53 protein-coding genes and 1 tRNA gene (1 of these 54 running past the window's edge) are annotated in these 55,679 nt (G+C 64.9%); 32 read left to right on the top strand and 22 right to left on the bottom strand.

Annotated elements, in window-relative coordinates; all coding sequences use genetic code 11:
* Positions 1-112 precede the first annotated feature (112 nt).
* From AC30QB_RS19100 to AC30QB_RS19115, 4 genes are read right to left on the bottom strand one after another with little or no spacing between them, the layout of a single operon-like run.
* Complete coding sequence (locus AC30QB_RS19100; protein WP_489547850.1) at positions 113-616, bottom strand: peptidylprolyl isomerase; 504 nt, start codon at positions 614-616, stop codon at positions 113-115.
* A gap of 1 nt (position 617) precedes the next feature.
* Positions 618-1,178 (bottom strand): peptidylprolyl isomerase, encoded by a 561-nt coding sequence (locus AC30QB_RS19105; protein WP_489547851.1) that lies wholly within the window; start codon positions 1,176-1,178, stop codon positions 618-620.
* Positions 1,175-2,431 carry a L,D-transpeptidase family protein gene (locus AC30QB_RS19110; protein WP_489547852.1) on the bottom strand — a complete coding sequence of 419 codons (1,257 nt, stop codon included), beginning with the start codon at positions 2,429-2,431 and terminating at the stop codon, positions 1,175-1,177. The genes AC30QB_RS19105 and AC30QB_RS19110 overlap by 4 nt, the downstream gene beginning before the upstream one ends.
* On the bottom strand, positions 2,428-3,411 hold the full coding sequence (locus AC30QB_RS19115) for a tetratricopeptide repeat protein (RefSeq protein ID WP_489547853.1): 984 nt from the start codon (positions 3,409-3,411) through the stop codon (positions 2,428-2,430). Before AC30QB_RS19115 ends, AC30QB_RS19110 begins: the two co-directional genes overlap by 4 nt.
* Positions 3,412-3,678: 267 nt before the next feature.
* On the opposite strand from AC30QB_RS19115, the gene cysS reads away from it, so the two are divergent.
* The 6 genes from cysS (at position 3,679) to AC30QB_RS19145 (ending at position 9,613) form a co-directional block, all read left to right on the top strand.
* Positions 3,679-5,055 (top strand): cysteine--tRNA ligase, encoded by a 1,377-nt coding sequence (cysS, locus tag AC30QB_RS19120; RefSeq protein ID WP_489547854.1) that lies wholly within the window; start codon positions 3,679-3,681, stop codon positions 5,053-5,055.
* A gap of 3 nt (positions 5,056-5,058) precedes the next feature.
* Entirely contained in the window at positions 5,059-5,694 is a 636-nt protein-coding gene (locus AC30QB_RS19125; protein ID WP_489547855.1) for a DNA-3-methyladenine glycosylase family protein, read from the top strand.
* Positions 5,695-5,800: 106 nt separating this feature from the next.
* Positions 5,801-6,772, top strand: a complete 972-nt coding sequence (locus tag AC30QB_RS19130) for an acetyl-CoA carboxylase carboxyltransferase subunit alpha (RefSeq protein WP_489547856.1) — start codon at positions 5,801-5,803, stop codon at positions 6,770-6,772.
* On the top strand, positions 6,741-8,063 hold the full coding sequence (tilS, locus tag AC30QB_RS19135; protein ID WP_489547857.1) for a tRNA lysidine(34) synthetase TilS: 1,323 nt from the start codon (positions 6,741-6,743) through the stop codon (positions 8,061-8,063). The genes AC30QB_RS19130 and tilS overlap by 32 nt, the downstream gene beginning before the upstream one ends.
* A 69-nt stretch (positions 8,064-8,132) precedes the next feature.
* Complete coding sequence (locus AC30QB_RS19140; protein WP_489547858.1) at positions 8,133-9,401, top strand: aspartate kinase; 1,269 nt, start codon at positions 8,133-8,135, stop codon at positions 9,399-9,401.
* Between the two features lie 118 nt (positions 9,402-9,519).
* Positions 9,520-9,613: transfer RNA gene (locus AC30QB_RS19145), tRNA-Ser, on the top strand.
* Positions 9,614-9,766: 153 nt separating this feature from the next.
* Here the strand turns inward: AC30QB_RS19145 and AC30QB_RS19150 are convergent.
* Together AC30QB_RS19150 and AC30QB_RS19155 are read right to left on the bottom strand one after the other, a co-directional pair.
* Positions 9,767-10,783: a tripartite tricarboxylate transporter substrate-binding protein gene (locus AC30QB_RS19150; protein WP_489547859.1), complete on the bottom strand. Its 1,017-nt coding sequence runs from the start codon at positions 10,781-10,783 to the stop codon at positions 9,767-9,769.
* A gap of 7 nt (positions 10,784-10,790) precedes the next feature.
* On the bottom strand, positions 10,791-11,525 hold the full coding sequence (locus AC30QB_RS19155) for a class I SAM-dependent methyltransferase (protein WP_489547860.1): 735 nt from the start codon (positions 11,523-11,525) through the stop codon (positions 10,791-10,793).
* A 192-nt stretch (positions 11,526-11,717) separates the two neighbouring features.
* Here AC30QB_RS19155 and AC30QB_RS19160 point away from each other — a divergent pair, with 192 nt between their 5' ends.
* The 11 genes from AC30QB_RS19160 to AC30QB_RS19210 all read left to right on the top strand — a co-directional run bounded on the left by AC30QB_RS19160 (position 11,718) and on the right by AC30QB_RS19210 (position 22,116).
* Positions 11,718-12,629 (top strand): LysR family transcriptional regulator, encoded by a 912-nt coding sequence (locus AC30QB_RS19160; RefSeq protein ID WP_489547861.1) that lies wholly within the window; start codon positions 11,718-11,720, stop codon positions 12,627-12,629.
* A 96-nt stretch (positions 12,630-12,725) separates the two neighbouring features.
* Positions 12,726-13,856: a metallophosphoesterase gene (locus AC30QB_RS19165; protein WP_489547862.1), complete on the top strand. Its 1,131-nt coding sequence runs from the start codon at positions 12,726-12,728 to the stop codon at positions 13,854-13,856.
* A gap of 26 nt (positions 13,857-13,882) precedes the next feature.
* Complete coding sequence (locus tag AC30QB_RS19170) at positions 13,883-14,554, top strand: c-type cytochrome (RefSeq protein ID WP_489547962.1); 672 nt, start codon at positions 13,883-13,885, stop codon at positions 14,552-14,554.
* Positions 14,551-15,807: a c-type cytochrome gene (locus AC30QB_RS19175; RefSeq protein WP_489547863.1), complete on the top strand. Its 1,257-nt coding sequence runs from the start codon at positions 14,551-14,553 to the stop codon at positions 15,805-15,807. The genes AC30QB_RS19170 and AC30QB_RS19175 overlap by 4 nt, the downstream gene beginning before the upstream one ends.
* A 68-nt stretch (positions 15,808-15,875) precedes the next feature.
* Entirely contained in the window at positions 15,876-16,979 is a 1,104-nt protein-coding gene (locus tag AC30QB_RS19180) for a class I SAM-dependent DNA methyltransferase (protein WP_489547864.1), read from the top strand.
* A gap of 33 nt (positions 16,980-17,012) precedes the next feature.
* Positions 17,013-17,372 (top strand): GFA family protein, encoded by a 360-nt coding sequence (locus AC30QB_RS19185; RefSeq protein ID WP_489547865.1) that lies wholly within the window; start codon positions 17,013-17,015, stop codon positions 17,370-17,372.
* Between the two features lie 204 nt (positions 17,373-17,576).
* Positions 17,577-18,122, top strand: a complete 546-nt coding sequence (locus tag AC30QB_RS19190; RefSeq protein WP_489547866.1) for a superoxide dismutase family protein — start codon at positions 17,577-17,579, stop codon at positions 18,120-18,122.
* Positions 18,123-18,767: 645 nt separating this feature from the next.
* On the top strand, positions 18,768-19,487 hold the full coding sequence (locus AC30QB_RS19195; RefSeq protein WP_489547867.1) for a hypothetical protein: 720 nt from the start codon (positions 18,768-18,770) through the stop codon (positions 19,485-19,487).
* A complete protein-coding gene (locus AC30QB_RS19200) occupies positions 19,484-19,858 on the top strand; it encodes a GFA family protein (RefSeq protein WP_489547868.1) in 375 nt (124 codons plus the stop codon). The genes AC30QB_RS19195 and AC30QB_RS19200 overlap by 4 nt, the downstream gene beginning before the upstream one ends.
* 30 nt (positions 19,859-19,888) lie before the next feature.
* Positions 19,889-20,590 (top strand): DUF899 family protein, encoded by a 702-nt coding sequence (locus tag AC30QB_RS19205; RefSeq protein WP_489547869.1) that lies wholly within the window; start codon positions 19,889-19,891, stop codon positions 20,588-20,590.
* A gap of 770 nt (positions 20,591-21,360) precedes the next feature.
* Entirely contained in the window at positions 21,361-22,116 is a 756-nt protein-coding gene (locus AC30QB_RS19210; RefSeq protein ID WP_489547870.1) for a lipase family alpha/beta hydrolase, read from the top strand.
* Between the two features lie 43 nt (positions 22,117-22,159).
* On the opposite strand, the gene AC30QB_RS19215 is transcribed toward AC30QB_RS19210, so the two are convergent.
* The 4 genes from AC30QB_RS19215 to rpoN form a co-directional block, all read right to left on the bottom strand.
* Complete coding sequence (locus AC30QB_RS19215; RefSeq protein WP_489547871.1) at positions 22,160-22,690, bottom strand: hemerythrin domain-containing protein; 531 nt, start codon at positions 22,688-22,690, stop codon at positions 22,160-22,162.
* Positions 22,691-22,822: 132 nt separating this feature from the next.
* Entirely contained in the window at positions 22,823-23,980 is a 1,158-nt protein-coding gene (locus tag AC30QB_RS19220) for a hybrid sensor histidine kinase/response regulator (protein ID WP_489547872.1), read from the bottom strand.
* Entirely contained in the window at positions 23,977-24,261 is a 285-nt protein-coding gene (locus AC30QB_RS19225) for a chemotaxis protein CheB (RefSeq protein WP_489547873.1), read from the bottom strand. The genes AC30QB_RS19220 and AC30QB_RS19225 overlap by 4 nt, the downstream gene beginning before the upstream one ends.
* Before the next feature lie 36 nt (positions 24,262-24,297).
* On the bottom strand, positions 24,298-25,752 hold the full coding sequence (gene rpoN, locus AC30QB_RS19230) for an RNA polymerase factor sigma-54 (RefSeq protein WP_489547874.1): 1,455 nt from the start codon (positions 25,750-25,752) through the stop codon (positions 24,298-24,300).
* Between the two features lie 41 nt (positions 25,753-25,793).
* Between rpoN and AC30QB_RS19235 the strand changes: the two genes are divergently transcribed.
* The 3 genes from AC30QB_RS19235 (at position 25,794) to AC30QB_RS19245 (ending at position 28,343) form a co-directional block, all read left to right on the top strand.
* Positions 25,794-26,399: a hypothetical protein gene (locus AC30QB_RS19235; RefSeq protein ID WP_489547875.1), complete on the top strand. Its 606-nt coding sequence runs from the start codon at positions 25,794-25,796 to the stop codon at positions 26,397-26,399.
* The gene (locus tag AC30QB_RS19240) at positions 26,377-27,780 is read left to right on the top strand and encodes a sigma-54-dependent transcriptional regulator (RefSeq protein ID WP_489547876.1); all 1,404 of its coding nucleotides are present in this window, start codon (positions 26,377-26,379) and stop codon (positions 27,778-27,780) included. The genes AC30QB_RS19235 and AC30QB_RS19240 overlap by 23 nt, the downstream gene beginning before the upstream one ends.
* A 110-nt stretch (positions 27,781-27,890) precedes the next feature.
* Positions 27,891-28,343, top strand: a complete 453-nt coding sequence (locus tag AC30QB_RS19245) for a PA2169 family four-helix-bundle protein (RefSeq protein ID WP_489547877.1) — start codon at positions 27,891-27,893, stop codon at positions 28,341-28,343.
* A gap of 69 nt (positions 28,344-28,412) precedes the next feature.
* On the opposite strand, the gene AC30QB_RS19250 is transcribed toward AC30QB_RS19245, so the two are convergent.
* The 3 genes from AC30QB_RS19250 to AC30QB_RS19260 form a co-directional block, all read right to left on the bottom strand.
* A complete protein-coding gene (locus tag AC30QB_RS19250) occupies positions 28,413-30,836 on the bottom strand; it encodes a penicillin-binding protein 1A (RefSeq protein ID WP_489547878.1) in 2,424 nt (807 codons plus the stop codon).
* A gap of 150 nt (positions 30,837-30,986) precedes the next feature.
* A complete protein-coding gene (locus AC30QB_RS19255) occupies positions 30,987-31,193 on the bottom strand; it encodes a 2-hydroxymuconate tautomerase family protein (protein ID WP_489547879.1) in 207 nt (68 codons plus the stop codon).
* 13 nt (positions 31,194-31,206) lie between these two features.
* Positions 31,207-32,202: an NAD(P)H-dependent flavin oxidoreductase gene (locus AC30QB_RS19260; protein WP_489547880.1), complete on the bottom strand. Its 996-nt coding sequence runs from the start codon at positions 32,200-32,202 to the stop codon at positions 31,207-31,209.
* Positions 32,203-32,286: 84 nt separating this feature from the next.
* Between AC30QB_RS19260 and AC30QB_RS19265 the strand changes: the two genes are divergently transcribed.
* Positions 32,287-33,246 (top strand): LysR family transcriptional regulator, encoded by a 960-nt coding sequence (locus AC30QB_RS19265; RefSeq protein WP_489547881.1) that lies wholly within the window; start codon positions 32,287-32,289, stop codon positions 33,244-33,246.
* Here AC30QB_RS19265 and mltA read toward each other — a convergent pair.
* Complete coding sequence (mltA, locus tag AC30QB_RS19270) at positions 33,161-34,840, bottom strand: murein transglycosylase A (RefSeq protein WP_489547882.1); 1,680 nt, start codon at positions 34,838-34,840, stop codon at positions 33,161-33,163. The genes AC30QB_RS19265 and mltA overlap by 86 nt on opposite strands.
* Positions 34,841-34,997: 157 nt before the next feature.
* Here mltA and tssJ point away from each other — a divergent pair, with 157 nt between their 5' ends.
* From tssJ to AC30QB_RS19315, 9 genes are all read left to right on the top strand, one after another.
* Positions 34,998-35,504, top strand: coding sequence for a type VI secretion system lipoprotein TssJ (gene tssJ, locus AC30QB_RS19275; protein ID WP_489547883.1), 507 nt, complete (start codon positions 34,998-35,000; stop codon positions 35,502-35,504).
* 37 nt (positions 35,505-35,541) lie between these two features.
* The gene (tssK, locus tag AC30QB_RS19280) at positions 35,542-36,888 is read left to right on the top strand and encodes a type VI secretion system baseplate subunit TssK (RefSeq protein WP_489547884.1); all 1,347 of its coding nucleotides are present in this window, start codon (positions 35,542-35,544) and stop codon (positions 36,886-36,888) included.
* A 190-nt stretch (positions 36,889-37,078) separates the two neighbouring features.
* Positions 37,079-38,404: a DotU family type VI secretion system protein gene (locus AC30QB_RS19285; protein WP_489547885.1), complete on the top strand. Its 1,326-nt coding sequence runs from the start codon at positions 37,079-37,081 to the stop codon at positions 38,402-38,404.
* Positions 38,405-38,406: 2 nt separating this feature from the next.
* A complete protein-coding gene (tssM, locus tag AC30QB_RS19290; RefSeq protein WP_489547886.1) occupies positions 38,407-42,000 on the top strand; it encodes a type VI secretion system membrane subunit TssM in 3,594 nt (1,197 codons plus the stop codon).
* The gene (locus tag AC30QB_RS19295) at positions 41,982-42,200 is read left to right on the top strand and encodes a hypothetical protein (RefSeq protein WP_489547887.1); all 219 of its coding nucleotides are present in this window, start codon (positions 41,982-41,984) and stop codon (positions 42,198-42,200) included. Before tssM ends, AC30QB_RS19295 begins: the two co-directional genes overlap by 19 nt.
* On the top strand, positions 42,197-42,913 hold the full coding sequence (gene tagF / locus AC30QB_RS19300) for a type VI secretion system-associated protein TagF (protein ID WP_489547888.1): 717 nt from the start codon (positions 42,197-42,199) through the stop codon (positions 42,911-42,913). Before AC30QB_RS19295 ends, tagF begins: the two co-directional genes overlap by 4 nt.
* Positions 42,910-44,856 (top strand): protein kinase domain-containing protein, encoded by a 1,947-nt coding sequence (locus AC30QB_RS19305; protein WP_489547889.1) that lies wholly within the window; start codon positions 42,910-42,912, stop codon positions 44,854-44,856. Before tagF ends, AC30QB_RS19305 begins: the two co-directional genes overlap by 4 nt.
* Before the next feature lie 95 nt (positions 44,857-44,951).
* Complete coding sequence (locus tag AC30QB_RS19310; protein ID WP_489547890.1) at positions 44,952-45,716, top strand: L,D-transpeptidase; 765 nt, start codon at positions 44,952-44,954, stop codon at positions 45,714-45,716.
* A 91-nt stretch (positions 45,717-45,807) separates the two neighbouring features.
* Complete coding sequence (locus tag AC30QB_RS19315; protein ID WP_489547891.1) at positions 45,808-46,200, top strand: hypothetical protein; 393 nt, start codon at positions 45,808-45,810, stop codon at positions 46,198-46,200.
* Between the two features lie 104 nt (positions 46,201-46,304).
* On the opposite strand, the gene AC30QB_RS19320 is transcribed toward AC30QB_RS19315, so the two are convergent.
* The 6 genes from AC30QB_RS19320 to AC30QB_RS19345 form a co-directional block, all read right to left on the bottom strand.
* Positions 46,305-46,997, bottom strand: a complete 693-nt coding sequence (locus AC30QB_RS19320; protein WP_489547892.1) for a hypothetical protein — start codon at positions 46,995-46,997, stop codon at positions 46,305-46,307.
* 121 nt (positions 46,998-47,118) lie between these two features.
* On the bottom strand, positions 47,119-47,604 hold the full coding sequence (locus AC30QB_RS19325; RefSeq protein WP_489547893.1) for a hypothetical protein: 486 nt from the start codon (positions 47,602-47,604) through the stop codon (positions 47,119-47,121).
* The gene (locus AC30QB_RS19330; protein ID WP_489547894.1) at positions 47,601-48,383 is read right to left on the bottom strand and encodes a 3-hydroxybutyrate dehydrogenase; all 783 of its coding nucleotides are present in this window, start codon (positions 48,381-48,383) and stop codon (positions 47,601-47,603) included. Before AC30QB_RS19330 ends, AC30QB_RS19325 begins: the two co-directional genes overlap by 4 nt.
* A gap of 37 nt (positions 48,384-48,420) precedes the next feature.
* The gene (locus AC30QB_RS19335) at positions 48,421-49,158 is read right to left on the bottom strand and encodes an acetoacetate decarboxylase (protein ID WP_489547895.1); all 738 of its coding nucleotides are present in this window, start codon (positions 49,156-49,158) and stop codon (positions 48,421-48,423) included.
* Complete coding sequence (locus AC30QB_RS19340; protein WP_489547896.1) at positions 49,155-50,348, bottom strand: patatin-like phospholipase family protein; 1,194 nt, start codon at positions 50,346-50,348, stop codon at positions 49,155-49,157. Before AC30QB_RS19340 ends, AC30QB_RS19335 begins: the two co-directional genes overlap by 4 nt.
* Positions 50,349-50,867: 519 nt before the next feature.
* Positions 50,868-51,002, bottom strand: coding sequence for a hypothetical protein (locus tag AC30QB_RS19345; protein WP_489547897.1), 135 nt, complete (start codon positions 51,000-51,002; stop codon positions 50,868-50,870).
* Here AC30QB_RS19345 and AC30QB_RS19350 point away from each other — a divergent pair.
* Positions 51,001-51,897 carry a tyrosine-type recombinase/integrase gene (locus tag AC30QB_RS19350; protein ID WP_489547898.1) on the top strand — a complete coding sequence of 299 codons (897 nt, stop codon included), beginning with the start codon at positions 51,001-51,003 and terminating at the stop codon, positions 51,895-51,897. The two genes, AC30QB_RS19345 and AC30QB_RS19350, sit on opposite strands and share 2 nt — an antisense overlap.
* Before the next feature lie 10 nt (positions 51,898-51,907).
* Complete coding sequence (locus AC30QB_RS19355) at positions 51,908-53,071, top strand: IS91 family transposase (RefSeq protein ID WP_489547899.1); 1,164 nt, start codon at positions 51,908-51,910, stop codon at positions 53,069-53,071.
* A 449-nt stretch (positions 53,072-53,520) separates the two neighbouring features.
* On the opposite strand, the gene AC30QB_RS19360 is transcribed toward AC30QB_RS19355, so the two are convergent.
* A complete protein-coding gene (locus AC30QB_RS19360) occupies positions 53,521-55,023 on the bottom strand; it encodes an MORN repeat-containing protein (protein WP_489547900.1) in 1,503 nt (500 codons plus the stop codon).
* Between the two features lie 354 nt (positions 55,024-55,377).
* Positions 55,378-55,679: the end of an ATP-dependent RNA helicase DbpA gene (dbpA, locus tag AC30QB_RS19365; protein ID WP_489547901.1), read on the bottom strand. Its footprint extends 1,084 nt past the window's final position; 302 of the gene's 1,386 nt are visible here — the last part of the coding sequence; the start codon falls outside the window, past its right edge — the gene reads right to left on this strand; the stop codon is at positions 55,378-55,380.

Consider the following 55,679-nt stretch of genomic DNA (forward strand, 5'->3'; position numbering starts at 1 on the left):
CCCAATCGAGGCGCAAAGCACAGCCATAGCTCGGGCTATGGCGAGCATTTGCAACGACGAGTGGGGGTGTTTTGGCGCGATGAGCGGGCATGAGCGAAAAACTCTCAGGCTCTCAGACGACGACGCTTGCCTGGGTGATGACCACGTCTTCAAGCGGCACGTCACCGTGGCCGCCCTTGTTGCCGGTCTTCACACCTTCAATCGCGTCCACCACTTCCTTGCCGGCAACGACCTTGCCGAACACCGCATAACCCCAGCCGCTGGCCGACTCTGACTTGAAGTTCAGGAAGTCGTTGTTGGTGGTGTTGATGAAAAACTGGGCCGAGGCCGAGTGCGGTGCACTGGTGCGCGCCATGGCCAGCGTGTAGTGGTCGTTTTTCAGGCCGTTGTTGGCTTCATTCTGGATCTGCTCGACGGTCGGCTTTTGTGTCATGCCGGGCTCGAAGCCGCCGCCCTGGACCATGAAGCCCTTGATCACGCGGTGAAACACCGTGCCGCTGTAGTGGCCCTTCTCGACGTAGGCGAGAAAGTTGGCAACGGTCTTGGGCGCCTTGACGTCGTCGAGTTCGACGCGGATGGTGCCGTGGTTGGTTTGCAGTTCGACGGTTTTGCTCATTTCACTTCTCCAGGGTGGCCTTCATGATGGTCACGGGTTTGACGGGAACGTCGCCGGGGGCGGTGGGCACGGCGCGGATTTTGTCGACCACCTCCATCCCCGAGATGACCTTGCCGAACACCGCGTAGCCGTTGCCGTCTTGCGACTGTGCGGAGTTCAGAAAGTTGTTGTCCTTCACGTTGATGAAGAACTGTGCCGTGGCCGAGTTGGGGTCAGCTGTGCGGGCCATGGCGACGGTGCCACGGTCATTGTTCAGGCCGTTGCGGCTCTCCAGTGGGATGGGTGGCCGCGAGGGTTTTTCTTTCAGGTCGGCTGTCATGCCGCCACCCTGGATCATGAAGTTGCTGATGACACGGTGGAACACGGTGCCGTTGTAGTGGCCGGCTTTCACGTAGGCCACGAAGTTCTCGACCGACTTGGGCGCCTTGGCGGCGTCGAGCTGGATCACGATGTCGCCCTCGGAGGTGGCGAGCTTCACCTTCTGTGCCTGTGCGGCCAAGCTGGCGCTCAAGCCGATCATGGTGGCGGCCAGCAGCGCCAGCCCACGCAGTTGTCTTGTCATCCGATTACTCCTTCAAAGAATATCTTCCATTGTCCACCCTCCTTGCCCCAGTACTGGCGCTTCATCGGGCCGGTGAGTTCGCCCTTGAGCACCTCACCAAAGGTCACGATCAACACCTCGCTGGTGTCGCGCCACGACAGGATGGAGATTTCTTTCAACTCCGACTCGCGGCCGCGCGCGGTGTTCACTTCCTTGTCGAGGATCTTGGCCCACTGGGCCAGGTCAACGGTGCCGCTTGAAAACTGCGGGGAGTAGAAGCCCATCAGTTTGTTCACGTCGCCCCGTGATCGCGCCTGGCGCCACTGCTCAACGAGTGCGCGAGCTGTGCCACGCTCCTTTTCGACCTGGCCGTGCGCCACCCAGTCCAGTCGAGTGGCGATCACCACCGGCGTGCGGCGAGGCGACACATCGCGCAGCAGGTGGCTGATGTCTTCATTGGCGAGCACGACACAACCGTCGGTGCTTTGTGGTGTGCGAGCAAAGTTCTCCGGTGGCACGCCGTGCAGCCAGATGCCGCTGCCGGTCTTGCCACGGCGGCGGTCGTATTCGTTGGGGTAGTTGAGCGCCAGCGCGCCGGGGCCGTAGAAGTCTTTCAGCTGCGCGCCACCCAGCCGGCTGGTGATGAAGTACACGCCCAGCGGCGTGCGCTGGTCGCCTTGTTCTTTTTTGTCCACGCCCAGCTTGCCGAGCGACACGTAGTGGTCGGACACCAGCTTCAGGCCGTGTTCGTTGTTGACGAACAGGTACATGCGCGAGCGGCTCGCATCCACCGCAATGGCGTGGCGTGTGCTCGCCGGGATGTCGATGAACTGCCGCGGCACGGCGTTTTCAGGCGGGCGCTCGGTAAGTGCGGCCAGTCGCAAGGTGGCCTCTTGCCGAAGCTGGCTCCACTGCGCCGCGGCCGAGGCCGGCAGCTCGGAAGGTGGCACAGCCACCGCGTCGAGCTTGCCCCGCCGCGTCAGCAACAGATCGCCATAGACCAGCTGGGCCAGTTGAAAGTTGGGCACGTCACGCGCGAGGCTTTCTGCCTTGGCGAGGGCTTGACGGCTGTCGCCTGCGCGAAGCAGCCGATAAACCTCAAGCAGCCGCGCTTCAGGCGACGCTTGTGGCGCCGCAGCGGGCTTGGGTTTGGCTACGTTGGCGGCAGCGCTCAGCGCTGGCGTGAGCGCGACGCCACACAGCACGGCCACAGCCACGCCGCTGAGTCTCTGAGGCAGGCGGCGCAAGGCATTGACAAGCCAAGCGTAGATCACGAGCCCGTGCTTTCCTTCTGGATCAGCCATCGCCCAGACACGTTGATCATCTCCAGCTTTTTGCGGCTGGACACCTTCAAGGCGTCGGCGCTGTAGCTCTGGCGAAACTGAACCACGGCTTTGTCGCCTTGCACCTTGGTGTCGAAATTGGACAAAGCGATCGAGATGCTGCGCTTGCCCAAGATGCGTGCGCGGCGCTCGTTTTCCCAAACCTTGCGCGGCTGACCACCGCCGTACTCGGGGGTGTAGGCGGCGAAATAGGCGTTGACATCCTTGCGGCTCCAGGCCGCAGCCCAGGCCAATGCCGCGGCTTGGGCGTCTTCCGCGATGGCGGGAGCCGCAGGCTTGGGAGTCGGCTTGGGCGAGGTGTCGACCGGTGCGGGTTTGGGTGTGACCGCTGTCACCACAGGCGCCGCAGCAGGCTTCGCGACCGGAGCAGCGGCGATGGGCGTGCTCTTGGTGGGAGTGTTGGCCGCAACAGCGATCGATTTGGGCGCGAACAGATCTCGGATCATCGAGAGCTTGGGCGCCACCTTGGCCGTGTTGCCGCCGTCGATCTGCAGCGCCTTGGAATAAGCCTGGCTGGCCAGCTTGGCGTACACGTCGCCGAGATTTTCATACGCGGTGGCGTAGCTCGGGTTGGTGCGGATGGCCGCTTCAAGCGAACGACGCGCCTGGTCGTACTGGCCTTGTTTGCTATAGAGCACCGCCAGATTGTTGTAAGGCTCTGGCAGCTCGGGAAAGTCTTCGGTCAGTTTGACGAACACCGCGGTGGCTTCGACCGGGCGGCCTTGCTCTGACAGCACCAGCCCCTTGAGAAAGCGCATGCGCGCGTCCCGTGGGTTGGAGGCCAGAAACTGATCTGCCTTTTGCACCGCCTCGGCGAGTTGGCCCGCGCCAAACAGGCGGTCGACGTCGGCATACTCGTCCGCCCAGGCTGTGTTGGCGGTGACGATCAAGCCCGCGACAAGCAGGCTCATAAACGAAGTGCGTGTGCGAACCATCGACATCCTGAGGTGGGTTGCGAGCGCCCTGGTATGCAGGCGCTGGAGTAGGTGGCCGGCCGCGTCAACAGAGGGCGAGGGGCGGGCCGCTATACTCGCAAAATTGTATCGCAGCCCCACTGCCAACAACCCTTCTGACCGACGCGTCGCTCACTGCGTGCAACACCCCAGCAGGCCGACGGCTCTGTCCGGTCGCATGCCAGGCCAAACAGCCACCGAGCGACCCCACCCCAACACCTTCCGATGACCTTGCGCATCTTCAACACCTTGACGCGGCAGACCGAGGTGTTTGTTCCGATCGAGCCGAACCACGTGCGCATGTACGTGTGCGGCATCACCATCTACGACTATTGCCATGTGGGGCATGCGCGCATGATGGTGGCGTTCGACCTGATCTATGGCTGGCTGCTCGCGATGGGTTACCGCGTCACTTACGTGCGCAACGTGACCGACATCGACGACAAGATCATCAAGCGCGCGCTCGAGCGCCGCATCTCGCTGCGTGAACTCACCGACGAGATGATCGAGGCCATGCACCAGGATCTGGCGGCGCTCGGCATTGCCCGGCCGACCCACGAGCCGCGTGCCACCGAGTACGTGCCTCAGATGCTGGTCATGATCGGCAAGCTCGAAGCCAAGGGCCTGGCCTACCGCTCCGACAACGGCGATGTGAACTTCGCGGTGCGCAAGTTCCCCAACTATGGCCAGCTGTCGGGCAAGTCCATCGACGAATTACGCTCGGGCGAACGTGTGGCGGTGCTCGACGGCAAACAAGACCCGCTCGATTTCGTGTTGTGGAAGGCTGCCAAGCCCGAAGAGCCCGACGATGCCAAGTACGCGTCCGAGTACGGCAGTGGCCGCCCCGGCTGGCACATCGAGTGCTCTGCCATGGCCTGCACGATTCTCGGCCAGCAGTTTGACCTGCACGGCGGTGGCGCCGACCTTCAATTCCCGCACCACGAGAACGAGATTGCGCAAAGCGAAGGCGCCAACGACAAACCGCCGGCCCGGGTGTGGGCACACAACGGCTTGCTGAATGTGGATCACGTGAAGATGTCCAAGTCATTGGGCAACTTCTTCACCATCCGCGAGGTGCTTGAGCGCTACGACGGCGAGACCATTCGCTTCTTCATGCTGCGCACGCACTACCGCAGCCCTTTCAATTTCAGCGACGTCAACCTCGACGACGCGCGCAACTCGCTGCGCCGCCTCTACACCGCCTTGGTCGACCTCGACGTGCCAGCTACACCCACGGTGGATTGGGCGCAGCCTCAGGCTGCACGTTTCCGCGACGCGATGAACGACGACTTCGGCACCCCGGAGGCGGTGGCTGTCTTGTTCGAGCTTGCCGGCGAAGTCAACCGCACGCGATCACCCGAACTGGCCGCTTTGCTCAAAGGCCTGGGTGCCACGCTCAACGTGTTGCAACAGAGCCCGCGGGCTTATTTGCAGGCTGGCAGCGGCCTCGACGAAGCCGCGATTCAGACCCAGATCGAAGCCCGCGCGGCGGCCAAGAGCAAGCGCAACTTTGCGCTTGCCGACCAGATCCGCAAAGACCTCCTCGCGCAAGGCATCGTGCTGCAGGACTCGCCGCAAGGCACGACCTGGACGAAGGGCTGACCCGTGCGCATTGCGAGCCCCGACTATTGGGAAGAGGCGTGCAAGCACCTCGTCAAACGCGACCGTGTGATGCGAAAGCTGATCCCGCAAGGCGAAGGCCGTCTGCAAAGCCGTGGCGATGCATTCACCACGCTCGCGCGCTCCATCGTGGGCCAGCAGATTTCGGTGAAAGCGGCGCAGGCCGTGTGGGATCGTTTTGCGGCCCTGGTCGACGGCGACCCGATGCGGGTGATGCCTGGCGCTGTGGGCGCCATCGAGCCCGCGCGCATGCGTGAAGCCGGCCTGTCGGCACGCAAGGTCGAGTACCTGCTCGATCTGGCTCGCCACTTCGAGGCCGGCACGGTGCACGTCAAACAATGGCAGCAGATGGACGATGAAGCCATCATTGAAGAGCTGATCGCCATTCGCGGCATCGGCCGCTGGACGGCCGAGATGTTCCTGATCTTCCACCTGATGCGGCCCAATGTGCTGCCGCTCGACGACGTGGGTTTGATCAAGGGCATCAGCGTCAACTACTTCAGTGGTGAGCCTGTTTCACGGGCTGAAGCACGCGAAGTGGGGGACGCTTGGGCACCATTTCGCTCAGTGGCCACATGGTACATTTGGCGCAGCCTCGACCCCCTTCCTGTAGCGTATTGAAGCCCCAAGGTCACCTGCGGTGCCCGCCCCCCAAGGGGAGCGTCACCGCTTGGGGCGGCCCGGCGCGATGACTTCTCAGCGCGCATCAACCCAGGACTTCAGCCGGATGAGCAAACGACACTTCCTAGAGTTCGAGCACCCCATTGCCGAACTCGAAACCAAGATCGAAGAGCTGCGTTACGTGCAGAGCGAATCGGCCGTCGACATCTCCGAAGAGATCGACCGCCTGAGCAAAAAAAGCCAGCAGCTCGTCAAAGACATCTACTCCAGCCTGACCCCCTGGCAAGTCACGCAGATCTCGCGCCACACGCAGCGGCCGTATGCGATGGACTACATCAACGAGGTCTTCACCGACTTTCAAGAGCTGCGCGGCGACCGTCACTTCGCCGACGACCAGTCAATGGTGGGTGGTCTGGCGCGCTTCAACGGCCAAGCCTGCATGGTGATTGGCCACCAAAAGGGGCGTGACACCAAGGAGCGCGCCGCGCGCAACTTCGGCATGTCGCGACCCGAGGGCTACCGCAAGGCCTTGCGCCTGATGAAACTGGCCGAGAAGTTCGGCCTGCCGGTGTTCACGCTGGTCGATACGCCCGGGGCTTACCCAGGCATCGGCGCTGAAGAGCGTGGGCAGTCCGAAGCCATCGGCCGCAATATCTTCGAAATGGCGCAGCTCGAAGTGCCCATCATCGTCACCATCATCGGCGAGGGTGGCTCGGGTGGCGCTTTGGCCATCAGCGTAGGCGACCAGGTGTTGATGCTGCAGTACTCGGTTTATTCGGTGATCACGCCGGAAGGTTGTGCATCGATCCTGTGGCGCACGGCCGAGCGTGCCTCCGACGCTGCCGACGCGCTGGGCATCACCGCACACCGCCTGAAGGCGCTGGGCCTGATCGACAAGATCGTCAACGAGCCGGTGGGCGGCGCCCACCGCGACCACAAGCAGATGGCGGCCTACCTCAAGCGCGCGCTCAACGACGCGCTGCGCCAGGTGAGCGATCTCAAGCCCAAGGAACTGCTGCAACGGCGTTATGAACGGCTGCAGTCCTATGGCCGCTACACCGACACCAGCGACCGCTGAGTCTTCTCACTGCATCGCGGTGGCCTACAGCGCCGGCCGCGATTCCACCGCCTTGCTCCATGCGACCGCGCTCGCTGCGGCTGAGCAAGGTGTGCAGGTGGTGGCTTTGCATGTGCACCATGGGCTCAGCCCGCACGCTGATGAATGGCTTGCGCACGCGCAAGCCCAGTGCGCGCGTTGGGCCAACCGAGGGTTGCCGCTTCGTTTGTTGACGTTTCGGCTGCCTGACCGCCCAGCGGCGGGCGACAGCATTGAAGCCTGGGCCCGACAGGCGCGCTATCGTGCCTTGCACAGCATGGCGCATGACGCCGGAGCCCGCGTGGTGTTGCTGGCCCACCACCAACGCGACCAGGCCGAGACCCTGCTTTTACAGGCCTTGCGTGGCGCGGGCGTGGCAGGCCTCGCCGGCATGCCGCGCGAGGTGGAGCGTGATGGCATCACCTGGGTGCGGCCTTGGCTGGGTCGCCCGCGTGAGGCCATCGAGGCCTATGTGCGTCGACATCGTTTGCGTTATGTCGACGATGACAGCAACGACGACCCACGTTTTGCGCGCAACCGTCTGCGGCTGCAGGTCTGGCCCGCATTGAGCCAGGCCTTTCCTCAAGTCGAAGCGAGCCTGGCTGATGCCGCCACCTGGGCCGGGGAGGCCATGTCGTGTCTGGCCGAACTGGCATCGATGGACCTGGCCCTGGTGTCGACCGAGGCAGGGCTGAACATCAAAGCCTGGAGTGGTTTGAGCGAGGCCCGTCAAACCAATGCATTGCGTGCTTGGTTGAAGGCCGCTTCGGGGCGCATCGCACCCACCAGCCTGGTGCAACGTTTGGCGCACGAGTTGCCTGGCACCGGGCCGGCGCAGTGGGCTTTGCCGAGCGGGGTGCTGCGCCGCCATCGTGGCCGTTTGTTGTTCACCGCCGATGCGCCTGTTGCGGCGAGTGGTGCCGTGAGAGAAACCTCGTTGCGCATTCTTCGGGCGGGCCGCTTTGCCCTTGCAGGCTGGGGTGGCGAACTGGTCGCAAAACGGGTCAAAGAGGGTGGCGTGCCGCTGGCCTGGTTGGGCCACCTGGAGCTGCGGCTCCGCGAAGGTGGCGAACAATTCCAGGCTGGCATCGGGCGCCCGGCGCGCAGCCTGAAAAAGCAGTACCAGGCGGCCCACATTCCCGAATGGGAGCGCAGCGGCCCGCTGGTCTACAGCGGCGGCCAGCTGGTGTTCGTGCCCGGCTTGGGGTTCGACGCTCGGGTGCTGGCATTGCCCGGCCAGCCCCAACTGAGCCTGCATTGGCGCAGTGGCTAAAATGCGCGGCTCTGCGTTGCGGCGCAGCCCCTGTTTTCACTTCCGCCTCATCTCCGCGACACCTACTTCATGGCACTCATCGTTCACAAATACGGCGGCACTTCCATGGGCTCCACGGAGCGCATTCGCAATGTCGCCAAACGCGTAGCCAAGTGGGCCCGCGCCGGGCACCAGATGGTCGTCGTGCCTTCCGCCATGAGCGGCGAAACCAATCGCCTGCTGGGCCTGGCCAAAGAGCTTTCTCCAGAGCTGGCAACAGATGCCATGCAGCGCGAGCTCGATGCCATTGCCGCCACCGGCGAGCAGGTGGCGGTCGGCCTGTTGTCGATTGCTCTGCAGGCCGAAGGCATCGAGGCCGTGAGCTACGCCGGCTGGCAGGTGCCGATTGCCACCGACAGCTCGTTCACCAAGGCCCGCATCCAAAGCATTGACGACACCCGCGTGCGTGCCGACCTGGCCGCCGGCAAGGTGGTGGTCATCACCGGCTTCCAGGGCATCGACCCGCAAGGCAACATCACCACGCTCGGCCGTGGTGGTTCGGACACCTCGGCCGTGGCCGTGGCGGCGGCGATGAAGGCCGACGAATGCCTGATCTACACCGATGTCGATGGTGTCTACACCACCGACCCGCGCATCGTGCCCGAGGCGCGCCGCCTGCACACGGTGAGCTTCGAAGAAATGCTGGAGATGGCGAGCCTGGGCTCCAAGGTGCTGCAGATTCGTTCGGTCGAGTTTGCTGGCAAGTACCGCGTGCCGCTGCGCGTGCTGTCGAGCTTCACGCCCTGGGACATCAACATCGACGAGGAAGCCCGCTCGGGCACCCTGATCACTTTTGAGGAAGACGAAAAAATGGAACAAGCCGTTGTCGCAGGCATCGCCTTCAACCGCGATGAAGCCAAGATCACCGTGCTGGGTGTGCCCGACAAGCCCGGCATTGCGTATCAAATTCTGGGCCCGGTGGCCGATGCCAACATCGACGTCGACGTGATCATTCAAAACGTCTCGCACGACGGCAAGACCGACTTCTCGTTCACCGTGCACCGCAACGACTACGCGCGCGCGCTCGACGTGCTCAAGAACACCGTGTTGCCCCAGACGGGCGCGGCGCAGGTCATGGGCGACGCCAAGATCTGCAAGGTCAGCATCGTGGGCATCGGCATGCGCTCGCATGTGGGCGTGGCCAGCAAGATGTTTCGCTGCTTGTCCGAGGAAAGCATCAACATCCAGATGATCACCACCAGCGAAATCAAGACCAGCGTGGTGATCGACGAGAAGTACATGGAGCTGGCCGTGCGTGCGTTGCACAAAGCCTTTGATCTGGAGCAGGCGGCGGGCTGAGAGCCTCCCTGGGAACACCGCACTGCGGTGTTGCGCCCCCGCCAGTGCAGCCTGTCATTTCTGGGGGTGGCCCGGTGAATGACTTCGTGAATATCTGAACTAGAATGCGCCTCGTGCTGGAGTCGTGACCGAGTGGCCGAAGGTGCTCCCCTGCTAAGGGAGTATGTGCGCTAAAACGTGCATCGAGGGTTCGAATCCCTCCGACTCCTCCAGCCAGCCTCAGCGGTGCCTTCGTGGCGCCAAGATTGCAAAAGCCCCACTCGCTGGGGCTTTTTTGTGGGTGCGACCCGCTTCAGCGCGACGAGTCAAAGCAATAGATTTCGCTCTGCCCTGCCTCATCAAGCTCGAAGAATCGCTTGCTGCTCTCACTCAGCCTGAATACCGCGGGCGCGAATCACGGGCTCCCAGTACCGCTGCTCGACGGCGATGCGGGCAGAAAGCGAGGGTGGCGAACACGACACCGGCGTCATCCCGGCCTGGGCGAAGACAGCCGCCAAACCGGGCCTGGCAATCGCCTCTTGCAGCGCAGAAGACAAGCTCGCAACGGTGCCCTTCGGCGTTGCGCCTGGCGCGAAGAAAGCGAACCACTCTTTGACCACCAGATTCGGATGCCCTTGTTCGACGAAGGAAGGCACGTCGGGCAGGTAGCTGCTGCGAGTAGTCCCCGAGGTCGCGAGCATGCGGATACGGTGGGTGCTGTGGTGTTGCCGCAGCAGCCCTTCAGGCAAGACCAGCGCGGCGATCTGCCCCCCGAGCAGAGCGGTCACCGCCGGCGGCCCGCCCGAGTACGCAATGTGCTGCCAGGCGACCCCGGTTTCGTGGAACAGCATGGCCTCAAGCAAGTGAGGCAGGGTGCCGGTACCCGGTGAGCCGATGTTCGCGGCTGCAGGGTTGCGACGCGCCCAGGCGATGAAGTCGGCGAGCGTCGCAACCTCTGGCGGTACGGCGGGGCCGACTGCGATCCCCAATGACATCTCGCTCGCGAGCGAGACCGGCTGCAGGTCGACAGCCGGGTCGTAGCCGAGCTTGGCATACAGAAATGGGTACACGGTGGCGATTGCGCCTTGCGCGAGCAACAGCGTCGAGCCGTCAGCGGGCGCGGCCTTAAGAGCACCCACGCTGAGCTGGCCGGCGGCGCCCGGCCGGTTGTCAACCAGCGCACGCTGCCCGGGTGTGGCCGACAGCTGCTCGGCAACGGCGCGCGCCACCAGGTCCGGAATGCTGCCGGCCGGCCCGCTGCAGAGTATGTGCATGCCGCCATCGCGGGCTGCATGCGAACGTTGCCCGAAAGAAAGTGCGGCCATGGCGGCGACGGTCAGCGCGCCGGTTCGCAGCATCTGGCGACGCTGCGTGAAGTGTTCGTTGTTGGTCAAAGGGGTCATGGTGTCCTCAGGGTCGGCGTGCAGCCGTGATTAAGAGTTCGTTGGGGCCTTCCCAGCCCGTGGGCGTGTCGAAGGTACGCAGTTGTTGTCTGATGTCGTCCCACGCGGCTTGCGCGGCGAGCTCGCTGAGACCCGCGAGGATCTGCAGTACCGGGCTCGCCGAGCTGCGCACAAAAGCCAGGTAGTCGTCGACCGACGGCATGCGAAACGGTGCGTCCATCGACGTCGTCGCGACATCGCGAAACCCTGCCTCCTGAAATAGCGTGTCGATGTGTCGAGGGCGCCCCAGGCTGAACAGGCTGCCGGGCGCGAAAGGATCGCGCGCTGGCGAGCCGGCATGCCGGAGCGCCGTCGCCATCAGGATCGTCAGGCACGGGTTTTTCTCGGGGCCAGAAAAAACGACGGTGCATGCACCTCCACCGGGCCGCAGTGCGCGCTGCATTTCGCGCAGGCCCCGCAAGGGGTCAGGGAAAAACATCAAGCCGAGCCTGCAGACCGCCGCGTCGAAAGAAGCTGGCTCGACTTGAAGGTCTTCGCCGTCTGCTACGCGGCACTCGACGTGGCCGAAGCCGGCGTGCCGGGCTCGGTCTTGGGCGAGCGCCACGATTGCGGGCGACAGATCGGTGGCGACAACTGAGCCCGAGGGGCCGACCCGCTCAGCGAGGTCCAGGGTCTGGTCGCCTGCGCCGGCCGCGACGTCGAGCACCCGTGCGCCTTTGACCACTCCGGCCATGGCGATCATGGCGTTGGTCGAGCTGCGCAGCCAGGCCCGGATTGCGGGCGTATGCGCGTCCCAACCACGAGCCGACGCGTCCCAATGCTTGCGTACCGACGCCTTGAAGGCCTTTTTGTCTGTTGCGTGTGTGTCCATGTCTTCAGCGTACGTGTCGGCATGCCCCCGCGTAAGCCGCAAAGCTGCAAAATGGCAGCCGCAATGGCGCATACCCCTCAAGACTTCGACTGGGACGATCTGAAGCACCTGCTGGCGGTGGCACGCCATGGCAGCACGCTGGCAGCCGGCCGTGCGCTCGGTTTGGACCAGTCCACCGTGCAACGACGATTGACGGAGCTCGAGCGGCGCTTCGGCCAGGCGCTGGTGCAGCGGCAGCCAAGCGGCTATCGGCTGACCGAGTTCGGGCAGGCGCTGTTGCCGCACGCAGAGCGTGTCGAAGAGGCGGTGGCGGCATTCAAGCAGCACATGGCCATGGCCGCCGCCGAGGTCGCGGGGGTCATCCGTGTGACGTGCCCCGAGCCCATCGTTTTCCGCATCACGCAGTCGGGCCTGCTGGAGCGATTCCGTGAGCGCCATCCCGCCTTGCAGGTGCACTTTGTCATGAGTGACAAGTACATCGACCTGGCAAAAGGCGAGGCCGATGTGGCCCTTCGGTCGGGTGACACCGATGACGGCGAGCTTGTCGGGCGAAAGATCGGCGATTCCGTCTGGGCCGTCTACGCCAGCACGACGTACATCGAGCGGCATGGCCGCCCGCAGCGGCTCGAAGACTTGGCGAAACATGCCCTGGTCGGGTTTGACGACACGATGGCCAAGCACCGCACCGCGGCCTGGCTGCGCAAAATCGCACCCGACGCGGTGCTCGTGGCAAGAAGCAACAGCGTGCTGGGCCTCATCTATTCGGTCAAGGCGGGGGTCGGTGTCGCGCCCTTACCGGTTGCGCTCGGTGATGCGGAGCCAGATCTGGTGCGGGTGATCGAGCCCGTTGCTGAGCTCACGCGCATCTGGCGCATGCTGACGACCGCTGAGCTGCGCAACACCCCCCGCGTCGCCGCCTTCTTCGATTTCATCGTGAGCGAAATCGACACCCTTCGCCCGATCATCACGGGGTGAACACTGCCTGTAGCTCCTGGGCCATTTTCCAGATGACCCGTTGAACGCTGGGCTTTCGCACTCATCTGCGCTTCGTTTGCACCGGAGCCTCGCGCCATGCCCTTCATGCCTTTGACCTTTCTCTCGGCGCTGTTTCACCTCTACATAGGCTGGCGGCTCATTCCTGCACTGGAAACCCCGTGGGCCTGGGTGCTGGGCGCTGCCCTGGCCTTGTCTGCCGTGTTGATGCCCATGGGCCTGCTGGCCCGGCGCATTCGCAACAAGCGTTGGTCAGATGCGCTGGCCTGGGCGGGCCTGATCTTCATGGGTTTGTTTTCTTCGCTGTTCGTGCTGACCCTGGCGCGCGACGTGGCGCTGCTGCTGGGCAGCGTGCTGGTGGCCATGGGTGCAGGGCCGCTGCAAGATTTTTCGCGGTGGACCGCGGCTGCGGTGCCCGTGCTGGCAAGCGTTGTCACGCTGTGGGGCTTCATCAATGCACGCCGTCGGGCGGCGATCGTCTCGGTCGACGTGCCCATCAAAGACCTGCCGGCAGGCCTGCAAGGTTTCACCATCGCCCAGATCAGCGACATCCACGTCGGCCCGACCATCAAGGGCCCGTACCTGCAGGCCATCGTCGACGCGGTCAACGGCTTGCAGGCCGACATGGTGGCCGTCACCGGAGACCTGGTCGACGGCAGTGTGCGCGAGTTGTCGCCCCACGTGGCGCCGCTTGCCGGGTTGCTCTCGCGGCACGGCACCTTCTTCGTGACCGGCAACCACGAGTACTACTCGGGCGCCCACGCCTGGATCGCCGAGCTGCGGCGCTTGGGCGTCAACGTGTTGATGAACGAGCACACGGTGCTGCAACACGGCGCTGCGCCGCTCGTGGTGGCAGGCGTGGCCGACTTCAGCGCCCACCATTTCGACCCCACGCACCGCAGCGACCCGCAGGCGGCCATTGCCGGCGCGCCGCTGCATGCGACGGTGAGGGTGCTGCTGGCGCACCAGCCCCGCAGCGCCGAAGCAGCCGAGCGCGCGGGCTTCCAGCTGCAGCTCTCGGGCCACACCCACGGCGGCCAGTTCTTTCCCTGGAACCTCTTCGTGCCTTTGCAGCAACCCTTTACCGCCGGCCTGCACCGCCTGAAAAACCTGTGGGTCTACACCAGCCGCGGCACGGGTTACTGGGGGCCGCCCAAGCGCCTGGGCGCCCCTTCCGAGATCACACACCTGAGGCTGGTGGCGGCGTGACGGGAAGAGGCCTGCTGCTGTATTTGATGCTCGCGGCGTCGGCCGGCAGCTCGGCGGCCCCCAAGGTCGAAGACAGCATGGCCCAGCGGGTGCAAGCCTGCACCGGCTGCCACGGGCGAGAAGGGCGCGCCGCCAGCGATGGCTACTACCCGCGCATCGCCGGCAAGCCCGCCGGCTATCTGTACCACCAGCTGCTCAACTTCCGCGACGGCCGCCGGCAATACGAGCCCATGGCCCGCCTCATCGAGCCTCTGAGCGACGCTTATCTGCAAGAGATGGCCGACCACTTCGCAGCGCTCGACTTGCCGTACCCGCCCGCGCAGCCCAGCACCGAGCAGGCTGACGCGCTGCGCCACGGCGAGACCCTGGCGCTGCGTGGCGACAGTGCCCGTCGCATCCCCGCGTGCGTGCAATGCCACGGCGCTGCGCTCACCGGTTTGGCACCCGCGATCCCTGGCTTGCTGGGCTTGCCGCGCGACTACCTGAATGCGCAGCTCGGCGCCTGGAAAACCGGCCTGCGCCGTGCGCAGGCGCCCGATTGCATGGCGCACATCGCGGCCGCGCTGGCGCCTGACGATGTCAGCGCCTTGTCGCAATGGCTGGCCGCGCAGCCCCTGCCGGCGCAGAGCAAAGCTGTGAGTGCTTTGCCCGCACCGCTGCCCCTGCCGTGCGGCGGCGTGGTCGAGGGAGCACGATGAAGCGCCTGCTCTGGGCCGCCCTGGCCATCGCCTTGCTGCTTTCCGCCGCTGTGCTGGCACTCAACTTTCGCGATGAAACGCCGCTCTCGGAAGCCCAGACGCCACTCGTGCCCAGCGCCGACTTGATTGCCCATGGCGAATACCTCGCGCGCGCCGGCAACTGCATGGGGTGCCACACCCAGCGCGGCGGCGAGCCCTATGCCGGAGGCCGCGGCATCGACACGCCCTTCGGCACCGTCTACACCTCCAACCTCACGCCCGACGACGCCACGGGCATCGGCAGCTGGTCGCCCGCGCACTTCTGGCGGGCGCTGCACAACGGCCGTTCGCGCGATGGCCGCCTGCTGTACCCGGCATTTCCATACACCAACTACACCCTCGTCACGCGGCCCGATGCAGACGCGATCTACGCCTACCTGCGCGGCCTGAAGCCGGTGGCGCAAGCCAATCACGCGCACGGCCTGCGCTTCCCCTTCAACACCCAGGCCGCACTCGCCGTGTGGCGCGCGCTGTACTTCAGCCCCGGCACGCGTGCCGACGAGCCTGCGCAATCGGCCGAGTGGAACCGCGGGGCTTACCTCGTGCAAGGCCTGGGCCATTGCAATGCCTGCCACGGCAGCCGCAACGTGCTCGGTGCCACCCGCGGCCCGCTCGACCTGGGGGGTGGCTTGATCCCCATGCAAAACTGGTACGCCCCCTCGTTGAATGACCCGCATGAAGCGGGCGTGGCCGATTGGCCGCGGCAAGAAGTGGTGAGCCTGCTGAAAAACGGCGTGAGCCCGAAGGCGTCGGTGCTGGGCCCGATGGCCGAAGTGGTGGGCCGCAGCACGCAGCACCTTTCCAGCGCCGACCTGGGTGCCATTGCCGCCTACCTCAAGGCCTTGCCCGAGGTCGTGGCCAAGCCCGCCGAGCCCAGCCGGCCTGGTCGGGGCGGCAGCGAGCGTGGCGCCAAGATTTACGGCGAACAATGCGCGCAATGCCACGGCGAGCAGGGCGAAGGTGTGGCCGGCATGTACCCGGCACTTGCCGGCAACCGCGCCGTCACCATGACGTCGCCAGTCAATCTGGTGCGGGTGGTGCTCGAAGGCGGTTTTGCCCCCTCTACCGCAGGCAACCCGCGGCCTTACGGCATGCCGCCGTTTGCCACCATCTTGCGCAATGACGAGATTGCCGCCGTGTTGTCGCACCTGCGCGGCGCCTGGGGCAACCAGGGCGCACCGGTGACGGAGTTCGACGTCAACCGCTACCGCTGAGACGAGCAGCGCCAGGTACCCTCACGCCACTTGAAATGGGCCGGGTGCGCTGCGGATAATCTGGCGCCATGTCCCCCAGTTCCTTTGAGCAAGCCAAGACACTCTTCAGCGAGGGGCTGGCTTGCCAAGAGGCGGGCCGTTACGCCGAGGCAGAGCAGCGCTACCTGTCGTCGCTGGCCTTGCTGCCGGGGAGGGTGTCAACGCTGGTCAACCTGGCCGCCACGCGGCTCAAGCTTGCGCGGCCGCAAGACGCGCTGAACGCGGCCGAACAGGTGCTGGCTGTAGAGCCTGACAACCGCGACGCGCTGTACCACCGCGCGCATGCCTTGCTTGACCTGGGCCGCCCGCTCCTGGCGCTTGAGGCATTCGAGCGGCTGCTGCAGATCGAGCCGACGCTCGCGCCCGCATGGAGCACCCGCGGTGACATCCTTCGCGAAATGGGTCTGCATGAGAACGCCATGCACGCGTATGAGCAGGCGCTGGCGCATGGCGCCGACCCCGAGCTGACCGGCTATTACCTGGCCGCGCTGCGCGGCGCCGGCTTGCCCCCTATCGCGCCGCGGGCCTATGTGGAAGGCCTCTTCGACCAGTACGCCGCCAAGTTCGATACGCATCTGGTCGAGGTGCTGGGCTACCGCGCTCCGGCCGTGCTGGCGCGCCGACTCGCGGGCATGGGGCGGCGCTTCGAGTCAGCGCTCGACCTGGGCTGCGGCACCGGCCTGTGCGGCCCGCAAGTAAAGCCACTGGCCCAGCGGTTGGTGGGGGTCGACCTGTCGGCCCAGATGCTCGACAGGGCACGCGCGCTCGGCCTCTACGACGCGCTGGTGCATGCCGATGTCACCGAGCACCTGCAGGCCACGCGCGAGCAGCACGACCTGGTGATCGCGGCCGACGTGTTCATCTACATCGGTGAGCTGGCGCCTGTGTTTGCGGCTGTGAGCCGGCTGCTGAAACCGCAGGGCGTTTTCTGTTTTTCGGTGGAAGCAACTGCTGCCGATGCCCAAGGCTTCGAGCTCTTACCCAGCCTGCGCTATGCCCATTCCGAGGCCTACCTGCGTGGGCTGGCGGCGCGCCACGGCTTCGCGCTGCTGGCGCTGTCGCAAGAGCCCATACGCCAAGACCAGCGCCATGCTGTCGATGGCGTGTTCGTTTACCTCATACGGTGTGCTTGACATCACGCACCTCTCACGCGAAGGTTCTCAACCATGATTTCAGCCACCTGCCACTGCGGCGCCATACGCGTCGACGTACCGCACCGCCCCGAGACGCTGACCAACTGCAACTGCTCGCTGTGCCGCCGCATCGGGGGCTTGTGGGCCTACTACCCCCTGAGTGCGGTGCGCATCACCGGCCACCCTGAACACACCGACGCCTACATCTGGGGCGACAAGACGCTCAAGACGATCAGCTGCTGCCACTGCGGGTGCATCACGCACTGGGAGCCGCTGGAGCCCGGGCCCGACAGCAAGCTTGGCGTGAACGCCAGAAACTTCGAGCCCGAGGTGATAGTGGGTGTGCAGGTTCGCCGCTTCGATGGGGCCGACACCTGGACGTTTCTCGATTGAGCCCGCGCGTGATCGAGAGCGGCCAACGGCTGACCTGCACTTTGGGCCTTGTCCTACAGCACGCGCGCGGTTCGGTGGACACCATGGCGTGTACGGCTCCTGTCGGTGCCGATCGAGGACACCATGCAGCAGCTTCAATCTGGTTTTCGTTTTCGACGCTCTCTCACATGGTCTGCCGTGTTGCTTGTCGGCATGGCGGGCTGCATGACCACCAAGGCGGAGGGCCCGCGCGCCACGGCTGTGCTCAAGCCGGCCAGCGGCAGCCAGGTCAACGGCACCGCCTCGATGACGCAAGAAGGCGATCACGTGGTTGTACGCGCAACATTCAGCGGCCTCACACCCAACCGTGAGCACGGTTTTCACGTGCATGAAAAGGGTGATTGCTCCAGCCCCGACGCCAGCAGCGCGGGCGGGCATTTCAACCCCACACACGAGCCACACGGGCCGCTCAGCGGCAACCATCACGCCGGTGACCTGCCTTCGCTGAAGGCCGATTCGTCGGGCAATGCGTCGACCACCTTCGATGTGAAGGGCTTGTTGCTGGGCTCCGGTGCCACCGACCTGATGGGCAAGGCCCTGGTGGTGCACGCTGACCCCGACGACCACATCAGCCAACCCGCAGGCAACAGCGGTGCGCGCGTGGCCTGCGGCGTGATTGCGACGCCCGCCACCCCCGCTGGCGTGAGCACCCCGGCAACCAAGCCCGCTGACGTGGGCGAGCCGGTCAAGACCATTCCGAAGCAGATGTGAGTTGCTGCTGCCGCATCTGTTTTCACGGGAGTTGCGTATTCCGGACCAAAAGCGCCACCTGTTCCGATTCAAACCCGCCACTCGTTCCGATTCAAAAGCGCCACTCGTTCCGGTCTGATTCCGCCACCCGGCCGGGTCTGGCGCCGGGGCGAGTCCCCTTCAGCACCTTTGCGACGGCAGAGCGCGTGTCGTGGTGAATGTTTGTGCCCGCGTGACCAGCTGCCACGCGGTACGCGGGATGGGCGCCAGATCGCGGCGCTTCGTCCGGCTGTCATACGCGATGGCGATCGAAAATTGAATGCCAGCAGGCGGCCAGGAGCAGTCTTCTGCCGGTGGCAGCTTTCTGGCATCTCGCAGGCATGGCCCGAGGAGTAGCCGTGCGATCAGCGACTCAGTCCTACCCGCATACGGCGCCTTGTCCTTCGGCCTGGTCCGGACGCCGGCCCAGACTAGGACCTCTTAGCTCAACGACACATCTGCTGGCTGGCGCGGGGGCTACACGGTCGCGAGGGGCCGGTCGGCCGCAACCTCCTCCAGCTTCGCAAACATGCCCGTGAGCGCGCTCTGAGGCGAAGCACGGGGATGAATTTGGCAGTTTGAGGCCACGTTGACGCCGTTACGCGGAACCCACGAAGGAAGCCCGTCATGACCAAACCATTCCAACATTGGACAGTCTTGCCGCACGGCAAGCTGGTGCAGATCGATGAAAACATCCTGACGGTGGTGGGCGAGATCCACATGCCGTTGATGGATCTGCCGCGGCGCATGACCGTCGTGCGCCTGACCGACTCAAGCCTGGTGGTGTTCAGCGCAATCGCCCTCGACGACGATGAGATGTCTGCGCTCGAAGGCTACGGGCGACCCGCCTACCTGATCGTGCCAAGTGACAAGCATCGGCTCGACGCCAAGACCTGGAAAGATCGCTACCCGGAGATACAGGTCATCGCACCCGAGGGCGCGCGGGCGAAGGTCAAAGAGGAGGTCCCGGTGGATACAGTGGCACCCCGCTTCAACGATCCGAACGTTCATTTTGTGACCGTCCCTGGAACGCGCGGCCGGGAAGCGGCGCTCCTGATCCGCACGCCGAAGGGAACGACGCTGGTGCTGAACGACGTGGTCGGCAACATCCGTGGCGCAGCCGGCTTTGGCGGCTGGCTGCTGCACCTGGCGGGCTTTGCAGGCAAGGAAGCGCAAGTTCCCGCGGTCGTGAAGATGGCTGTGATCGAGGACACGAGGGCCTTGCGAACACAACTTCTGGAGTGGTCCGAGATCGACACGCTGGTCCGCATCCTGGTGTCGCACGGGTCGCCGATCGAAGAGAGCCCTCGCCAGGTGCTGCGGGAGCTGGCGGAGTCGCTGGCATGAGCATCACGGGAGGTTGCCACTGCGGCAAGGTGATATTTCGAATGGATGCCGAGATCCCGGCCCAACTCACGCGCTGCACCTGTTCGTTCTGCGCCAAGCAAGGGGCGCTCCGGGCCTACTGCACGCCAGATCAGTTTCATGTGACTGCGCTGCCGGCCGCCGATGCGAGTTACCGTTGGCAAACAATGCAGGTGGCGCACCACTTCTGCGCCCATTGCGGCTGCGCCACGTTCAGCGACAGCCCAGCCTTCGAGCCCGATGGAAAGTGGGACGGCAGCACACGCCGGATCGGCGTCAATGCCCGCCTGTTCGATGACTTCGATGCGGCGCTCGCCGCCATCACCGTCATCGACGGCAAGCACCTTTGGTAGTTCCGGCACTTGATCGATCAGGAGCACAACATGACAGTACAGCTGGCACCCGCGACCGAGCTCGCCAACAAGGCCAAGACCGCGTTTCCGGGCGCGTCACCCGCCTACGAGGCCGCCCGCAAGGCCCTGCTTGCCGACGAGATCGAGTTCCGTCGCCAGATGACCAGACTCGTCGGGCGGCGCCGTGCCTTGCCGCCGGGCCCTGTGATCAGCAAGGACTATCGTTTCAAGGATGAACAGGCGGTCGAGGTCGGGTTGAAGGCTCTCTTCGGCGACAAGGACACGCTCGTCACCTACTTCTGGATGTACGGGCCGCAACGTGAGCGACCGTGCCCGATGTGTACTAATTGGCTGGGGTCCGTCAACGGCAATGCAGCCGACATCAAGCAGCGCGTAGCGCTCAAGATTCTGGGGCGCTCCCCAGTGGAGCGGCAGTTCGCATTCGCCCAAGAGCGAGGCTGGCGTGACCTGAACTTCGTGCAGACGGTGGGCGATGACTATGCCAACGATCTCGGCATCCTGAAGCCGGACGGCAGCGAGTCGCCGGCGCTGGTTGTCTTCAAGCTCGACGGGGACCATGTCCGTCTGTTCTGGTCGAGCGAGATGACTCTCGAAATGGCCGACCCCGGTCAGGACCCCCGCGACGCGCCTGACATTGCATCGCTCTGGTCCGTGCTCGACCTGACGCCCGACGGACGCGGGGCCGACTGGTATCCGAAGCTGAATTACTGACCCGTACCGGGTCGCCTGATCGTCGAGCCGGTTCAGGTCGTAGAGGTTGCCCGCTGGGGCTGCCGGCCGATGGTTTGCACGATGGGCTCCCGAGGTTGTGAGCTCGCACGGTCTCAAGTCGCGCGCTGCGCCTCAATCGCCCAGAGTGCCGCCTACCTGTGTGCCAGCGCCGTCGCGGGGCCTCCTTCGGGTGCCTCGGCACGGATACGACCGGCCGCTTCGGGGCGCCGAGTTCAGGACAGCGGATGTCTGCTCAGGGTCGGGTCCTGCCGGTCGCTGGCTCAGTGGGCACGGCGGCAGGCCGCCATGACGAGCAGGACGGTTCAAATTCTTTCGGATCGAAACTGGGCGCTGAATTTGGATCATCACGGGTGCAAAAATCAAAACTGAACTGAACTGAAGTCAGTGAGAAAGGTGTGCCGGCGAATGCCGGCAAGAAACCCGTCGCCTCAGACACGAGTTGCCCACCGCGGCGGCGGTGCGTTTCGTCGGAAGCGACGCTCGCCCGCAGCGGTGGACAAACTCTGCATCGGCGCGGATCCGAGTCAGCAAGCTTGCGAGGGTGGCGGAATCAGACCGGAATGGGTGGCGCTTTTGAATCGGAATGCGTGGCGCATTTGATCGGAACACGCAGGAATGACGGCAGCTTTGTTTTGCACTACGCAAATGCAGGTAGGCGATGCCGCACAAGCGAATGCGGAGAACGCAAATTGTGCGAGTGCAGCATGAGCCCTGATCATTCTTCTCATCAATCACCAGGTGAGAACACGATGAGCAGTACACAGGCGATCGAGGCAGCACCCACCCTGGCGGCGGCGCCGTCGTGGGCACTCTTGGGCATGGAGCCCTTTCGCGCGGCATTCGAATACGCCAGCATGCGCATGATGGACCAGGCCGACCTGCCCGAAGGTGACGGCCACCCGGTCATCATCTTTCCCGGCCTCGCTTCCGACAAACGAGCGCTCGTACCCCTGCGCAACTGCTGCGAAGCCCTGGGCTACGCGGTGTACGACTGGGAGCAGGGCTTCAACACAGGCCCGCACGGCAACATCGACGACTGGCTCGAAAACCTCGCCGAGCACGTGCGCGGTGTGTCCACCTTGCATGCCCGGCGTGTGAGCCTCGTGGGTTGGAGCCTGGGCGGCATTTACGCGCGCGAGATCGCCAAGATGCGCTCGCCGCTCGTGCGACAGGTGGTCACGCTGGGCACGCCCTTCGGTGGCACCGGCAACGAGACCAACGTGGCTTGGCTCTACCGCCTGGTCAACGGCAGCGAGCCCTTGATTGACGACCAGCTGGCCGACCGCCTGCGCACCACGCCGCCGGTGCCCACCACCTCGATCTACAGCCGCACCGATGGCGTGGTGGCCTGGCAGACCTGCCAGCTCGATGGCAGCACAGAAGCCGAAAACGTGGAAGTCGACAGCAGCCACATCGGCCTGCCCTGGAACCCGCAGGTGTTGCGCATCGTGGCCAACCGGCTGTGCCAGCCCGAAGGGGCGTGGCAGCGACACGATGCGCGGTGACAAAGCACCTGGGCGGCTGCGGTAGAGGTAGTCGGCGTTCGTGTCAATGTTGCACGGGCTCGATCTGCTCGCTCAGCTGGGTGAGCAGCGCTTTCTTGCGTGCCGCCATCGATTCACCCAGTGACTTCAGGTCGACCTCGCCCTTGCGCACCTTGGGGAACATTTCCTTCTCTTCTTCTTTCACGTGATGGTCGATGTACTCACCCAGTACCTTCACCTTGGCGTCGTACAAGTCATCGGCAGGCGTGGCGCTCAAGATCTGCGAGATCAGGTCTTTGGCGCTCGCGTGCTCTACCTCGGCCTCGTCGACCAGGTCGCCCTCATCCAGCACTTCTCGTGCGGCGGGGTAGAAGAGCTCTTCTTCCACCGTGGCGTGGGCGGTGAGCATGGTGCAGATCTTCTCGGCCAGCGCCTGCTTCTGGGTTTCGCCAGCCTCTGCCTTCACAAGTTTTTCGTAGTCTTTGAACAGTGCCTTTACGTCCTTGTGATCCTGCATCAGCAGGCGGATCGCGTCAGGGCTGCGGGGAGCACTGCGCTTGGCAGCGGGCTTGCTCGCGGGTTTGGTTGCCGTCATAGGGGTCTCCAGTGGGGGGGGCGGCCGGGATGGCCATGACCGTGCTGGGCCAGCTTAGGTCGCTGCCACTGAGGCGCAAGGGCTTGTCTACATGTCGCGGACAACTCCTACAAGGCGATGGCAAATCCGCCGTCACGCCACAGACTGCGCCTCCGCCAGCGGAGCGGAGCCACGCGGCAAACTGATCGAAAAGCGGGTGGGCTGGCCGGCCTTTGACTGCACCTCGATGTGCCCGCCATGTGACAGCACGATCTGCTGCACGATGTACAGCCCCAGGCCCAGCCCCTTGGTGCGGCTGGTCGCCTGCCGCCCGCTGCGAAATGGGTCGAAGATGTGCGGCAGCAGTTCGGGTGCAATGCTGCCCTCGTTGGCCACCGAAAACACCACCGCGTCGCTCTGGCGCCCGTCCAGCCGCACCTCCACCGGCCCGGCGGCCAGGCCGTGGTGCAGCGCGTTGCCCACCAAGTTGGAGGTGACCTGGACCAGGCGGTCTTCATCCCACCAGCCCGACAGGTCGCCGCGTGGGCTGAAGTCGATGCGGTTCTCGGGGTGAATTGCCTGCTGCTCTTGCAGCACGCTTTGCACCAGCGTACCGAAGTCGACCTCGCGGCGGTGTATGGGCATGCCCTCGCCGAGCCGGGTGCGCGTCACATCGAGCATGTCTTCGATCATGCGGCCCATCCAGGCAGCGCTGCGCATCAGGCGGCCGCCCATTTTCTGCAGTGCTTCATCGGGGCGGTTTTCGAGAATCTTGGCTGAGAGCTGGATGGCAGATAGCGGCCCGCGAAGGTCGTGCCCCAACACCGCGGTAAACATCTCGCTGATGCGCAGAGCCTGGGCACGCTCTTGCAGCTGCGACGCAAGCTGAAGCTTTTGCCGGTGCAACTGGAAGAACACTTCGGCCTTGCTCTTGAGCACATGCGGCTCTATGGGCTTGTAGAGAAAGTCGACCGCACCGCTCTCATAGCCCTTGAACTGCCGGTGGCGGTCGTTGCCCCCTGCTGTCACGAAGATGATGGGCACGTCGCGCGTGCGCTGCACGCCGCGCATCGACTCGGCAAGCTGGAAGCTGTCCATTTCGGGCATCTGCACGTCGACGAAGGCCAGGGCCACGTCGTGCAACAGCAGCAGCTCCAGCGCTTGCGGCCCCGAGCGCGCCAGCAGCAGCTCTACGTCGTCGTCGCGCAGCAGGGCTTCTAGCGCCTGCAGGCTTTCGGCGAGGTCGACGACCAGCAGGCATTTGACCGTGGGGCGTGGGCCAGAGCCCACTTTGCCGAGATCAGTGGTCACTTGCCATCTCCTTGGTTTAGGTTTCGCAGCAAGCCTGCTATCTGTTCGAGCGAGAGAACGAAGTCGACCGGCCCTTGCTTGAGGGCCGATCGCGGCATGAGAGCCGCATAGGCTTCTTCTGGTTTTTGCACCACGGTGCTGCCACCGTGGTGGCGTATGGCGGCAATGCCCAGGGCACCGTCCTGGCTTGCACCTGTGAGCAAGATGCCCAGCATGCGAGCACCGTACACGCTGGCGGCTGTCTCGAACAGCACGTCGATCGCCGGCCGTGAGAAGTGCACCGGCGCATCGACCGACAGCGCCAGGCTGGGCCCGTCTCAGGCAGTGCCTGCGGCACGCCGCCGCTCGACGGCTTCCACGCGCAACAGGTGCCGGTACTTGGTGACGGTGCGGCGCGCCACCGCGAAGCCCTGCTGTGCCAGCAGGCGCGAGATGTCTACATCAGACAGCGGCTTGCCCGGTTGCTCGCGGTCGAGCATGTCTTTCACCAGCTCGCGGATCGCAGTGCCCGAGAAAGCGCCGCCGCTCGCGGTGGCCATGGCGCGCGAGAAGAAATACTTCAGCTCGAACACGCCCAGCGGCGTGGCCATGTACTTGCTGTTGGTGACGCGCGAGACGGTCGACTCATGCACGCCCACTTCTTCAGCGATCTCGCGCAAGCCCATGGGCTTCATGGCCAGGGCGCCGTGCTCGAAGAACTGGCTCTGGTGCCGCACGATGGCCTGCGCCACGCCGAGGATGGTGGCGAAGCGCTGCTCCACGTTGCGCAGCGTCCAGCGCGCTTCACGCAACTGCGAGGCCAACTCGGGGTGTGCGGCCTGCTGGTGGCGCTGGAACATCTCGGCATATACCTTGTGCAGCCGCACCTTGGGCACGATGGCCGGGTTGAGTGACACCGTCCAGGCGCCACGTACTTTCTTCACCATCACGTCGGGTGTCAGGTAACGAATACCGGCGCTGCCGAAGCGCCAACCCGGCCGCGGGTCGAGCCGGCGTATGCGCGCGCATGCGGCCGCCACTGCCTCTGCGGGCTTGCGCATGGTGCGCGCGAGCGTGGCGGGCTCTTTGGTGGCCAGGCCTTCGAGGTGCTCGGTGATGATGAGCTTGGCCAGCGCGCGCTCATCAGGGCATTCGATCGTCTTGAGTTGCAGCAAAAGACACTCGACCACGCTGCGCGCGCCCACGCCGGCGGGTTCGAGCGACTGCACACGCCGCAAGGCTATCTGCAGCTCGTCGTGCGACGCCGGCGGTGTGAGCCCCGTAACGGCCGCGAGCTCGTCGAGGTCTTCCAGGCGCAGGTAGCCGTCGTCGTCTAGCGACTCGACGATGGCTTCGGCCAGCAGCATGTCGCGTGGTTGCAGCGGCAGTACGTGCAGCTGGCTGCGCAGGTGCGCGGTGAGCGACGCCTCGGCCGCCACACGGTTCATGGGCGAATCGTCGAGATCACCGCTTTGCGATCCCTCGCTGTTGCCCACCGACTGCCACGCGTCGCGCTCGTCGTCTAGCGGTGCTGAAGGCAGCTCGGCCGGCTCGGCAGTGGCGACCGCATCTGGCGCATCCGCGTTGTCGGGTTTGGCGGCTTCAACGTCGGCCCCGGCCTCATCGGGAGGGTCATCGTCGAGGGTGTCGAGAAAGGGGTTGCGGTCGAGCACGGCCTGCACCTCTTGCGCAAATTCCATCGACGGCAGCTGAAGCAGGCGCACCGCGTGTTGCAAGCGGGGTGAGAGCCCGGGCTGTTGGCGTTGCGTGGTGTGCAGATTCAGCGAAACCATTGAGCGAGCTCTCCATTCGTATGAACGATGGGAGAGCCTCAATGCAATGGTCGTGCCCCGCTGCTTCGCCCGGTATGACCGAGAGTGCGGCGCGTTTCATCGGCCAATCTTGCCGATTGCGTGCAGCATTTGCAGCAATCAGCGTGCCGGTTACTCGGCGTGTTTTCTCAAGCGGCGTGGCCGTGCGAATCGCGGGGGGTTTCGCGCCCGGGGTGCCGGTCAGCGGGTTGAGGCTGTGTTTGTCCGGCCTCGGTAAAATCAAGCTCCGATTGATCGGGCGCTCCGTCGCCATCGTGGTCTTCTCGATCGCGTTTTTGCTCTCCGCCCAGGCTCTGGTTTTGTTTCATTCGGTATCTCCATTGAGTGCGGAAAAAATTACTCGGCTACCTGCTGAATTTGCACGAATTCTGAGCATGCGTGTAAGCGCATTCCCACAAGTAAATCGGCTCGTCCTGACGGTAGTTTTTGCAAGCAGGGGGCAAGATGCCTTCAACGAATCCCGAAAACGAAAAAGCGTTATGGCCATGGGCAATCAGAGCCCAAAGCCGCGGGAGATGGAGACGAGAGCGGCATGCGCCCAGCGCCTGCCATTTCGACAGATGCTGATTGACTGGAGCAAACGGAATGCCACACGTCTTGGTGATTGAAGACGACATCGATTCGGCCGAGCCTCTCGCCGAACTGATTTCGGCCGAAGGGTTTACCGTCGCCACAGCCACCACGCTGCGCGACGCCCGCAGGCAAATGGCGCTGCAAGTGCCTGACCTGGTGCTGCTCGACCTGGTGCTGCCGGATGGCAACGGGTTGGAACTGCTGGAAACCACCCGCGAGATGCCCCACACCGAAGTGGTGTTGATCACCGGCCATGCCAGCCTGGAAACCTCGATTCAGGCGCTGCGCCGCGGTGCGGTCGACTACCTGGTCAAACCGCTCAACTTCAAGCAGCTGCAAACCGTGCTGGCTCGGGTGAGCAAGCCTTGCCCCTTGGACGACAAGTCGCAAGATCTGGACGCGCAGCTGGAAAACGACGGCCACTTTGGCGGGCTGTGGGGCCGGGCACCGGCCATGCGGCTTGTTTACTCGCAAATCATGCGAGTGGCCTGCACGGGCGTGACGGTGTTCATCACCGGCGAGAGTGGCACTGGCAAGGAAGTGGTGGCGCGCACGGTGCACGACATGAGCCGCCGCCGCGGGCGGCCTTTCCTGGCCGTCAACTGCGGTGCAATTTCGCCCCAGCTGATGGAAAGCGAGATCTTCGGCCACGAGAAGGGCAGCTTCACGGGTGCTGACCGCCAGCACCAGGGCTTCTTCGAGCGCGCCAGCGGGGGCACCTTGTTCCTGGATGAAATCACCGAAATGCCGCTGGACCTGCAGGTCAAGCTCTTGCGGGTGCTGGAAACCGGCACTTTCATGCGGGTGGGTTCCACCACCCAGCAGCAGACCGACGTGCGCGTGCTCACCGCCAGCAACCGCGACCCGATGCGGGCGGTGGCGATGGGCCGGCTGCGCGAAGACCTGTTCTATCGCCTCAACGTGTTCCCCATTTGCCTGGCGCCGCTGCGCGAGCGCTCGGAAGACGTGGGGCTGCTGGCTCAGCATTTCCTGGATCAGATCTCGTTACGCGAGGGCCAGCGCAAGCAGTTCGGGCCCTCGGCCTTGCAGCGGCTGGCGGCCTACGGCTGGCCCGGCAATGTGCGTGAGCTGCGCAATGTGGTCTACCGCGCCTACGTGATGGCCAGCGACACCATCATTCACGACGCTTGCGTGCCCGCTGCGGCCGAGGCCGTTGACACCATGCCCGAGCCTGTGGTTCGCGGCGGCGCGCCTTCATTGACCTTCCGCGTGGGCACGGCGCTTGCCGAGATAGAGCGCAGGGTCACGCTGGCAACGCTTGAACACCTGGGGCGCCACAAAGAGAAAACTGCGGCGGCTCTGGGTATCAGCTTGAAGACGCTTTACAACCGGCTGAAGGAGTATGCGGCGCTGCCTGCCGAGGCGCCATCGGCAGTACTGGAAGACGGCCGCTGACCTCTGTTTTTGGCGTGATGTCTTGCGTCATTTTCTTGTGTCATTTCTTGCGAGAGGCCTGAGCGGCCCTCGCCAACCCGGCACGCTGTGCCGACATGAAAGGAACTTCCATGAGCAACGATGACATTGTCGACACCCTCAACGAGTTGGTCGAAACCAGCAAGGACGGCGAATACGGCTTCACCGCCTGCGCCAAGCACGTGGAGTCAGCCGATCTGCGCCGCCTTTTCACCCAACGTGCCAACGAATGCCTGCGCGCGTCGGAAGAGTTGCAGTCCCTGGTCGTGCAATACGGCGGCGAGCCCGAGACAGAAGGCACGAGCACCGGCGCGCTGCATCGCGGCTGGGTGGCGGTGCGAGGCTCTCTCACCGGCTACAGCGACCAGTCGATGCTCGACGAATGCGAGCGCGGCGAAGACGCTGCGCTGGCCCGCTACCGCGCCGCGTTGAAAAATGAAGCGTTGCCCGAGCCGCTGCGGGCCGTCATTGCCCGCCAGCAGTTGGGTGTGCAGGCCAACCATGACCAGATCAAGCGACTTCGCGACATTGCCAAGGCCGCTTGAGCGCGTGAAGTCGGGCTTGCTGCCCGGCGGTCGATAACCTAAAAGGCCGTGCTTCTTGCGCGGCCTTTTTCATTCTTGCGCTGCACTCCCACTCGTTATGCGCAGCACGGGCACCGCCTGCGTCGGTTGCGGTGCGGGGTTGGAAGAAACCAAGGCCGGTGAACGCTGCAACGGCGCCGTGCCGCTCAGGTTGGACAGCAAACGGTCCAGCTCATCGGCATTCTGCGCGGGCTCTTCTTCTGGGGCCGATGCGGCCACTTCGAGCCGCATGATCTCGGCACCGGCCTGCTTGTCGCTGACAGCGGCGTCTTGCGACCAGCTGGCGAGCAGTGTCGGGTCGCGGTGCGCTGAAGCGAAGCGCGCATTGGGGTCGATCAGCTTGCCTTTAAGCGTGTCGCGAAAGAAGTCACCCACCAGCAAAATGGCGTTGTGCCCACCCTGGCCCCAGTAGTTGCTGCGCATGGTGACGCGCGAGTCGTTGAAGCCCACCCACGCGCCGGCCACCAGCTGCGGGTGCATCAGGATGAACCAGCCGTCGGTGTTGTTTTGCGTGGTGCCAGTCTTGCCTGCAATGTCGGCCACGATGCCGAAACGCGTCTTGACCATGGTGCCAGTGCCTTGCGACACCACGCCTCGCATCATGTCGATCAGCTCCAGGGCCGAGTCGGGCGACATGGCGCGCTTGGGTGACGAGCCAAACTCGGCCAGCACGGTGCCGTGGCGGTCGCGTATGCGCTTCACGAATACCGGCTGATGGTGCTGGCCTTCGTGAGCGATGGTGGCGTAGGCGTTGACCATCTCCAGCAAGGTGACGGGGCTGGTGCCCAGCGCGAGAGAAGGCACCGGGTCTAGCTTGCTTTGGTCGACGCCCGCCGCCTTGGCCAGCGCCACCACGCGCGCAATGCCCACGTCTTGCATCACCTGCGCGGTGATGGTGTTCTTGGAATACACCAGCCCGTCGCGCAGTGTCATGGTGTCGCCGCTAGGGCCCGACATGTCGGTGGGGCGCCAGGCAGCCCCGCCGTTGGGGTTGCGAATCTCCACCGCCCGGTCGATGTAACTGCGCTCTGGGCGCAGGCCGCTTTCGAGCGCTGCGCCATAGACGAAAGGCTTGAAGGTCGAGCCTGGCTGGCGCTCGGCTTGGGCCACGTGGTCGTACTGGTCGACATTGAAGTCACGGCTGCCCACCCAGGCCTTGACCTCGCCGGTCGCCGGGTCCATGGCCACGAACCCGGCTTCCAGCCGGGTTTTCTGCGCCTTGATTCCTTGCAGCCAGGCCGGGTCAACGCTCAGCGTGTCCCAGGCTTGCGCCTCGGTTGCTCCACCTTCCAGTGCCTTGCGAAACGGCGCGGATTCACGCACGCCAGCCGCGAGCACATTGGAGTGCTTTTTCCAGAAATGGGCGAACGGCTCGGTCTTGCGCCGTTGGGCATAACTTTCCAGCCCGCCGTAGGTGCTGGCGAGGCTCGCCTGGCTCCATTCGACGTTGGCCACTTGCTGCAGGGCGGCCATCTGTGTCTCGACGGCTTGCGCGGCGGCCTGCTGCAAGCGCGTGTCTAGCGTGGTCTCGATCTGCAAGCCATCGGCGTAGAGGTCGTGGTCGTTTGCTTCGGCCCACTCGACCAGCCATTTGCGCGCATGCGCGGCGAAGTGTGGTGCGCTGCCCAGGTTGTCGGCTTGCCGGCTGAAGCTCACCTTCAGGGGCTGCTCTATGAGGGCGCGGTACTGGGCTTCAGGCAAGACATCTTGCTTGCGCATCTGCGCCAGCACAACGTTGCGGCGTGCGCGGGCGCGGTCGGGGTAGACCACGGGGTTGTAGTAATGCGTGCCTTTCAGCATGCCCACCAGGGTGGCGCTTTCGAGCGGCGTGAGGTCTAGTGCCGGCTTGTCCCAGTAGGTGCGAGCGGCCATTTCGATGCCCACGGCGTTGTAGAGAAAGGGCGTGGTGTTGAGATAGGTTTCGAGGATCTGCTCTTTGCTGTAGAGATGCTCGATGCGCAAAGCCGTGACCAGCTCCTTGAGCTTGCGGTGCAGCGATCGGCTGCGGCCTATCTCTTCAGGAAACAAGTTGCGCGCAAGCTGCTGCGTGATGGTCGAGCCGCCTTGCAGGTTGCCGCTGGCCGTCTGGAACATTGCACCGAGCGTGCGCCTGAGGTCGACACCGTGGTGGTCGTAGAAGCGGCGGTCTTCGGTCGCGATCAGCGCCTTGATCACATACGGCGAGATCTCGGCCAGGGTGACATGCTGCTGCTGCGTGCGGCCGAAGGTGGTGAGCGTCTGGCCGTCGGCAGACAGCAGCACCGACGGGCGCGCAGCCTCGACTTCGCGCAGGTCGCTCGCGTCGGGCGAGGTGCGCAGCAACACGATGGCGTACGCCGTGGCCAGGCTCAACGCGACGGCACCGCCCGCCAGAGAGATGCGGGCCAGCAATCGGCGGCGCCCGGGCCAGGGGGAGGGCAGGGGATCTTCGGTGTCGGGGGTTAGGGCGCTCATCCCGCGATGTTGCGCAAGAGCGCTCGCTCACGCTGTAGGACGGGGGGCCTAGCGAAGGTCAGCGCGTCGCGCGTTGCGTGTCGCGACGTGTCATTCGCGCGAAAGCGCCTGCTGCCCGCAGAAAGCGCGCAGGCGGCTCGGCGCTGCGTTTTATTTCGCGGCCAGGCGTCGCAACTCCGTCACCTGCTTCCCGCCCACGCCCCAGTTGTCGGTGTCCACCTCGTCGATGATGACGAAGGTGGTGGCGGGGTTCTTGTTCAGCACCTTCACCAGCAGGTCGGTAACACCGGCGATGAGCTCGGCCTTTTGGGCAGGCGTGGCGCCTTCGCGGGTGATCTGGATGTTGACGAATGGCATGGTGTTTCTTCCTTTAGTTTGTGTACGAGGGGGCTGAACGCAGCCGCGTAGCGGCTTCGTCTACAAGCCGATGCATCAGCGTTGCAACGCTGGGCAGGTCGTGGATGAGGCCGCAGGCTTCGCCTGCGATCACCGCCGCGGTGTCGAAATCACCCGCGGCGCGGGCCGCAGCATAGCGCTCGGCCACCTGCGCCTGGTCGCGCAGCAGGTCGATCTCGTGGCCGCTCCAGCGGCGCAGGTGCTCGTTTTGCAGGCAGCGGCCGGTGAACGGCGCGGGCCACACATTGCGGCGAGAGATGTCGAAGACGATGCCACGCGCGCTGTCGTCGCCGCTCGCGGCCACGATGCGCTGCTTGGCGGCGTCGAAACCAGCGGCTTCTTCGGTGGCGTAAAGCCGCGTGCCCAGCACCACGCCAGCGGCACCGAGCATCAACGCCGCCGCCAGGCCGCGGCCATCGGCAATGCCGCCCGCGGCCACCACCGGCACGCGCGGGCCGGCCATGTCGACGAGGGCAGGCACCAGCGCAATGGTGCCGCGGCTCACGCCATGGCCACCGGCTTCGCCGCCTTGCGCCACCAGCATGTCGGCGCCTTGGTCTAGCGCAGCGCGGGCCATGGCTTCGGTCTGCACCTGGCACACCATCAGCGCGCCGCTGGCCTTGATGCGCGCCGCGAAGGGCGCCACGTCACCGAACGACAACCACACCGCACTGGGTTTGGCGGCCAGTGCGATGGCTAGCAGCTGCGGCTGGCGCGCAAGGCTCCAGGTGATGAAACCGATGCCGAAGCGCTGGCCGGTCTCTTGCGCCCACGGCTGCAGCAGCGCCAGTTGGCTGCGCAGCCAGGCTTCGTCGCCATAGCCGCCACCGAGAAAGCCGTAACCACCGGCCTCGGTCACGGCGCGCACCAGCCGTGCGTCGGCCACCACGTCCATGGCGGCCAGCATCACCGGGTGGCGTACGTTCAAGGCCTGGGTGAGGGGGGTTTTGAGACGGGCAGAGGTGTTCATGTCGCAAGAGTAGCGCGAGCCATGCATCTTGAAAAATGATTTGTTAGGATGACTGCGTTCTTATATTTAGATATTGAGCCCTGCATGGATCCTCTCGCCTTGGCGACCTTTTCTGCCGTGGCGCGCTGCGGCTCGGTAAGCGCGGCGGCGCAAGAGCTGCACACCGTGCAGTCGAACGTCACCTCGCGTCTCAAGCAGCTTGAAACCGAGCTCGGCGTGCCGCTCTTCACCCGCCACAGCCGCGGCATGCTGCTCACCGAGGCCGGCACGCGCTTGCTGGGTTATGCGCAGCGCCTGAGCGAGCTGGCCGAAGAAGCCAGGGCGGCGGTGCGCGATGACGGTCGCGTGCAAGGCAGCCTGCGGCTGGGCTCAATGGAAACCACGGCGGCGGTGCGCCTGCCCGCCGTGCTCAGCCGCTTTCACCGCGCCCACCCCGACGTGCAGCTTGAGGTGCGCACCGGCCCCACGGCCGAGCTGCTCGACCACGTGCTGGCGCATCGGCTCGATGCCGCGCTGGTGGCCGGGCCAGTCGATCATGTCGACTTGCTCACCGAGCCTGCGTTTCGGGAAGAGATGGTGTTGGTGGCGGCGCGTGATGGCCGCGACGTGAACGCGCGGCTGCGCGAAGGCGGGCTCACCGCCATCGTATTTCGCCAGGGATGCTCATATCGGCAGCGGCTGGAGGCGCATTTTTCATCGCATGGCTGGCTGCCGTTTCGTCGGCTCGAGTTCGGCACGCTCGAAGGGGTGCTGGGTTGCGTGGGCGCCGGCATCGGCGTCACGATGCTGCCGCGCAGCGCCGTGGAAGGCTACCGCGGGCGAGCCGACCTGGACGTGCAGACGCTTGGCCCCAAGCCAATGATGATCGAGACGCTGCTGGTGCGCCGCCGCGATGCCTATGCGGGCGCAACGCTGCGCTCATTCAGTGCGGCGCTGAAGGCCGACGACGCCGCGGCGCTCAGTCCGCCTCGGCGCAAAACTCGCCGTCCGGCACCAGGCACGAGCCCTCGCTCTCGCCCCCCGGCAGCGCCACGCCGCGGGTGACCAGCTTGCTGCTGGCCAGGCGGCTGGCCTCGGCTGCGGGCAGCAGCACCCACATCTGGCCGCGGTGGCGGGTGGCCCTTGCGCTCTGGCCGGCCTCGTTGCCGAAGCCCCAGAAATAGTCGGCTCGCACGGCCCCGCGTATGGCGCCGCCGGTGTCTTGTGCAAACACCAGCCTGTGCATCGAGATGCTGGAGCCGGCCGGCGCGGGGGCGCTCAGGAACACCGGGTAGCCCAGCGGCGTCACGCGCGGGTCGACCGCCACCGAGCGGCCGGGGGTGAGCGGCACACCCAGCGCGCCTTGTGGGCCTTCGGTTTGCGGCCGGTCGCTTGCGGTTTTGAAGAACACGTAGCTGGGGTCTGAAGACAGTCGCCCACCGACAGCGGGTTTTGTGGCGGCAGCCGCGGGGCGAGCGGAATTGGCTGGCTTGCGGCCGCCCTTCAGCAGCTCGTCGACCAACGGGTCGGGCGCCGCCGATTTGGCCGGCGGCGCGTTGCGCTGGGCCGCTGCGATGGTGCCGCCTCGCGTGAGCACCGGCGCTTCATCGGGCTCTGAGGCCGCATCGCCTTCGATCACGAACTGGTCGGCCTGCTGGGCGGCGTCAGCGAGGCCTCGCGTGGCCACGCGCACCGTAGCCTTGGGCACCACGCGCAGCGGTTTGAAAGGGTGGCCGTTTTGCTCGGCGTATTGCAGCCTCAGGATCTGCCCATCGGGGAGGCGCACGCGGCCCGAGCCCTGCACCTGCATGGCATACAAGGCCAGCGGGTCGTTGACCCAAATGAGCACCGGCGCGTTGATGCCCAGCGGCAGGCCCAGCGCATCGAGCTCGGCGCGGGTGTAGTAAGGCTCGACGTGGGCGCTGGTGCTCCCGGCGCCGCCGACCAGACGCAGGCGCAGGCGGCGGTCGCGGTCGTCGAGCACGAAGCGGCGCAGGTCGAGCGCGTAGCTGGCGCTGTCGCCGGGTGCAGCCACCAACAGAAGGTTGCCCTCAGGTTTGACACGCACGACCGAGCCACGTTGTGCCTTGGGGATGCGCGACCAGTCGATGGTGTAGAGGTCGTGCGGCACGCCCATCACCGGGGTGCTGAACTCGGCGTCGCGCTGTGCCTGGCCTTCGAGCAGGGGCTCGAAGTAGCCGGTGACGTCGCCATCGCCGCGTGCGTCGGTGTTCAAGATGCGCAGCAGCGTGAAGCGGCTCTCGAAGAAGCGCCGCATGGCAGGCGTGTTGGGTGGCACGGTCTTGGCGGCGGCACAGATCTCGCGCCAGTCGTCGCGCTTTTGCAGCACCTCGCAAGAGTTGCGAAAGGCGCTCCAGCTGGCGCGCATGTCGTCTTGCTGCCAGCCGGGCAGGTCGTCATAGGCGGCCAGTTTGAACATGGCGTTGCGCGTGCGCACCTCGCTCGGCGGCTTGGGCAGCTTGGCGCCAGCCGCGGCTGGTGCTGTCGACGTGGGGGCCTGGTCACGGCTCGCATTCGCAAGAGCTGCCGTGTGGGGCCCTGCCGAGACAGGCGAAGCAGCCTGCTTCGACGCGCAGCCGATCAGGGCTACGGCTGCGACAAGGGCAAACCCGGTAAAACAGAGCAAGCGCGACTTCATGGCCTGAGCCTATGCCTGTGCAGCCCACACTCCAACTGACCTTCGTCAACCCCGGCTTCGCCGCAGCGGCCGGATTACCTTAGTCACGCCGCGCGTGCAAGCCTCACCGGTATTCTGCTGACGACTCCGACCCTGGCGGTATTGAATGAACACACCCATGCAACTGATCCCTCTCACACCCCGCTTCGATCGCCGCCGCCTGCTGGTGGCCACGGCCCTGGTGGCGGGCGCAACACTGTCGGGCTGCTCAATGTTCGGCATGGGTGGCCCGGCCACGCTCAATGCCACCGTGGTGGCCGCCGCGCAGGTGAACCCCGACACGCACAAGCGGCCTTCGCCGGTGGTGGTGCGCGTGTTTGAGCTGAAGGCGTCCACGCTGTTTGAGCAAGCCGATTTCGTGTCGTTGTTTGAAAAGGAGCAGGCGGCGCTGGGCGCAGAGCTGGTCAGCCGTGAAGAGTTTGTGATGCGCCCGGGCGACACCAAGCCGCTCATCAAACCGCTGTCGCCCGACACCAAATTCATCGGTGTGATGGTCGCCTTCCGCGAGCTGGAGCGCGCCCGCTGGCGCGCGGTGGTGCCAGTGGCACCAGGCAAGAAAAATGTCGTGAGCATTGATCTCAGCGGCATCACGGTGCAGGCCCTGCGCACCTCGCCCAAGCCTTGAGCGTTCACCCCATCACCTTCATCCCGGGCACAACAACATGAGCTGGCGCGCCAAAGTCGTGTGGTCTTCGGGCATGTTTTTGCAGCCCCATCACTTTCAGCAAGAAACCCGTTACCTGGAGCGACTGGTGGATGCGCGTGCGCGCAGCATCTCGCCTTTTGCCTGGGGGTTCACCGAGCTGGCGCTCGATGAAGGCCTGCTGGCTTTGGGCAAGCTGGGCATTTCGCGCGCCAGTGGCTTGCTGCCCGATGGCACGCCGTTCAGCATGCCGCAGCTCGACCCGCTGCCAGCGCCGCTCGACGTGTCGGCCGATGTGAAAGGCGAAATCATTTACCTCGCGCTGCCGCTGCAACGCGAGGGGCTCAACGAGGTCGACTTCGCCAGCGACGAAAAAGCCACCGATGGCGGTGAGCTGGCCCGCTACAACGCAGTCGAAGAAGACGTGCGTGACAACACCGATTCGGCCGACGAACCCACCACCATCCAGACCGGCAAGCTGCGCCTGCGCCTGGTGCGCGCCAAGGAAGCGAGCGAAGCCTATGCCCTGCTCGGTGTGGCGCTGGTGGCCGAGCGCCGCAGCGACGGCCAGGTGACGCTTGAGCGCAGCTACATCGCGCCTCAGGTGGCCATTGACGCCACGGCGCAGCTGTCGGCCACGGCCTCACTCTTGCACGGCTTGATCTTGCAACGCGCACAAGCGCTGGCCGGCCGCATGGGCCAGCTGAGCCACGGCGTGTCGGAGCTGGCTGACTTTCTGATGCTGCAAACGCTCAACCGCAACGAGCCCGTTTTCAGCCAGCACGCTGCCACGCCCAATGCTCACCCGCGCGAGCTGCACGGCGATTGCCTGCGCTTGGCCGGCGACCTGGCCACGCTGTCGACCACCGCGCGCCGCCCGCCCGAGTTTCCGCCTTACCGGCACGACGACCTGGTGCGCACCTTCACGCCAGTGTTCGACGCGCTGCGCGGCATGCTGACCTCGGTGCTGGAGCAAAACGCCATGCAGGTCGAGCTGGTCAACCGCAACCACGGCGTGCGCACGGCCGTGGTCACCGACATGGAGCTGGCGCGCACAGGCACCTTTGTGCTGGCTGTCAACGCGCAAGTGCCCGGCGAGCAGCTGCGCCAGCGCTTTCCGGCGCAAACCAAGCTTGGCCCGCCCGAGAAGCTGCGCGACCTGGTCAACCTGCAACTGCCCGGCATCGGCCTGCGCTCGCTGCCGGTGGCACCGCGCCAGCTGCCGTTTCATGCCGGCTACTTTTATTTCGAGCTTGACCGTGGCGGCGAGCTGTGGAAACCGATTGAACAGAACGGCAACCTGGCGCTGCACGTCTCGGGTGATTTCCCGGGGCTGGAGCTGGAGTTGTGGGTCATTCGCAAGTAACGCAGGGCCATGCTGACTCGACCGTATTTTTGGACGCAAAGGGCGCGAAGAAAGACGCGAAGAACGCAAAGAGAGAAGGCAAGAAACAGCAAGGCTTTTGTATTCCTTCGCGACCTTTGCGTCTTTCTTCGCGGCCCTTGCGTCCAAAAGAAAGCCTCGAAGTCCGCTGCAAAACATTGAGCACCCAGCGATGAGCACCTCGAACCCCGACGACCCGTTTGCCGACATCGACACCGGCCGCACTTTCATCATGCCCACGCCGGGTGGCCGTGCTGCTGCTGGAGCGCCGGCTGCCATGCCGCGCGCCGGCCAGGCGTCGGGTGCCGACGTGGCGCCTGACATCGGCGTCAGCGAAAGCGGCCTCAACCCGCTGGTCGCGCTGGCCAACCCCTTGCTCGCGCTGGTGCCGCAGATTCGCGCCACCACGCACTTGCCCGACCCTGCCGCCTTGCGCGAGTCCATCGCCCAGGGCGTGCGCGAGTTCGAGGCCGCCGCACGCGCCAAAGGCATGGCCCCCGAGCGGGTGCTGGCCGCACGCTACATCTTGTGCACCCTGCTCGACGAAGTGGCCGCCACCATGCCCTGGGGTGCTTCGGGTCAGTGGGGCCGCCACAGCCTGCTGGCGATGTTCCACAACGAAACAGGCGGTGGTGAAAAAGTCTTTCAGCTGATGGCCAAGCTGGCCGAAAACCCGACCGCCAACCGCGACCTGATGGAGCTGATCTACGCCGTGCTGTGCCTGGATTTTCAGGGCCGCTACCGTGTGGTCGATGGCGGCAAGGCACAGCTTGAAGCCGTGCGCGAGCGGCTTGCGCAAATTCTGCAAAAGGAGCGCGGGGCTTACCCGCCCGCCCTGGCGCAAAACTGGCTCGGCGAGAAGCCCTCTCGCCGCTCGGCGCTCACTTGGCTGCCGGTGTGGGTGACCGGTGCGGTCGTCTGCTTGCTGTTGGTGGCGATCTACAGCTTTCTGGCCTTCCGCTTGAGTGGTGACTCCGACCCGGTGTTTGGCCGCATTCAAGAGCTGCGACTTGCGCCGCCTTCACCGCCCGTGAAGCTGCCCGCGCCCACGCCGCGGCTGGCGCAATTTCTCGTGGCTGACATCAAGGCCGAGCAAGTGGCCGTGCGCGATGAGGTTGACCGCAGCGTGATCATCATTCGCGGCGACGGCCTTTTTGCACCGGCCAGTGCCTCACTCACGGCCGAGCGCGAGGCGCTGATGAAGCGCATCGCCGAAGCACTGAAGCAGGTGCCTGGCGCCATTGCCGTCACCGGCCACACCGACAACGTGCGCATCCGCACCGCGAGCTTCCCGTCCAACTGGCATTTGTCTGAAGAACGGGCCAAGACCGTGCGCGAAATTCTCGTGGCCGATGGCCTGCCCGCCGCCCGTGTGCGCGCCGAAGGCCGTGCCGATGGCGAGCCCGTGGCGCCGAATGACACCGCCGCCAACCGCGCTCTCAACCGGCGCGTTGAAATCACCTTGTTTGTCGCCCGCAGTGCTGCGGCGGGAACCTGAACATGAAGAAGATTCTTGGCCTCATCTTCAACCCCTGGGTGATGCTGGTGTTGGGCCTGCTGGCCCTGTCACTGGTGATCTGGATCGTGGGCCCGCTGGTGGCCATAGGCAACTGGCGCCCGCTAGACGGCGTGACCTCGCGGCTGGTGTTCATCGGCCTGATCGTGCTGGTCATCGTGCTGCGCCAAGTGTGGAAGCTCTTTGCTTCGCGCAAGAAAAACGACAAGGTGGTCGACCAGCTGCTGGCGCCCGCCGCCAGCGCTGACCCGGCCGACGGCGAGATCAAGACGCTCAACGAGCGCTTTGCCAAGGCACTGCAAACCCTCAAGACGGCGCAGTTCGAGCAACCCAAGGCAGGCATCTCGGGCCTGTGGAGCGGGCTGTCGTCGCGTGTGGGCAAGCGCTATCTGTACGAGCTGCCCTGGTACGTGATCATCGGCGCGCCGGGCTCGGGCAAGACGACTGCGCTGGTCAACTCTGGCCTCAACTTCCCGCTGGCCGCGGCCTCGGGTGAGCATGCGGTGCGCGGCGTGGGCGGCACGCGAAACTGCGACTGGTGGTTCACCGACCAGGCCGTGCTCATAGACACCGCCGGTCGCTACACCACGCAAGACAGCCACAAGAGCATCGACAGCAAGGCGTGGGAAGGCTTCTTGGGCCTGCTCAAGCGCAGCCGGCCGCGCCAGCCCCTCAACGGCGTGCTGGTCACGGTGTCGGTCACCGACCTGCTCACGCAGAGCGCCGCCGAGCGCAGCCTGCATGCCGCCACCGTACGCCAGCGTTTGCAAGAGCTGCATCAGCACCTGGGCATGCGCTTTCCGATCTACCTGCTGGTCACCAAGTGCGACCTGCTGGCCGGCTTCATGGAAACCCTGGGCGAGGCCGACAAAGACACCCGCGCCACGCCCTGGGGCATGACCTTCAAGCTGGACAAGCAGCAGCACACCGACCTGAGCGGCTTTGCGCATGAGTTTGACCTGCTGGAAAAGCGCCTCACCGATGGCCTGATCGGCAAGCTGCAAATGGAGCGTGACCCGCAGCGCCGTGCGCGCATCTATGGCTTCCCGCAGCAGTTTGAAGCCTTGCGCGATCTGCTCAAAAACTATCTGGAGCAGGTGTTTTCGCCCTCGCAGTTTGAAGCCCACCCGCTGCTGCGCGGCGTGTACTTCGTGAGCGGCACGCAAGAGGGCACACCCATAGACCGCATGCTGGGGCGCATTGCGCGCACCTACCGGCTTGAGCGCACGGTGGTGCCGCCCAACCAGTCCAGTGGCAAGAGCTACTTCCTCTCGCGCTTGCTGAAAGAGGTGGTGTTCACCGAGAGTGGCTTGGCCGGCACCGACGTGAAATGGGAGCGCCGCCGCGGCATGCTGGCGCTCGGCGCTTACGCGCTGATCGGCGTGTTTTCGGTGCTCACGCTCATCGCCTGGGGCGTGAGCTATGTGGGCAACCAACGCTACGTTGACAAGGTAGGCACGGCCGCCGAAGAGGTGAAGAAGCTGGTGCAGGCAACGCCCAACCGCAACTCGCCCGACCTGCTGGTGCTCTTGCCCGCCCTGGAAGCCACGCGCGACCTGGCGCGCGCAGGCATAGGCGACTCGGTGCCCTTGTCGCTGGGGTTCGGCCTGTACCAAGGCCGCAAGCTCGACGCGAGCTCGAAGCAGGCCTACCGCCGCATGCTCATCGACGCCGTGCTGCCACGCATCGCCCTGGGCGTTGAAGAGCAGCTGAAGAGCGGCAACGACAACCCCGAGTTGCAGTACGAGGCGCTGAAGGCCTACGTCATGCTGTACGACCCCGAGCGCTTCGACCCCGCTGCGCTCAAGCTCTACGTGACGGCCGACTGGGAGGCGTCGTTGCCGCGCTCGGTGACCACCGAGCAACGGGCCGAGCTGGAATCGCATCTCGATGCCTTGCTCGCCGAGGGGGCGGTGGTGTCACCACTGCCAGAAGACAAAACCTTGGTGGCGCAGACGCGCGCGAGGCTGGTCGCCACGCCGCTCACCGAGCGCATCTTCCGTCGCATGAAACGCCAAGGTGTGGGCGCCGAGTTTCCCGAGTTCACCGTGGCAAAGGCCGCAGGCCCTGGCGCCGCGCTGGTCTTCACCCGCGCAAGCGGCGAGCCACTGACCAAGGGCGTGCCGGGGCTCTTCACCAACGAGGGTTACCACAAGGGCTTTCAGCGCGAGGTGGAGCGCGTGTCGGGCCAGCTGGCAGACGAAGAGAGCTGGGTGCTGGGCGTGAACGACAGCAAGCGCCAGAACGCGCTGAAAGACCTGGACATCAAGCTGCAGCTCAACGACGAGGTGCGGCGCTTGTTCCTCTCCGAATACGCCAAGCTGTGGGAAGCCTTCATCGCCGACATCAAGATGGTGAAGACGAGCAACCTCGCGCAAGCGGTGCAGATGTCGCGCGTGCTCTCGGCACCCGACAACCCGCTGGTGCCGCTGCTCAAGGCCATGTCGCGCGAGACCACGCTGCGTGAGAGCAAAGACGTGGCCGGCAAGGTGGAGACCAAGGCGCGCGACGCGCTGCAGCGCTCGCGTGAAGAGCTGGCTCGACTGCTTGGCAGCAAGGGTGGCGTGTCGGCCGTGGCGCCGGGGCAGGCCATCGAGAGCATCGTCGACGACCGCTTCATCGGCCTGCGCCAGATGGTGTCGTCGCCCGACGGCAAGCTGCCCGCGCCGGTGGACGGCACGGTGGCGCTCATCAGCGAGGTCTACACGCTGCTCACCGCGGCCGACACGGCAGTGAAGGGCGGCAATGTGCCGCCGCCCTCTGAAGTGCCCAACAAGGTGAAGGCCGAAGCGGCGCGCCTGCCTGAGCCGGTGCGCTCGCTGCTCAATACCTTGTCGGTGAGCGGAACCTCGGCGGCACTGGACATCACGCGCAGCAACCTGGGCAACGCCATCAACTCAGAGATCGGCGAGTTTTGCCGGCAGGCCATTGCCGGGCGCTACCCCTTCGCCCGCAGCAGCCAGCGCGACGCGACGCAAGAAGACTTTGCCCGTGTGTTCGCGCCCGGCGGCTTGTTTGACACCTTCTTCCAGAAGAACTTGGTCAACTACGTTGACACGACCACAAGGCCCTGGAAGTTCAAGAGCGTCGACGGCGCCAGCATGGGCACCGACAGCTCCACGCTGCTGCAGTTCCAACACGCGGCCACCATTCGCGACACCTTCTTCCGTGGCGGCGGCAACCAGGTCGGCGTGCGGCTCGACTTCAAACCGCTGGAGATGGACGCAACCATCACGCAGTTCATCCTCGACGTCGATGGCCAACTGGTGAAGTACGCGCACGGCCCGCAGATCCCGGCCAGCGTGCAATGGCCCGGCCCGCGCGGCAGCTCGCAGGTGCGGGTGCAGGTGACGCCGGTCTCGGCCAGTGGTGCTTCGGGCCTGGTGACCGACGGGCCTTGGGCCTTGTTCAAGCTATTCGACAAACAGCAGATCGAGCCCGCGGGTGGCGCTGAGCGGTGGAAAGCCACATTCAACGTGGACGGTCGCAAGGCCACCTTCCTTGTCACCACCAGCAGCGTGCGCAACCCCTTCCGCTTGTCGGAGCTGGAGCAGTTCTCATGCCCCGGGAAGCTGTGACCGTGGATCGGGATGTTGCTTTGAAAAAAGAGCTGAACGCCAGCGTTGACGCAAAGAACGCAAAGGAAAACCGCCAAGAACGCAAAGAGAAAGAAGAGGAAGATTTTCTAAGCCCTTCTTTGCGACCTTTGCGTCTCCACTTGGCGATCTTTGCGTCAACGCCGGCGTTCAAATCATCCGCAGCGGCGCAGCCCTCATGAACGAGCACAGCCTGCTCGAGCTGCTTGCGGGCACGGGCGTCGAGGCCCCCGGCTGGTACGGCAAGGTCGCCATGCTCGGCGACTTCGCCAGCCGCCGCCTGCCACAAGATTTTGTCGACGCTGCCGATTCTTGGCTTGCACGCGGCGTGGAGCACAGCCGCGCGGAGCTCGGTGAACGCTGGCTCGACGTGTACCTCACCGGCCCCATCTGGCGCTTTGCTTGGGCGCCCGGCCTGGTGGGCGACAGCTGGTGGCTGGGCGTGATGATGCCCAGTGTCGACAAGGTTGGCCGCTACTTCCCGCTGCTGATTGCACGCAGCGCTGCGGCGCTGCCCACCACCGCCCCAGGCCTGTCTGCATTGCAGGCGTGGTACGAGCACCTGGGTGCCACAGCGCTTGGCACCCTGCGCGCAGGCGCCACGCTCGAAGACTTCGAATCGGCACTCGCGAGAGCGCCCGCCAGCGGCGCGAACGCTGAATCTTCCACGTTTGCCACCACTGTGTTGCCCGCCCGCGTGAGGCACACTGTGCCCGGTGCGGCCACCTTGCTGACCTGGGCGCAAGGGCTGTTGGCGGGTGATGCGCTGCAACGTTTCTCGGGCCGCAGTCTCTGGTGGCCCGACCATGCCGAGTCGCCCGACAACAGCCTGAGCGTGTCGCAAGGCTTGCCGCCTGCTCAGTATTTTTCAGAGTTGCTGGAGGGTCGTTGGTGAGTTCTCCCGTTCCGCCCAAGACTGAAACACTCGACATGGGCACGCGCACCGCGGTAGGCGGTGGCATCGAGATCGATGGCAGTGGCAACACGCTGCCGCTGGGCCACCGCCTTCAGGAATACGTGATTGAGGGGCTGATCGGCGAGGGTGGCTTCGGCATCGTCTACCTCGCACGCGACACCCAGCTCGGCCGCGTGGTGGCCTTGAAGGAGTACATGCCTTCATCGCTCGCCGTGCGGGCCGACAACCACCAGGTGTCGGTGCGCTCAGCGCGCCACCGCGAAACCTTTGAGCTCGGTTTGCGCAGCTTCGTCAACGAAGCACAGCTGCTTGCCGCCTTCGACCACCCGTCGCTGGTGAAGGTGTACCGCTTCTGGGAAGAGCACGGCACGGCCTATATGGTGATGCCCTACTACCAGGGCCCTACGCTCAAGCAGTGGCTTCAAGAGCACGGTGCGCGGCCAGACGAGGGCTGGATACTCTCCATCCTGCACCCGCTGATCGACTCGCTGGAGCTGATGCACCACGAGCGCTGCTATCACCGCGACATCGCGCCCGACAACATCCTGCTGCTCAACCAGCAGGCCACGCAACTCGGCCGCCCCCAGGTCATGCGCCCGGTGTTGCTTGATTTCGGCGCAGCTCGCCGCGTGATCAGCGATGCCACGCAGGCGCTCACCGTCATTTTGAAGTCGGGCTACGCGCCCATCGAGCAATACGCCGAATCGACCTCGATGAAGCAGGGCGCCTGGACCGACGTGTACGCCTTGTCGGCCGTGCTCTATGCCGCCATCACCGGCCGCGCGCCGCTGCCGTCGGTGAGCCGCATGGTCAGCGACGACCTGGAGCCGGCGTCCAAGGTAGGCGCCGGGCGCTACACAACCGAGTTTTTGGCGGCCATCGACCTGGGCTTGTCGGTTCGGCCCGAGCATCGGCCACAAGACATGACTGCGCTGCGCGCCATGTTCAGCTTCGGTGCTGGCACGCCCTCGGTGGCCAGGCCCCGGGAAGTTGACGCGGCCACTGTGCTCATGTCAGGCGCAGACGATGCCGCCACAGTGCTGATGGCACCTTCGCTGCCACCCCCGCCTCCACCACCACAACCACCCACTCCCTTCGTCGCGCCGCCGCGGCCCGCCGCACCTGGCCCTCAGATCAAGCTGCTGAACCCCGACCCCGAGCCGGCGCCAGCGCGCACGGGCTTGTGGGCAGGCGGTGGTCTCGCCTTGCTGGTGTTGGCCGGTGCGGGCTGGTGGTTTGGTGTGCACAACCGAAACGGGCTGCCGGAGCCAGATGGCCAACCGCGTGCAGCTGACCCAGCGCTGCTGGCGGCGTCGACGCCTTCGGCGCGGGTTGTCGAGCAAGACCAGCCGGCCTCGGCGCCGGTGGTGGTCAAACCGCCGCGCACGCCGTTCGGCATCGTGACTGCCTTGCAAGACATCGTGCGCCACGCCGACCCGTTGCTCGGCGTGAATGCGCTGGCCGACAAGTCGGCGCTGGTGATCGGCAGCGACAAGCTGCAGTTTCGCGTCAAGTCATCCGAAGCGGGCTATGTGTACGTGTTCTTCGCCGGCACCGACAAGTCCCACATGTACCTGCTGTTCCCCAATGCGATCGACAAAAACAACCGCATCGAGGTCAACAAAGAAATGCTGCTGCCACGCAAGGGCTGGCAGATCACCGCCGGTGGCCCGCCAGGTACCAACCACATCGTGACCATGGTGTCGCGCCAGCCACGCGACCTGTCGCAAGCGGGCCTGAAGCCTTCGAAGGAAGAGATCCCTGAGTTCGATCTTGCGCAAGCCGAGCAACTGTGGGTGTCGCGCAGCGGCAGCGACAACCCCTTCGTGGGCAGGGCCGCCTGCGCGGCCGGCACCACCTGCGATTCAAGCTACGGGGCCACCTTGTTGACCATCGACGAGGTGGCAGGCAAGGGGCGCTGAGGCCAGCGCAATTGCGGCCCGCGTATTGCTTGCGATAACGCCCATGAAGGCGATCACGCAAGGTGGCCTACGGGCCCCTGCGACCGAGGTGCAACATGCGCAGAAAGACTGACGGCAAACAGGTAAAAGCTGCCGCCCATGGGGCGGCTGTTTCTACGCGTGGTGATGCCGCCTTGGCATTCATCGCCATCGTCTCGCTTGAAGTGATCGTGGGGTGTGCCGTGCTGCGTATCACGGCACCCAAGCACCCGTCGATGGCGCCTGCCGCGAGCATGGCGGCACTGGCAACGCTAGACCCCCAACTGCCCGACGTAGAAGCGGTGGCGAAATGGGCCGTGGCATCCGGCGATGCGGGCCACAGCCCCTTCTTGATCGTCGACAAGGCCGGCGCTCGCGTGATGGCATTCGAAGCCACTGGGCGCCTGCGGGCCAGCACCCCCGCATTGCTCGGCCTGGCGCGCGGCGATGACTCGGTGCCCGGTATCGGCGAGCGCAAGGTGGCCGACATCAAACCCGAAGAACGCATCACCCCTGCTGGCCGATTCGTGGCCAAGAAGGGCAGCAACCTCGATGGCGAAGACATCGTGTGGATCGACTACGGCGCGGCTGTGTCCATGCACCGCGTGCGCGCCACCAAAGAGAGCGAGCAGCGCCTTCAACGTCTTGCGTCGGAAACCATCGCTGACAACCGCATCTCTTACGGCTGTATCAACCTGCCCGCGGCCTTCTATGACGCGGTGGTAAGCCCGATGTTCCGCGCGGCGCCGGTGGTGGTGTACGTGCTGCCCGAAACGCGTTCGGTGCGCGACGTATTTGCCTTGGCCCACCCTCTCGACAGTCAGGCGCTGAAGTCACCTTGAAATGAAAACCGGGCGCTAAGGCCCGGCTCAGTTGCGCTTCACTGCGTATTCGCAAGGCTTCGCTTAGTTGCGATCGGCACGTGGTGCGAGCGTGGTGTCGCTGCTGGGTGCAGCGCTGCTGCTCGAGTCGGTCGCGGTGGGCTGCGAAGAGGTCGAGCTGTTGGTGGTTGCCGGTGCGACCGCCGGAGTCCCCATGTCGGTGCTACTGCGCGTCCCCATGCTGCCTTCCTGGCGCTGTTCCGGCGCCGGCGTGGCCGGGCTGGTAGCCGACTTTGGCATGGCGGCATCGGTCGTCGGCAAAGCGGACGTCGAAGACGTGTTGGCTGTCGTGGGTTTTGAGTACGGGCTTGATGCCGCATTCGGCGAGTTGCTGTTGGGCACCGAATTGGTCTGCGCGATGCTGACACCCGCTGTGGCCACCAGTGCCGCCACGGCTGCAATGCTCAAGGTCTTGGGTAAGTTCTTCATTTCAGAGACTCCTTAGTCCAGTAGGGGATTACAGATACGGGGCGGAAACCCCGGTACTCCTAACTGGCAAATGACATGCCGCCCGGCCCTTCTTTACGTGGCCCGCTTCTTCGCTTTACCTCATTTCACCAGCATGACCCGCATGCCCAGTGCCTTGCCCGCCACATGGTCGAGCACTTGCACCGTGGTCTCGCGCGGCCTGAAGCCTTCAGGCAGTGCCTGGCTGCCACGCACGATCTCATGGCTGCCGAGCGCAACCGCCACGGGCTTGAGGGCTACCGTGGTCTCGGGGCCGCGCGCAGATTGCCCCGCCACGGTAAGTTGCAGCACCCCGGGCATGGGCTTGCTGCTGGCACGTTCGCGGGTCAGCACCACGTCGTACACCAGCATGCCAGCCTTGGTGGTGAAGCGGCCCGCCCTCACCTCGACGCTGCCGCCACGGGGGTCGGGCGGCAGCGACCCCACCACGGCGCTCATGTCGGCGCGCAACTGCTCGGTGGTGCTGCGGCTGGCGGTCAGCGCTTCGGTCAGGCCTTTCTTGTCGGCCAACGCAGTTGAGAGCTGCTGGTGGGTCTGGCCGAGCTCGCGCCGCAGCTGCGTGCGTTCGGTGTCTGCTGTTTCGTAGGCGCTGCGCAGCTTCGCCGATTCACCCTGAGACAGGCGTGGCGGCAGGTAGCGCTCTTGCACCACCACCACACCCACGGCACCGATGGCCACGCCGCTCATCAGCAACACCAGCCAGCGCGGTGGGCGGCCACGCTTGCGCCGGCTTCCGTAAGACTCGAGAACGACAGGTTTGGATTGACCGAACATGCAGGCTGTCAGTGGCGTTGAAGGGGAGGGCCGAAGGGTACAACCATCGAATAACCCCCTTGCAACACGATGTGCCAGACGCGCTGCCCGCCGCGGCCGTTGCCGGCCCCCGATCAGACCTTTAGCTTGGCTTGCGGAATTCGTCTTCCACCCACGCCGTGGCACTGGCAAGGCTGAGCTTGAAGCTCGGCGCCACGCGCACTTGCGCCAGGCGCTCGCCGAGAGCATCGTGTGCTGCGAGCAAGGCGTAGGCGTCGTCTTCGTCGGGCACGATGTCCAGCGTGACGGTGATGCGGCCACCGGTCGTGTCGACCGCCGTGCTCTTATGCAGCTGCGCATGCAGTTGCTGCTCGTGGCGGCGTATCACTTCCGAGGCGGTCTTCACCAGCGTGTGAAAGGCCGAGGTGTCCAGTGGTTTGGGGTTCTTCTTGTCGCGGCCCATGGTCCACGGGCCGACCAGCGCGGGCTCGGGCTCGCCGTCTCTGATCATCTCGACTGCCCAGCCGTCGTCGTCTTCGTTCTTGATGACGCGGGCCGTCCAGCCGTCGTCGCGCCACAGCGTGGCTTGATGAATGGCCTCGGGTGCGTCGGCCGGTGAGACGCTCATTGCATGAACCAGCCGTGGCTCACCACCATCGACTGGCCGGTCAGCGCGTTTGAGTTGAAGCCCGCGAACAGCAGCGCGACTTCGGCCACGTCTTGCACGGTCGTGAATTCGCCGTCCACTGTTTCCTTGAGCATCACCTTCTTGATCACGTCGTCTTCACTGATGCCCAGGGCTTGGGCCTGCTCGGGAATCTGCTTTTCAACCAGCGGTGTGCGCACGAAGCCCGGGCAGATCACATTGGCGCGGATGCCGTATTTACCGCCTTCCTTCGAGACCGTCTTGCACAAGCCGATCAGCCCATGCTTGGCCGTCACGTAGGCTGACTTCAGCACCGAGGCTTCCTTCGAGTGCACCGAGCCCATGTAGATGATGCTGCCGCCCTTGCCCGACTTCTGCATGTGCGGCACGCAGGCCTTGGTGGTGAGGAAGGCGCCATCGAGGTGGATGGCGAGCATCTTCTTCCAGTCGGCGAACGGAAATTCTTCGATCGGGTGGACGATCTGGATGCCGGCGTTGCTGACCAGCACGTCCACACCGCCATAGGCCGCCACTACCTCGGCCACCGCGGCGTTGACCTGCTCTTCGCTGGTCACGTCCATGGCCACGGCCATGGCGGTGCCGCCGGCCTTCTTGATTTCTTCCGCGGCGGCCTGGGCTGCCTCCTTGTTGAGGTCGGCGATCACCACCTTGCCGCCTTCACGCGCGTAGGTGAAGGCGATTTCTTTGCCTATGCCGCTGGCGGCGCCGGTGACGATGCAGACCTTGTCTTGAAGCTTCATGGCGGTTTCTCCGTGTGAGTAAGAGGGGTGGCGCAGGTCACGCCAGGTAGTCGTGGATGACGGTGCCCAGCCCGAGCGTCATGTCGCTCAGGATGTGCGTGCCCGAGATCACTTCCAGCACCGGCAGCTGGGCCACCGGTGCGAGTGCGTGGTGGGCGAGCTCTAGCGCAGCCGGGCCCGTCCAGGCGCCCTTGATGGTCACATCTTCCAGGAAGTACTGCACCAGCTCGCAAATGCGCGCGCTGCCATCTACATGCGGAATGATCTTCAGCAGGAAGTTGGGCGCCAGCATGCCGGCGAGCACGGCGGCATGGTCAAGCCGGCGGTGCTTGTAGCCCATGGTCGAGGTGGCCACGCGTACCGAGCCGTAGTCGAGCTTGCCCACCAAGGTGTCGGTCTCGACCACCATCGACGGTGATGCAAGTTTCTTAGGGAAGCCCCACAACTCACGGCCGCCGGCGATGGGCGCCTCGTCGTTGAGGTACATCGAATGCACATAGCCGCCGGCCCGGCCATTGAACGTGACCGGGATCACCTGGCCCGACTCGGTGTAGTCGCCGAAGCCGGTGGAGTCGGGCATGCGGATGAACTCGTACTTCACGATGGCGTCGGTGAATTGCAGCGGCTCGGGTACCACGGCGCGCAGTGCGTCGGGGTCGGTGCGGTAGGTGACGATCAGAAACTCGCGGTTCACGAAGCGGTAGGGGCCAGGCGGGAAGGCCGGGTTCGTTAACGGCATGGCGAAGGCATTGCGTTTTACGTCTTCGATTTTCATTCGGGCTTTCCGGTGGCGGCGATGTGCACGGGATGGTCAGAGTTCAGGTCAAACACATGAACGCCCGCTTTGCTGCGCTCGTGGTTGATCCAGTCTGGGTCGTGCAGGGTGTGCGACATGTCGGCTCGCCCCGAGCTCCAGTGCTCTTGCATGGACAAGCGCGAGAACTCGAAGTCTTTCGACTGGCTCTCGTAATGCTTGCTGCGGTAGATGAGGTGCACCACGTCGACGCCGCTTTCGCAGCGCAGGCAGGCCAGCGCCTTTACGTCGGGGTCATCGCGCAGATTAGCCGGCAGCTTGGCGATAAGGCGTTTGGCAGCCTGTGAGATCACCTGCATGTCGAGCTGCACGTCGGTGTTCATGCGGGTGCGGCTGGAAAAGCGTATGTCTTTCTCGCGCTCGATGACCTCGGCCAGCGTGGTGGGCAAGGTGCCGGTGGCCGCAAACAGGTCGACCTGGAACACCACGCGGTGCCGCTTGCCGGGCTGGTCAAGCACGTACTGCAGTGGCGTGTTCGACACCAGCCCGCCGTCCCAGTAGTGCTCGCCATCGATCTCGACCGGCGCAAAACCCGGTGGCAGCGCGCCGCTGGCCATGATGTGGCGTGCGTCTATGCGCTGTTTGGTGGAGTCGAAGTACGCGAAGTTGCCGTTGCGTACGTTCACCGCACCCACCGACAGCCGCAGCTGGCCGGCGTTGATGCGGTCGAAGTCGATCAGGCGCTCGAGTGTCTGCTGCAGCGGCGTGGTGTCGTAGTAGCTGATGGCCGATAGCGTGCCGCGCGGCTGCAGGGGCGCGGGCGGAAACCTCGGCTTGAAGAAGCCCGGCACGCCAAACACCGCCACCTGCGACGCGCTGAGTTCATTGAGCGTTTCGCGCGCCGTGCCCGAAGCCGGCATGCCGGGCAGCTGGACGGACGAGCTGACCAACTCCCAGAACTCGCGCAGCCGGGCCACGCGGGTCTGCGGCGGGTTGCCGGCGATCAACGCGGCATTGATCGCACCGATGGAGATGCCCGCCACCCAGGTGGGCTCGTGATACACCTGGGCGAGCGACTCGAACACACCCGCCTGGTAAGCCCCCAGTGCGCCGCCCCCTTGCAGCACCAGGATGCACTCTTCATCGGAATGGCCCGGAGGCCGGCGTGCCGATACGGGCGAAGGGTAGGGCTTTGTTCTGGGTGGTGTCATGCGCCTCGCTCGGTGGGCGGGTGCCGGCAGGCGACCCGTGCACAAAGCATAGCGCTACGCTGCACCGCAGCATGGCGCGTGGGCTCTGGTGCGCGGAAAGAAGTGCAGAGCAAGCCTGGGTTCAGTTTGCGGGCTCGGCTCTGGGCATCAGGACCATGCTCGCGAGGTGAACGCCCTTGCGCGCGACTGAGTGCACTGGGCCGATGGTCGAGGCCAACGGAATTGCAGTGACTTATTCCAGCGGCACTCGAATGGCTCACTCGCATTGGTGCGCTCGAAGGCCGAGCCGGCCGGTTGGTTCAGCAGGGGCGAGACGTCGGATGCTCGCTAGGCATAGCCAACCGGCTTTTGGTGGGTGGTGATGACCTCGGCGGCCACGCAGGTGACAGAGGTCATGGAAGAAGGCGTTGGAAAGGGGTGAGTGCGACCGGAAGGGGGAGCGCACCTCAGCGTTGTTGGCTATTTTGGACGGTGACAGCTTTGCAGGGGGCGCCGCTCTTTGACCTGGACTTGCCAGCTTCAGCTGTCAGCCAAGGGACTAAACCGCTCGCGCGGTAGCCGCTCCGGCGGCATCTGCGATTGTTCGATGCAGCGTTCCTGCCACTGTTGAGCTGCGAGGCAATCCGCCTCGCTCTTCAACAGGAGCAGGATCATGAACCCATCGTCATCCCAGGTCTCACCGCTGCGCCAACGCATGACCGAGGACATGCGCATGCGCAAGCTCGAACTCAAGACGCGCACGGGCTACCTCCGTGCAGTCAAGAAGTTGGCCTCCTTTCTCGGTCGCTCGCCCGACACCGCCACCGTCGAGGACTTGCGCCGCTTCCAGCTGTACCTGGTCGATCAGGGCACCTCGCCCATCACGCTCAACGCCACCATCACCGGTCTGAAGTTCTTCTTCGATGTGACGCTCGGGCGCAGCGAGCTGATGGCCAAGATGCAGACGGTACGGGTGCCGCAGACGCTGCCAGTCGTGCTCAGCCGCGACGAGGTCGCTCGCCTCATCGCCGCAGCGCCCAACCTCAAGAGCCGGACGGCACTGTCCATCGCCTACGGCACCGGCCTGCGCGTCAGCGAGGTGATCTCGCTCAAGGTCACCGACATTGACAGCAAGCGCATGACCTTGCGGGTCGAGCAGGGCAAGGGCCGCAAGGACCGCTACGCCATGCTCTCGCCCGTGCTGCTGGAACGCCTGCGCGCCTGGTGGCGACTGGCCCATGCCCAGGGCAAGATGCTGCCCAATGGCTGGCTGTTCCCAGGCCTCGACCCGATGGATCCATTGACTGCACGCCAGCTCAACCGCGCCATCCACATCGCCGCCGAGACCGCCAAGATCGACAAGCGCGTGTCCATGCACACGCTGCGCCACAGCTTTGCGACCCACCTGCTGGAGCAGAAGGTCGATATCCGCGTGATCCAGGTGATGCTTGGGCACAAGAAGCTGGAGACCACGTCCATCTACACGCATGTGGCCACCGAGCTGCTGCGCGAGGTGGTCAGCCCGCTGGAGAAGGTGCAGCCAGCACCATCGACGCAAGCCGCCTCATAACCACGTCACCGTGGCGCACTCCGCCCTGGAGGTCGCCGACATCTTGCGCACCCACGGCCCTGCTTGTCGAGCCGCCCAGCACGGCCACCTGAGCCTGGGTCAGCTCAAGGTCATGTCGGCCATCGAGCAGTGCCGCAGCGCGGCTCTCGGTGGCCATGTCTTGCGCTGTGAGGGCTGCGGCACCGAACAGGTCAGCTACAACTCCTGCCGCAACCGGCATTGCCCGAAGTGCCAGAGCCATGCCGCTCAGCGCTGGCTCGAAGCAAGGCAAGCAGATCTGCTGCCGGTCGAGTACTACCACGTGGTCTTCACGCTGCCCGCGCCGATTGCCGACATCGCGTACCAGAACAAGGCTGCGATCTATGGCTTGCTGTTCGACATGGCCGCCGAGGTCCTGCTGACCATCGCGGCCGACACCAAGCATCTGGGTGCGCGCATCGGCGCCACGCTGGTGCTGCACACCTGGGGTTCGGCGCTGACGCACCACCCGCATGTGCATGGCATCGTGCCGGGCGGAGGGCTGGCCGCCGATGGCAAGACCTGGGTCGCTTGCAGGCCGGGATTCTTCCTGCCGGTGCGCGTGCTCTCGCGGCTGTTCAGGCGGCGCTTCTTGGAAGGGCTGCAGGAACTTCATCGCAGGGGGCGGTTGCAGTTCTTTGGCGAACACGCAGCGTTGCAAGATGCCAAGGTCTTCGCCGAATGGCTGGCACCGATGCACCGGTGCGAGTGGGTGGTCTATGCCAAGCGACCCTTCGCCGGGCCGCAGGCCGTGCTGGCCTATCTGTCGCGCTACACGCACCGCGTGGCGATCTCCAACAGCCGGCTGTTGACCCTGGACGAGCGCGGCGTGACCTTCCGGTGGAAGGACTATCGCGCCAAGGGCTGTACGCGTCACAAGACCATGACGCTGGCGCCGCAGGAGTTCATGCGCCGCTTCCTGCTGCATGTGCTGCCATGCGGCTTCCATCGCATTCGGCACTACGGCTTGCTTGCCAATGGCAACCGGCGCGAAGCCCTGGCGTTGGCGCGTGCTGCGCTACATGCCACCGTCGAGGTTCCCAACAGCGAGCCGACGATGCGCGCGCCGACGTTCGTCTGCAGGCACTGCGGTCGCTCGCTACTCATCGTCAAGATCGTCCTGCGCGAGCGAGCATCGATCCGAGCACCCCCATGAGCACTGGCGCGAAGATCACGCGCACGCGAGCACCGGCCCTTGTTCATCGCAGGCCGGTGCGGGGTGGGCTTGTGCTGCCCAGCGCCGGACAGGGCTCACCGAGCTTGGTGAGTTGTCATTCACCGCATGCGCTTGGTCGTGGAAGGCGCTCGTATATCGCTGACGTGGCGATCGACGCCATCAACATGCAGCCCAGCGCGATGCATCAGCAGGGCCCCAGCCTCCAATCGCCATAGCCGGCGTGCCTTCGACAAACACCGCCGCGTGGCCCGCGGTTTCCTCCCTCGAGGTTTGTCCAACACCTGCCCTCAGGCCGCTGGGCTGCCACGACCTGCGTTGTGCGATGGGCAGGTGTCGGACAAACCTAAACACTTGCAGACAGACGACTGTGCGCCTGGACGCGGTCATTGGGGCCCGCGACATAAGAAGCTTCTAAGGTTCCTTCGGCGCTAGTTGGCACGATCGGGCAGTCTCAGGGCAGGCAGTCGCGTGTTTGGAAGTTTGGGAGTGCCAAGTTCGTATTCAATGACGGTCTTTTCACCACTCGGTAACGCGAGCGTCCAGCTGCCGTTGAACTGTCCGCGAACGAAGTTTCCGCGCGCCTGCGCCCCGCTGTCGTATTCAATGGACGCTGGCCCACTAAGTACGCCATCCTCCCACTGGCCACGTATGCGGTGCCCATCGAGCTCCATCGTGCCAGCGCCTTGTGGCATGTTCGAGCGCCAACCGCCGATATAGCGCCGACCGTCACGACTCGTCTCCGTGCCCTGACCTTCCAGTTGATTGTCGATCCAAGTACCTTCGCGACGGATGCCGTCAGCGTCGATCCAGACGCCCACCCCGTGACGCTTGCCACTTTTGAATTCGCCTGTGTATTCGCTCCCATTCGGCAGGCGCAGGACGCCTCGGCCATCTAGGTTTCCGGCGACAAGTGTGCCGTTGTAGGTTGTGCCGTCTGGTCGTGTGGCCCGCCCCTCTCCGTCAAGCTTACCGGCGCGCCATGTCCCCTCCATCGTGTTCCCCAGGCCGTCGCGATACTTTCCCCTTCCCTGCGGTAACCCGTTGCTGACCTCACCCTCGTAGACGCCTCCATCCGCGTAGTTGATGGTGCCACGGCCATCAGGGCTGTTGGCTATCCAGGAACCATCGAATTTTTTGCCGTCTGGAAATGAGGCGACGCCGAGGCCGTCACGCAGCCCATTCTTGAACGTTCCCCTGTAGGTACCGCCATCTCCAAAGACCAAGTCTCCTTCGCCGTGCGGGCGGCGGAACAGAAAGCCACCTTGGTATCGATAGCGGCCTGGGCCGACCACGCGCGCCTCGCCGACAACTTCACCCTTTTCAAAATGTCCGGAAATCGTTTGCCCGTCTGTCAGGGTCAAGGTTCCCTGGCCCTCACGGACGCCTGCATTCAGGTCGCCCTCATAGATCACGCCATCTCCATATTGGAAGCGGCCTTTGCCGTGAGGTTGTCCATTCATCCAACCGCCAGCGTAGCGCGACCCGCCAGGGCCCGTCACTTCCACCTCGCCTACGAGTTCACCGTTTTCAAACCTCCCTCTGCGGACCTGGCCACTCGGAAGAGTCAATGTTCCTTGCCCGTGGCGCTTCCCAGCTTTGAATTCGCCGGAGTAACTGGTGCCGCTCGCTAGAAAGGTGTACGAGCCGGTTCCATCTGGTCTTCCGGCGACCATCGAGCCCTCGAAGCGAGAGACCGCGGTCTCGCTATGGAGCCACTCGAGGACGCCTTGTCCCTCCGCGTATCCGTTCTTACAGCCGCCAGACCATTTGACACGTTCATCCGATTTTGGGGAAGGATTTATCACCAGGCAGTTTGGTTCACCGATTGTGAATTCAGAGGGGTCGACTGCGTGGGCGTGGTCACCAGTTGCAATTAAGGCGATGAATAGAGTCGTCGGCAGCAGGGTTCGCATAGTTATCCTTAGAGGCATTCTTGGTCCATAGCAGCCGGAATCATGGTGGCGCTCAGCACTACTTTATTGCGTATGCCGACGATTTCACCAGACTACCTAACGGCGTTGCCACGGCGCGAGATGTTTGCCTCGAAGTGCACCTCGGCGGCGTAGAAAGTTTGCGGACGGCCAGCGGCATGCACCAGCCGTTCGGTTTGCGCCTCGCTGAATCGCGGCGTTGGCCAGATGACCGCTCTGTCACCAGCTGACCGGCAGCTCGGGGTCGAAAGCCATCGCGGGCCCCGCCTACGACGAGCTGCCTAGACCAGACTGAACCAGTCCTCCGCGTTGCAAAGCCGGCCGCCAACTTCTCACCGACCCCCGTCGCCCCCTTCAGCTCTCCAACAACCGCAGCTTCACACTGCGCCCCTTCACCTTGCCAGCCGACAGCTTGCGCACCACCTGCTGGGCGATGCCGCTTTCCACCGCCACATAGGTGGAAAACTCGTTGACGCTGATCTTGCCGATCTGCGAGCCTGCAAAACCCAGGTCTTTGGTGAGCGCCCCCAGCACGTCGCCGGGGCGGATTTTCTCTTTGCGCCCGCCGAGAATCTGCACGGTTTGCATGGGCGGCTTGAGTGGCTCGGCGCTGGTGCTGTTGAGCTCGGCGACCGGTTGCCATTGGCTGGTGATGT

Source organism: Rhizobacter sp. (assembly GCF_046595475.1).
Lineage (GTDB): Bacteria > Pseudomonadota > Gammaproteobacteria > Burkholderiales > Burkholderiaceae_C > Rhizobacter.

What these genes read in the sequence shown, in the direction of transcription:
- tssJ (WP_489547883.1), top strand. Translation starts at nt 34,998, where the DNA reads ATGCAACTGATCCCTCTCACACCCCGCTTCGATCGCCGCCGCCTGCTG.
- AC30QB_RS19340 (WP_489547896.1), bottom strand. Translation starts at nt 50,348, where the DNA reads ATGACACCACCCAGAACAAAGCCCTACCCTTCGCCCGTATCGGCACGC.
- AC30QB_RS19260 (WP_489547880.1), bottom strand. Translation starts at nt 32,202, where the DNA reads ATGAACACCTCTGCCCGTCTCAAAACCCCCCTCACCCAGGCCTTGAAC.
- AC30QB_RS19235 (WP_489547875.1), top strand. Translation starts at nt 25,794, where the DNA reads ATGCAATGGTCGTGCCCCGCTGCTTCGCCCGGTATGACCGAGAGTGCG.
- AC30QB_RS19320 (WP_489547892.1), bottom strand. Translation starts at nt 46,997, where the DNA reads ATGTTCGGTCAATCCAAACCTGTCGTTCTCGAGTCTTACGGAAGCCGG.
- AC30QB_RS19140 (WP_489547858.1), top strand. Translation starts at nt 8,133, where the DNA reads ATGGCACTCATCGTTCACAAATACGGCGGCACTTCCATGGGCTCCACG.
- AC30QB_RS19170 (WP_489547962.1), top strand. Translation starts at nt 13,883, where the DNA reads ATGCTCGCGGCGTCGGCCGGCAGCTCGGCGGCCCCCAAGGTCGAAGAC.
- AC30QB_RS19105 (WP_489547851.1), bottom strand. Translation starts at nt 1,178, where the DNA reads ATGACAAGACAACTGCGTGGGCTGGCGCTGCTGGCCGCCACCATGATC.
- AC30QB_RS19335 (WP_489547895.1), bottom strand. Translation starts at nt 49,158, where the DNA reads ATGAAAATCGAAGACGTAAAACGCAATGCCTTCGCCATGCCGTTAACG.
- AC30QB_RS19250 (WP_489547878.1), bottom strand. Translation starts at nt 30,836, where the DNA reads ATGAGCGCCCTAACCCCCGACACCGAAGATCCCCTGCCCTCCCCCTGG.
- mltA (WP_489547882.1), bottom strand. Translation starts at nt 34,840, where the DNA reads ATGAAGTCGCGCTTGCTCTGTTTTACCGGGTTTGCCCTTGTCGCAGCC.
- AC30QB_RS19310 (WP_489547890.1), top strand. Translation starts at nt 44,952, where the DNA reads ATGCGCAGAAAGACTGACGGCAAACAGGTAAAAGCTGCCGCCCATGGG.
- AC30QB_RS19115 (WP_489547853.1), bottom strand. Translation starts at nt 3,411, where the DNA reads ATGAGCCTGCTTGTCGCGGGCTTGATCGTCACCGCCAACACAGCCTGG.
- AC30QB_RS19345 (WP_489547897.1), bottom strand. Translation starts at nt 51,002, where the DNA reads ATGATCCTGCTCCTGTTGAAGAGCGAGGCGGATTGCCTCGCAGCTCAA.
- AC30QB_RS19245 (WP_489547877.1), top strand. Translation starts at nt 27,891, where the DNA reads ATGAGCAACGATGACATTGTCGACACCCTCAACGAGTTGGTCGAAACC.
- AC30QB_RS19175 (WP_489547863.1), top strand. Translation starts at nt 14,551, where the DNA reads ATGAAGCGCCTGCTCTGGGCCGCCCTGGCCATCGCCTTGCTGCTTTCC.
- tssM (WP_489547886.1), top strand. Translation starts at nt 38,407, where the DNA reads ATGAAGAAGATTCTTGGCCTCATCTTCAACCCCTGGGTGATGCTGGTG.
- AC30QB_RS19210 (WP_489547870.1), top strand. Translation starts at nt 21,361, where the DNA reads ATGAGCAGTACACAGGCGATCGAGGCAGCACCCACCCTGGCGGCGGCG.
- AC30QB_RS19150 (WP_489547859.1), bottom strand. Translation starts at nt 10,783, where the DNA reads ATGACCCCTTTGACCAACAACGAACACTTCACGCAGCGTCGCCAGATG.
- AC30QB_RS19330 (WP_489547894.1), bottom strand. Translation starts at nt 48,383, where the DNA reads ATGAAGCTTCAAGACAAGGTCTGCATCGTCACCGGCGCCGCCAGCGGC.
- tssK (WP_489547884.1), top strand. Translation starts at nt 35,542, where the DNA reads ATGAGCTGGCGCGCCAAAGTCGTGTGGTCTTCGGGCATGTTTTTGCAG.
- AC30QB_RS19360 (WP_489547900.1), bottom strand. Translation starts at nt 55,023, where the DNA reads ATGCCTCTAAGGATAACTATGCGAACCCTGCTGCCGACGACTCTATTC.
- AC30QB_RS19155 (WP_489547860.1), bottom strand. Translation starts at nt 11,525, where the DNA reads ATGATCGCCATGGCCGGAGTGGTCAAAGGCGCACGGGTGCTCGACGTC.
- AC30QB_RS19130 (WP_489547856.1), top strand. Translation starts at nt 5,801, where the DNA reads ATGAGCAAACGACACTTCCTAGAGTTCGAGCACCCCATTGCCGAACTC.
- AC30QB_RS19180 (WP_489547864.1), top strand. Translation starts at nt 15,876, where the DNA reads ATGTCCCCCAGTTCCTTTGAGCAAGCCAAGACACTCTTCAGCGAGGGG.
- AC30QB_RS19205 (WP_489547869.1), top strand. Translation starts at nt 19,889, where the DNA reads ATGACAGTACAGCTGGCACCCGCGACCGAGCTCGCCAACAAGGCCAAG.
- AC30QB_RS19240 (WP_489547876.1), top strand. Translation starts at nt 26,377, where the DNA reads ATGCCACACGTCTTGGTGATTGAAGACGACATCGATTCGGCCGAGCCT.
- AC30QB_RS19295 (WP_489547887.1), top strand. Translation starts at nt 41,982, where the DNA reads ATGCCCCGGGAAGCTGTGACCGTGGATCGGGATGTTGCTTTGAAAAAA.
- AC30QB_RS19325 (WP_489547893.1), bottom strand. Translation starts at nt 47,604, where the DNA reads ATGAGCGTCTCACCGGCCGACGCACCCGAGGCCATTCATCAAGCCACG.
- AC30QB_RS19165 (WP_489547862.1), top strand. Translation starts at nt 12,726, where the DNA reads ATGCCCTTCATGCCTTTGACCTTTCTCTCGGCGCTGTTTCACCTCTAC.
- AC30QB_RS19265 (WP_489547881.1), top strand. Translation starts at nt 32,287, where the DNA reads ATGGATCCTCTCGCCTTGGCGACCTTTTCTGCCGTGGCGCGCTGCGGC.
- tilS (WP_489547857.1), top strand. Translation starts at nt 6,741, where the DNA reads ATGGCCGCTACACCGACACCAGCGACCGCTGAGTCTTCTCACTGCATC.
- rpoN (WP_489547874.1), bottom strand. Translation starts at nt 25,752, where the DNA reads ATGGTTTCGCTGAATCTGCACACCACGCAACGCCAACAGCCCGGGCTC.
- tagF (WP_489547888.1), top strand. Translation starts at nt 42,197, where the DNA reads ATGAACGAGCACAGCCTGCTCGAGCTGCTTGCGGGCACGGGCGTCGAG.
- AC30QB_RS19100 (WP_489547850.1), bottom strand. Translation starts at nt 616, where the DNA reads ATGAGCAAAACCGTCGAACTGCAAACCAACCACGGCACCATCCGCGTC.
- AC30QB_RS19185 (WP_489547865.1), top strand. Translation starts at nt 17,013, where the DNA reads ATGATTTCAGCCACCTGCCACTGCGGCGCCATACGCGTCGACGTACCG.
- AC30QB_RS19350 (WP_489547898.1), top strand. Translation starts at nt 51,001, where the DNA reads ATGAACCCATCGTCATCCCAGGTCTCACCGCTGCGCCAACGCATGACC.
- AC30QB_RS19255 (WP_489547879.1), bottom strand. Translation starts at nt 31,193, where the DNA reads ATGCCATTCGTCAACATCCAGATCACCCGCGAAGGCGCCACGCCTGCC.
- AC30QB_RS19160 (WP_489547861.1), top strand. Translation starts at nt 11,718, where the DNA reads ATGGCGCATACCCCTCAAGACTTCGACTGGGACGATCTGAAGCACCTG.
- AC30QB_RS19195 (WP_489547867.1), top strand. Translation starts at nt 18,768, where the DNA reads ATGACCAAACCATTCCAACATTGGACAGTCTTGCCGCACGGCAAGCTG.
- AC30QB_RS19190 (WP_489547866.1), top strand. Translation starts at nt 17,577, where the DNA reads ATGACCACCAAGGCGGAGGGCCCGCGCGCCACGGCTGTGCTCAAGCCG.
- AC30QB_RS19200 (WP_489547868.1), top strand. Translation starts at nt 19,484, where the DNA reads ATGAGCATCACGGGAGGTTGCCACTGCGGCAAGGTGATATTTCGAATG.
- AC30QB_RS19215 (WP_489547871.1), bottom strand. Translation starts at nt 22,690, where the DNA reads ATGACGGCAACCAAACCCGCGAGCAAGCCCGCTGCCAAGCGCAGTGCT.
- AC30QB_RS19285 (WP_489547885.1), top strand. Translation starts at nt 37,079, where the DNA reads ATGAGCACCTCGAACCCCGACGACCCGTTTGCCGACATCGACACCGGC.
- cysS (WP_489547854.1), top strand. Translation starts at nt 3,679, where the DNA reads ATGACCTTGCGCATCTTCAACACCTTGACGCGGCAGACCGAGGTGTTT.